This is a genomic window from Streptomyces sp. NPDC001709, from assembly GCF_053596375.1.
In genome coordinates this window covers 12,580-68,793 of record NZ_JBSFGB010000032.1, presented here as the reverse complement: position 1 = coordinate 68,793, position 56,214 = coordinate 12,580, and the positions used below count along the sequence as shown (strand labels likewise).

Here is a 56,214-nt window from a genome sequence, read left to right as displayed (position 1 = left end):
GGTCACCGGCCCGCGCTTTTCGAAGAAGACGAGCCCGGGGCGGGCGCCGAAGTCGCAGTTGCGCAGGGCGGTGGCACCGGTCTCGCCCTCGGGAAGGACGGCGTGCACCGCGCGGACGCCGGCGGCGAAGAGCCGTTGCTCAAGGGCGGTGATCAGGGCACTCCCCAGCCCGCGCTGCCGCCAGCCGGGCGCCATGCAGATGCGCAGGATCCATGCCCGTTCGCCCTCCACCCTGCTCACCGCGGCGCCGATCAGCACGTCGTCGGCCGTGGCCACCACGGCCGGGTGGCGGGTCTGGAGGGCCGTCACGGCGTCCGAGAGCGGGAAGAGCGGCGGCTCCTCGGTCGTGCCGCTCTGCATGTCGACACGGATCACCGCTTCGAGATCGTCCTGGGTGTAGTCCCTGACCCGCCAACCCGTCATGATCAGCTCCGCGTGTTCGGCCGTACTCCCATCATCAGCCGGTGCCCGGAGGACGCGCGCGACAGGCGACGGTCACGAATCCTCCCTGGTGGCACGGATCGCTCGGGCCGTAGTCGGGTCACGCCGCGGTCCCGGGCGCGTTGTCGGCCGGGCTGAGGGACTCGTCGGTGCGGCCGGTGCCGGCCGGTGGCGCTGCCGCGGCGGGTGCGGCGGCAGCGGTTTCCCGGGCGAGGAAGGAGCCGAGCTCGCCGATCGTGCTCATGAGGGGGGCCGGGAAGACGACGGTGGTGTTCTGGTCGACACCGATCTCCACCAGACTCTGGAGATTGCGCAGTTGAAGCGCCAGAGGGTGGGCCATCATGGTGTCCGAGGCGTCGCCGAGCGCGGCTGCTGCCAGGGACTCGCCCTCCGCGTTGATGATCTTCGCTCGCTTCTCCCGCTCGGCCTCGGCCTGGCGGGCCATGGCGCGCTTCATGGTGTCGGGCAGTTGGATGTCCTTGAGCTCGACCAGCGTGACCTGCACACCCCAGTCGACGGTGGTGACGTCGAGGATCTGGCGGATGTCCAGGTTGATACGGTCCGTCTCCGACAGCGTCTCGTCGAGCGTGTGCCGGCCGACGACCTTCCGCAGGGTGGTCTGGGCGATCTGGTTGATCGCCGCGTTGACGTTCTCCACGGCGACGACCGACTTCACGGCGTCGACGACCCGGAAGTAGGCGACCGCCGACACGTCCACGCTCACGTTGTCCCGGGTGATGATGCCCTGGGACTGGATCGGCATGGTGACGACCCGCAGCGACACCCGGTGCAGGGCGTCGACGAACGGGATGATGAACCGCAGCCCCGGGGAGCGTGTTCCGAGAAGTCGGCCGAAGCGGAACAGCACTCCCTTCTCGTACTGCTTGACGACCTTCACGGACAGGGCGAGGGCCAGGACGGCCAGAAGGCCGATCACGACGATGAGAACGATCAGGGCTTGCATGTGCTGCTCCTCGGGACGAGGACCACGGGGGGCGGGGATCCGCCGGTCGAGACTCCTGCATGTGCCTGCGCCGGTTCGCGAGGCAGGGCCGAAACCCGGCAAGGCACCGGTCGTGGCGGCCGTCTCACATGCCGATGACCAGGCGACTGGAGCGATCCGTCCGTGCCGGAACGGCCGCTGAGGCGGGGCCGTCCTCCTCGTGCTTCCCTGCCTCGTCCGGTTCGAGTGGCCGGTCGGCGGCGGAGACGGCGTGCCGGGTCTCGTCCGCGGCGATGAGAGCGCTTGCGGTCAGCGGTGGGCCGTCGTAGTCGGACGCGGCCGCCATCAGGCGGGCCGCCGACTCCGTCTCGGTCTCGGGCGGGATGACCAGCAGGTCCCAGCGGCCGGTGCCGTAGGAGAGCAGCAGCAGCTTGTGCGGGTCGATCTCCGGGGTGAACCATCCGACCTTGACGACATGACCGCCCACGGGGATCTCGTGCGGGATGACCGGCCAGTACTTCGGGTTGACGGCGATGCGGGTGATGCGGCCCCACAGAGGGTCCAGCACATTGGTCAGTGCGGGCAGCTCGCTCAGCAGGTCCCGGGAGCGGGGCCACCAGGCACCGTCCAGGAGGCCGCGCGACGGGCCGTCGGTCTTCAGCGCGAGACGCGCGGCCGGGGCTGCGACGGGCTCGTGGTGTGGCAGGGGTTGATGCAAGGTCGCCGACATGATGCGGACCCGTCTCCGGGCCGCCTCGGCGGCGACCCGGGTTTCGTCTCTCGCCGAGGACGACCCGGCGTGGAAGCCGGTGTGCGAAATGCCCTCGGTGGTGTCCACGGTACTCCGCACGCGCCGGGGCGGTTGTGGAGACGCCGCCGCGTTCCGTGAAGCGGCTGTCGATACCGGCGGGAAGTGGGCTGAGGGCGCCGGGGCACGTCGTACGCCCGGACCGGTCTCACGCCCGACGGCTCGCATGCCCTGGCCGGCACTCCTTGGCTGTATTGCGCGGGAGGTTTTCCTCGTGTTCCGTTCAACCCGTCGCTCCGCATCGGTCCGCCGGGCGCGGGCGGGGAGTATCCTGGTGATTACCGAGAGCATCTCGTACACCGGCTTCCACGCCGGGTCGTTCTCGGCGATTCATGACAACCGGGCCGGCCGTGACCGGCCCGGGGTTGGGTCCCCGCCATGACCGCGACCATTCCGTTCACACCCGCAGTCGGAGGCCGGGCTCCTTCTTCGTCACCGCTCCGACTCACGCTGGCGCCGGCCGGCGCCCCTGCGGCCCTGATCGACGGTGCCTGGTGGCCCCGTTCGCGCAACCTGACGGAGCAGCTCCCGGCGCTCGTCGAATGTCTCGACCGGCTGTGGGGGCGGATCACCCGGGTAGCGGTGAGCCGCACGTTCTGGCCGGTCATTCCGGGGGAAGTGCCCGCGCACGGCCACATGGTGCGCGTCGGCTGGTCCAACGCCGGGCAGGATCCGCACAAGCTGTTGCTGCTGTCCTACACCTTCGGCCGCTGGGACCTGCTGGTGATCCCACCGGAGACAGCTCCGGCCACCGCGGCCCGGCTCATGGCCGCGGCCACCGACCCGTCACGGAGCCTCACGGCGACCGGCCTGATCCATGAGGCCGAACGTTTCCGGGCCGCGGCAGAGGCAGCGGCCGACTCGGACTCACTCGGGGAGGCGGTCTGGGACTCCGAAGGCGGACACGACGCCCCCCACCCCGCCTCACGCACTCCTGACGGACCGGTCACCGGTCACCGGCCCCCACCACGGCAGTAGGAGTATGGGAGATATGGGCACTTTCGTGACGGTGAGTGTGCTGCTCGCGATGATCGTCTTCGGTGTGATCGTGATTCAGCTGTTCACCGCGAGCCACGATGATCGCCTGGAGGCCCTGACCTCCGGCCGTACCCGCCGGTGGCGGTTCTCGCCATGGCACCGCACGGGGAAGTCAACCCGCTCCAAGGAGGATCGCGGAGCCGCCCCCGCCGGTAGGACTTTCGCAGAGAGCGGCGGGAGAGGAACGTAGTGTGCCCTCGGCCATGTCCATGGTGGTGCGCTGCCGGCTCACTCCAGGAGGGCGAGGTCGTCGGTGGCGCTCCCGCGCCATTCGATCAGCAGCAGCGTCGCATCGTCCGTCGTGATCCCGCCCCGCGCCCGTTGCAGCGCGTGGGAGAGGGAGCGCGCCACCGTCCGGATCTGTCGGGCCGTGGGCTCAAGGCGGTTCACCCAGCCGATGAGCTGCTCCTCACCGAATTCCTCACCGCCGACATCGCGCTCCTCTGTCAGTCCGTCGGTGAAGCACAGGATCCGGTCGCCGGGGGTGAGAGCCACTTCACTGATCCGGGGCTCGTGACCGCCGAAGCCGACGGGCAGCGTCGTCGGGCCCTCCAGCCGTCGTACGACACGGTGTCCACGGATCAGCACAGGAGCGGGATGTCCGGCGTTGACCCACTGAAGCCTGCCCGTTGCCGTGTTGAGCCGCATCATCTGAGCGGTCGCGAAGTGGTCGGGGCCGAACTGCTCGGCGACGGCCCGGTCCATGAACGTATAGATCTCCGACAGGCCGACGCTGATGCGCCGGGCATGCCGGTAGGCTCCGATGACCACTGTGGCCATCGTGGCGGCATCCAGTCCGTGGCTCATCGCGTCGACCATGGCCACATGCAGGACATCGCCGTTGAGGGCGTAGTCGAAGCTGTCGCCGGCCACGTCGTAGGCGGGTTCCAGCATCCCGGCCAGCTCGACTCGGGGCGTGGACATCGCCAGCGGCGGCAGCAGCGACCACTGGATCTCCGCCGCCACACTCATCGGTTCCCTGCGGCGCAGCCGGAAGAACAGATCGGTGTAACCGTGCTTGGTCACCAGCATGTCGGCCACGAGTGAGGCGAGCCAGCGCAGCAGCCGTCGCTCGTCGTCGTGGAGGCGGTCCAGGGTGACGGCCAGGACGCCCACCTGGTCGCCACCGTCCAGCAGGGGCAGGTAGACCCGCACACCGCCAGCCTGCGGCACCTCGACGGGACGCGCCTCCTGGAAGGCACGACCGGCATCGGAGCCGTCGATCGGCTGCGGTTCCCCGGCCACCAGCCCGTCACCCGGCAGGGGGACGAGCCACACCTGGCCGTAGTCCTGCAGGAAGAGCGAGGTCTCGCGGCCGTCGAGCATGCCGATCTGCCGTGCGACGAGCGGACCGAGCTCGTGCGGCGGCAACTCGTGCCCCTGGTCCAGCAGGACTCCCAGGAACTCCTCCCCGAAGCGCTCCGACCGGGCGGAGCCTTCCCCGGGTCCTTGCCGCTCACCACCCGTCATCGCCGTGGCCCCGGGGGACGTTCGGGCGGATCCTCACGAAGGTGCTGTGCATACGAACTCCCGACGGAGACTCACCGGCTGACGCGGTGGGGAACTCCCACCCGGATCGTGGGGGGCGATCCACCGACTCCCCATCGAGTCGGCCGTGTGCTCGTGCGGCGAGGACCGGCACAACGGCCAGCGGGCGCCCCGCGTCCGAGCCGCGGCGGCTGACCGGCACCGCCGGCGGCCTCAGGCGGATCGGCCTCTCCGCGTCGTCCGCCGCCGCGGCCGTCCGGGTGGGGCCGGCCTGCCCGCAGCATGGATCACTGCCCTGCAGGGCAATGATCCCGCCTACCAGTAGTGGCGTCGACCGGCGACGGCGTGTCCCATCGCGCCGAGGATCCACAGGATGGCTCCGACGACCAGCAGGATGATCCCGATGGTCCACAGGATGGACAGGCCGGTGAGGAAGCCGACGACGAGCAGTATGACGCCCAGGATGATCATGATCTCTCCTTCGGGGAGTGGTGCCGGCACGCCCGCGAACCGCGGTGGGCCGCAAGGGCGTCGGCGGGAACGGCTGATCTCCTCCTTACTCCACGCGGTGTGGTCCGTGGCGGCTGACCTGTAGCCGGACCTCGGTAGGCGGGTCAGGGAGGCCGGTGGACCGGCGAGCCGTGCTGAGCGGGCCTTCGCAGAGGGCGCCGAGAGTGGCGCCGGGCGTGCCCTCGGGGGTGAGGGTGAGGTCGATGCGGGTGCGGTGGCGGGCCGGTCGGCCGGTGATGTGTACGGCCGCATGGCCTACCCCTGGCAGGGCACCGGCTTCGTTCGCGATCGCTTCGCTGAGTGCGTGGTCGCGCAGTTCGACGCCTTCCTGCGGGGGTGTGCCGCCGACGGGCAGGGAGCCGGGGCGGCGTCGGCTCAGCTGGGCGAGCAGCCACCACAGGGCGAGCAGGGCGACGAGTGCGAGGGCGGCGATGACCGCGGGCCACCACCACCAGCCCTGGCTGCTCCAGCGTGCCCGGTCGGCGGAGCCGAGCAGGACGTCGGCCGGGGTGGTCAGGGGCCAGCCGGCGGGTGGGGCCAGATCGTGCCGCCGGTAGAGGTCGAGCCCGGCGAAGAGGATGAGCAGTCCGCCGCCGAGGAGGACCAGCCCGGCGAGGGCCAGCAGGGTGCGATTGAGAGCGGATCGCGGCGTCATGGCGGGCTCCGGTGCTGCGGGTTTGTGTCAGCGGGTGCGTCGCCGCGTCCGTACGGCGATGCGGGGAGGACGGGCGAGGGCGAGCCGGTCGCGCTCCTCGTCGAGGACGGCGGTGAGGTCGTCCTTCACCTGTCGGGGCTCGCGGAAGCGGACGTCCGCGCGGGCTTTGATGCGGTGGCGGCCCACCAGGACGTGCGCCGCGCCGACTCCGGGGACCCGCATGGCGGCGTCGCGCAGCAGGACGGCGGCGCCGTCGCGGTCCACGAAGGCCCGCAGTCGCGGGCAGTCGGCGGGTGAGCGCAGGGGCAGCCAGCGGCGTTGACCGGGGGTGAGGGCCAGGACGATCAGCCAGACGCCGACGGCGGCGGCCACGGAGGCCCCCGTCAGCATCCACACGTCGTCCACCGGGCGGGTCGCCAGTTCGTCGGCCAGGTGCCGCCGCCAGGCCGCGGCCGGACGTCCCGCCCGTACGGCGACGACGTCGACGAGTGTCGCGACCGCGGCCACGAGGATCACCGCGGCGACCAGCGCCGCCGTGATGCGGCGCGCGGACCACTTGCGACGGGTTCGGTGCCCTCCTTCGCGCTCACCGGCTGTGAGGTCCGAGGCGGGCACGTCGCGTTCGGGAGGGTCGGGCTCCTTCGTCAGGGGCACCGCGGCAGGGTGCGTGGACGACGCGGAGTCGCGGCCCGGGGGACGTGGACCGGATGTCATGGCGATCGCCCTTCCTGCACGGCGTGACCGGTGACCCGGGCGGCGTGGCCGCTCACCGGACCCGCCCCCGGCTCGAGTCGGCGGCGGTCACCAGCCGCCGGACCGTGAGGAGGACCTCTCCCACCCGCAGCCCGGTGAGCTGGGCGACCCGTTCGGCGACGTCCCGCTGGATCCGCTCGCAGACACGGGGGATGTCGGTGGGGTAGGGCAGGTCCATGGTCAGATGCAAGCGCACCGATCCGGTACGGACGGCGGCGGAGGCGTGGGGTGCCGCCGGTCCGCCGCGGTCGGGTGGTACGGCGGCGCGCCGGGACTGGGCCGTGCGTGCGGCCTGGGCGGCGATACGGGCGACCACCCTGTCCGGGATGACGGTGGCGCCCCGCTCGGCCGGGGGCGGCAGCCCGGCGGCCGGCGCCGGCGGGCCCGACCCCTCACCGGGGGAACCGGGCCGGGTCTTCACCGCTGCCTCCGTGTCCGGAGGTCCAGGTCGCCCTGTACGACGAGGCCGACGATCAGCCCCGCCGCACCGAGGACCAGCACCAGCAGAAAGGCCCAGAAGCCGCCGAAGTAGCCGGCGAAGCCGAGGGCCATGCCGGCCGCGAGTCCCGTCGTTGCTGTGTTCATCTTGCACTCACCCGTCTCGTGAGCGTCCCTCTCGCCGTGATCATCCGCTCGGGCCCGAGGACACGGCGGTGCTCCCGGCAGCGGTCACCTCACGCGGCCCTCGTCCGGTCCGGTCTGTTCCTCCTCGTCGTCGGGCAGGTGGACGTCGTCGACGGCGATGTTCACCTCGACGACCTCCAGGCCCGTCATCCGCTCCACGGCGCTGATGACGTTGGTGCGTACGCCGCCCGCGACGTCGACGATGGAGACGCCGTACTCGACGACGACGTCCAGGTCCACCGCGGCCTGCCGTTCCCCGACCTCGACCTTGACGCCGCGGGTGACCGCTCCGCCTCCGCCTGCGCCGGGGACGCGTTCCCGCATGGCGCCGAAGGCGCGGGCCATCCCCGCTCCTAGGTTGTAGATGCCCGGTACCTCGCGGGCGGCCATGCCCGCGATCTTGGCCACCACACCGTCCGCGATGGTGGTCTTGCCCCGCGTCTCGGCCGGAGCTCCGGCCCCGGTGCGGCCCTTCAGCGCGCTTACGCCTGTGTCGGGCAGGCTGCCCCCGCCGACGCTGGTGATGTTGTCCGTCATGGCGGTCGCCTCGATCGGTCGGCCGGACACCGGAATGGTGCCCATCACAGGTTGGACATATCGGGCGGCACGTTCCTCACATGCCTGGTGTGTGACTTGCATCACACTCTAATTTCAGGGGTACACGCTCGTTCCGAGCCTGCGTGGGAGCGCCATGATCGAACACACTGCCTCCCCACGACTGGGATGCGACCTGCCCGACCGCCTGCTGGCCGTACGGGCGGCCGAGGGGGACGAGGACTCCTTCGCCGTTCTCGTCCAGCGGCACAGCCGGTCCCTCCTGACCCTGGCCCGTTGCATGCTGGGCAACCCCCAGGACGCAGAAGAGGCCGTTCAGGACGCCTTCGTCAGCGCCTGGCGCCACCTGCCGGAATACCGCCACAGGGCGGAGTTCCGCACCTGGATGTACCGGATCACCGTCAACCGCTGCCAGACCATGTGCCACCGCCGGCCGCCGCCCCTCCCCCTGGACACCGTGGCCGAACCCGCGGCGAGCGACGCGTGGAGCCAGCCCGCCCGGACCGCCGAGCAGGACGCGGCCACGGCCGCCCTGTCCCGCGCACTCGCCGAGCTGGACGCCGGACAGCGGGTCTGCTGGATCCTGAGGGAGGTGCAGGGCCTGCCCTACAAGGAGATAGCGCACGTGACGGGTACCGGCGAGCAGACGGTACGCGGCAGACTGTTCAGGGCACGCCGATCCCTGCAGGAGGCGATGGGCCCATGGCGCTAGACGACCCGCACACGCGGCCTCCCGAACCGCCCGGAGCCGACGGGCCCCGCAACGGCTGGGCCGCCGCCGACGTGCCCCCGATCGCAGGCGATGAGGTACTGCCCTGCGGCCGCCTGCTCAGCCGGGTCTGGGAACAGGCGCGGGACGCACCGCCGGCCGTGGACCCGCACCCGGTGTCCTGTCCATACTGCCGAGAGGCGGTCGAGGGACTGGCCACGGTGAACGCGGCCGCCCGGACGCTGCGCGACGAGGACCCTCCGGGCCTGCACGCACTCGCCGACCGGGTCATGGACGTCGTCAGGGCAGAGGTCCGGTTCGGGCGGCTGCTGCCCCTGGCCGACCCCGACCGGGACCTGCGGATCGCCGAGAGCGCCGCGGCGAAGGTGCTGAGGCGGGCCGCGGACACGGTCCCCGGTGCCAGGGCCGCGACCTGCCGGCTCGTACCCGAGGGCAACGGCACCGACGTGCGGGTGACCATGACCCTGGCCGCCGCCCTCGACCGCCCGTTGCCCGACCGGGTCCACCAGGTACGCCGATCGGTCCTCCACTCGGCCGGACAGGACCTGGGGCTCACGGTGACAGCCGTCGACATCACCGTGGCCGACGTACTGGAACCGGGACCGACCCTCGGTCCCCGCCTCTCGACGGGCGGTGGCGCATGATGACCGCCACCGGCACCACCGCGCTCCTCGGCGTCGCGGCTGAGGCAGCCCTCGCGGTTCCTGGCGTGGCCGCCCTGCAACCCCGCCTCGCCCGGCGCCTCGCGGCAGCCGCCGCGCCCACCCGGGCGGACACCACGCCGCCCGAGGCCGGCGTACGCGCCGACCGGGCGCCGGACGGTTCGGGATGGCACATCGAGGTGCGCTGCGTCCTGACGGAGGGTCGGCGGGCGCTGGACATCGCCCGAAACGTCCACGACCGGGTGACAGCCGCCCTCGTCACCCACCTCGCCACCCACGGTGCCGCGGAGCCGGTCACCGTCGCGGTCACGGTGACCGGTATCGCCGCCTGGCACGACGCGGCATGAGCGGCGGCGCGGGCGCAGGCACCGCGAACCGTCGTTCGGCAAGCTGGTTTCCCAGGGCGGAAGCGGCCGTAGAGCCCCCAGGCGGGTAGGTGGTCGCCATGGACGAGGATGACGCGGACGCGGCGCTGCGAGCGGCGCTCGACCAGCTGGCGTTCGCCACCCGGAGCGCGGCGGCGCTGTCGAGCACGCTGGACGCGGTCGAGGGGCTCAGGCGGGTGTGCCGGGTGCTGGTGCCGGGACTGGCCGACTGGTCCGCGGCCGACCTGATGGACGAGGACGGCGCCGTCGAGCGGGTCTGTGTCTCGCACCGTGACCCCAATGCCGCCCTGACCGGCCTGACGGGACCGTTGCCGCCGGTGCCGGAGACGGCGACAGGCCCGCTGTCCCGGGTGCTTCGCGGCGCCGGCCCGCTGCTGTTGTCGGCCGGGCGGCTGTCGGCCGCGCAGGAGGCGCCCGATCCGCTGCACACGGCAACCATGCAACCGTTCGCCCGACTCGGGGGAGACTCCGTGATCGTGGCCCCCTTGCGGGCACGCCGGCGAGTGCTCGGTGCGCTGACCCTGGTCCGGGGCGAGGGGCACCCGCCGTGGGCCGAGGCGGACCTGGAACTGGTCGAGGACCTGACCCACCGCATCGCGCTGGCCCTCGACAACGCCAGGCTCTACGCCGAGACCCAGGCCGTCGCCGAGCGCCTCCAGCGCTCCCTGCTGCCGAACCTGCCCGTCGTACCGGGTCTGCGCATCACCGCCCGCTACTCCCCGGCGCTCGCCACTGCGCAGATCGGCGGTGACTGGTACGACAGCTTCGTCCTGCCGGAAAGCGGTGACACCACTTTGATCATCGGCGACGTCACCGGCCACGATCTGCGTGCCGCCGTGACCATGAGCCAGATCCGGAACATGCTGCGTGGCATCGCCTGCGACCGCCGGGAGCCCCCCGGCATGATTCTGCGCCGCTTGGACCTCGCAGTCGACGCCCTCTACAGCCACCGCACCGCCACCTGCGTGTACGCGCTGCTCAAGGGCCAGGAAGGAGGGCCGTACCAGCTGGAATGGGCGAGTGCCGGACATCCGCCACCCCTGCTGGTCACCGCGGACGGCGACACCACCTACCTCTGGAAAGCACACGGCCTCCTGCTGGGCGTCGACCCGCACGCCGAACGGCCCAGTGCCTGCCTGTCCCTGCCCGAGGGCAGCACCCTGCTGTTGTACACGGACGGCTTGATCGAACGGCGCGGCGAATCCATGGATCACGGCATGACCCGGCTCCGGCAGCGCGCTGCCGCCCTGGTCGGCCAGGACCTCGACGAGCTGAGTGACGAGCTGATGAACGGACTCGTGGCAGGTGCCCACGACGACATCGCCCTGCTCGCCCTGCGACTGCCACAGTCGGACTACGGCGTCTCGCCCTGAGGCCACGCAATGCAGGCCGTACGCGATGATCCTGCGACCGTGACACCTAGGTGTGCGCGCCGGCAAGGAGACAACGCAAGAGCCATCATGTACGGGCGGCCTGCCGAGCAGCGAGGAGGGCGAGGTGGCCACCCGTGGGCCAGGAGATCGACACTCACGTCAGCACCCGTCCGAGTCCGTCCGGCCAGGCGTCTTGCGGACGCGGTCAACCGCATCGTCGGGCCGGATGAGCGGACCGGCGGCTGGTTTCCCCCCGCGCCCGGGCCGGCGCTCCCCGGCTTCCGGGGCTCCGCCTGTCCGGCAGCACAAGCCCGACGGCTCCGCAGGGCGCGGTCCTCGGCGCGGGGCTGCGCCGCGTACGGGAGATCACCGAGACCGCCATGGGCCATGTGCGGCTCGCCGATGTTCCCGGCACGTGATCCTGCACGTCGGCAGCCGCGCTTGCCACTGCGTCCCGCTGCTCGACGAGCGTGGTGCCTTGCTGGGAGCGATCTCGACGCATCACGCCCGGCCCATCGCCGGATTCACCCGCAGCCAGCTCGCGGCCCTGCGCGAAACCGTCGACGTGGTGGGCAGCTGGCTGGCATGACACCGACGCACCGTCATCCCGGATGCTCTGGAGGATCTCCAGCGCACAGGTCCCAGGCGTACTGAGCGGCTGTTCGGCCCGCGCCGGCCTGCCGCTCGGTGCCGGTACGCGGCCTCGGAGGGCACCGGCCCGCGTACATACGGCTTCTCGCTCAGCGCATGCCGCAGACGAGAACGGACCGGCTACGACGTTGTCCCGAGCTGCGTTCCGGTTTGGCCCCGGCGCTTCGTAGCGTGCGTGATCAGCGACCGCCGGAGAGCCTGGCGTGCGACGTTTTGGTCAGATGGGTTCGGGGACACGTTGAGCGGAGGTCGCGTCGCGTGCGGGTTCGGAAGTGAGCTGGCATTCAACTCGTCCGCCCGCCCTGCCGTCCGGCTCAGAACGCGGGCGGCAGAGCTGTTCTGCGTTCAGATGGACCGTGCGGTGGCCAGTGCCTTGTCGAGGGAGGTGCGGATCTCGTCGGGCAGCTGTTGGCTGTGTACCCAGTCCACGATCAGTTCGGAGACCTGCCGCAGTTTCGTATTGGTGTGCTGTGAGACCTCTCGTAGCACTTGGAAGCCCTGCTCGGGACGCAGGCCACCGAGGGTGATGACCACACCGATCGCTTGGTCTACCACGGTGTGGAGACGACGGCCTCCTGCAGCTGACTGATTTCCGTCTGCAACTCGCTGATTTTGTTCAGGAGCGGTGTCCGTGCCGGAACCAAGTGCCCGTCGAGCCGCATCGGGATGCCGTTCAGAGAGTTTTCCATCATGATCACATCCCAGACCGCGGGTTTCCCGTCCGGGTCGCCGATGCCGTACGGAATTGCGAGGACGACAGTTCGACTATCACCCCAGGTTGCCGTTTTCGTGCATCCCGTTCCACGGCGCGCAGCGGCCGGTGGAGCGGAGCTCACTCGGGGTTCAACTCGGCCATGACGGCGGGCCCTGCCCGTCGGACGATCAGTACCGCTCGGATCGAGGGATGTTCCGTCCATGGCCGCGGGTGGCTGTCGGCGCGCCTGATCCGGGCGGAGGACTGTTCGACCACCAGATACCGGGGCAGGATCACGAGGCCGGGTGTCGTCCTGGCTCGGCTGACCCGTCTTCAGAGTCGGTTCGAGGGTCTCCGGTGTCGGCGCGGACGGCCGTGCGTTCGGAGTGCATCAACCGCAGCCGGAAGAAGACGTCCTGATCGCGGCGTCCCAGAGCATCCCCTCCTCCCGGGGCCGTGCGCACGACCGGTCGCGGCTTCGATTGAGCGCCTGTCGCACATCGCGGCAGGCATTCGGGTGTGGGTGGGGGACTCGGGAGGGGGCCCCGGAGATGGGCCGCGTTCAGCAGCGCATCCATGGGGCTGGCTCGACTCAGGCTCCTCCGGTTCAGCCAACGAGCCGGGGGGGGGAGCCGCTGACGGGACCGCAGTGGTGGCGCCCCACGATGGCGCCCATGGCCCCGCCGTTGGTGTGACGGGTGGTGACGGCGAGTTCCACGCACGACCCTGTGCCATCGCGACCCGGGAGGTGCCCTCGTCCCGCGGGAGCGCTGCCCGCTGCTGTGGGCACTGGCCGAGAGGCGTTCGGCACGCGGGGACGACGACAGATGCCTGCGTGGTGACGGACTGCTGGTCCCGATCTCCTCGTCGGCCACCCCTGGCGGACGACGTCTCCGGCATCTGCGTGGCCTGGTCGTGCTGATCGTCGAGACCGCGGCGGACCGCCGTGCCGGTAGGGAACGCGCGGAACGTGCGGGGCAGTCAGAACGGATGGAACAGGCGGAACGAGCCGCTCGTGCGAGCGCGATGGAGAGTCTCGTCGAGCGGTTGACACTCGTCGCGGAGATCACCGACGTGCTCGGTCAGACCTGGAGGTGGACAAGGCCCTCGCCCGGTTGAGCCGCGGCCTTGCTCCCCGCCTCGCCGACTGGGCCGCGGTGGACCTGCGGGTCGGCTCCCGTCAGGTGCACCGAGTGGCCGTGACCGGTCCGGAGAGCCGTGAAGCCCGGCAGGAGGACTGGCGCGGTCATCTGCCCCCGGTCGGGGAGGCGACCCACTCGCCCCTGGTCCAGGTACTGAACGAAGGCGCTCCCGTCCTTCAGAAGCGGTGAAGCGGCCGGCCATGGGACACCGGCTCGGTATTCGGCGGTCAGGTCGGCGGAGTGGCCGCCCCTGAACTGCGGGATTGCGGGTCGGCCGCGTTGCGGGTCCACGTCAGCCGGGACCGGTGGCCGCCAACGTACCGGCCGCGTGGTCGGCAGCGGGCGCGACGCTCGCTGAAACTCCCCACTCCGTTGAACGCCGGACCAAGTGGGGCGACAAGTAGCCCTGGCCGTTTTCAGGGCTCTGTCCGCAGTTCCGTGAATCCCCAGGTCAGCGAGGGGAACGACGGGCACAGCGCCCACGGCGCGGTGAGGTTCTGTTCGGCGAAGAGGCGTTCCGGAGCAGCCCTGCGGCGCCCGCGTACGGCCACCTGGTCGTGTCGGTGCCCGCCAGGCGCAACAAGTCGAAGGCGACGAAGTGGGCGGGCCACTGCTCGGCGAGCCGGCCAGCGCCGGCACCGCGCCGCTGGAGGCGACCCCGGAGTCGCTCGAAGGCGAGCCTGCTGGATTCCCGTACGACCAGCTCGCCGTCCAGGGCCGTCGCGTCGGGCAGTTGGACCGTGCCCGGAACGAACCTCGGGGAAGGAGGGTGCGAGGTTCCTGCCCCTGCGAGAGCGCAACACCAAACGCCCGGCATCCAGAGAGAGCAGCGCTCTCCAGCGATCGTTCTCCAGACTCTGGCGTGTCTCCTAAGACATGGGCCCGTCGAGCCGCTTTTGTACAGAGCAGCCGTGGCGGCCGCGTCCGCGGGCGAGTGCCGGAGCATGACTGTTCACGGATTGACGCTCCCTGCGGTGATTACCAAGCTGGTGGGGGGCTGTGGAAGGGACTGCGGTCGTGAGTGGTGGACAGAGTGGGCTCACCCGATTGCTGACGGCAGCGGAGACAGCGGCGCCGGCGGACGCCGTCGACGTGATCGCGGAGGACCTGCTGCGGCGCTTCGAGGCCACGAAGGTCTCTTTCCTCATCGTGGACCTGACGGGGAAGGCGGTGGCTCGGCTGTCCACCGCCCCCACTCGGGGTGGGCGGCAGGCCGAGCGGATTCCTCTGTTCGGCAGCGTCTACGAGGAGGTGATCCGTACCCAGCGCCTGTATCAGGACGCGACCGGCGAGGGGCAGCGGGTGATCGTGCCCGTCACCAACCGGGGGGATACGATCGGGCTGCTGGAACTGCTCCTGCCGACCGGCCCTGGCGAGGACGTGCTCGATGCAGTCGGGGAGGCCGCCCACATCCTGGCCTACATCGTGATCGCCAACGGCCGCTTCACCGATCTCTACACCTGGGGCAAACGCTCCAAGCCCCCCACCCTGGCAGCTGAAATCCAGTACCAGCTGCTGCCCCTGTCGCTGTCGTGCGAGGCCGCACAGTTCACCCTGTGCGGGAACCTGGAGCCCTCCGAGGACCTCAGCGGCGACACCTTCGACTACACCGTGGACCGCGACACCTTGCACGTGTCGGTGACCGATCCCATGGGCCACGACATGGATTCCGCCCTGGCCGCCACGGTCCTGGTGTGCGCTCTGCGCGGTGCCCGCCGGGCAGGCACCGACCTGGCCGAACAGGCCCACCGGGCAGACCAGGCACTGATCGAACACGGCCACGGTCATGCCACCGGGCAGCTCCTGCGCATCAATCTCCATACCGGGCGGGCCCGGCTCGTCAACGCCGGTCATCCCTGGCCACTGCGCATGCGCAACGGGGCTGTGGAGACGATCACCTGCGAGGTGGACCATCCCTTCGGGCTGTCTGAGCTGACTCCCCACCCGTACCGTGTGCAGGACCTCGACCTGCGACCCGGTGACCGTCTGCTCATGTTCACCGACGGCATGCTCGAACGTCACGGAGAGAAGGTCGACCTGCCCGCCCTGCTGGCGCGCACCCGGAATTTGCACCCGAGGGAGACCGTGCTGGCGCTGACGTCCGCGGTCCGGGACGCCGCCGACGGCCGGCTCGAAGACGATGCCACCGCCGTCTGCCTGGACTGGCACGGCCCCCAGGAGACCCAGCGGCACGTCAGCACCGGCGCAGACACCCGGCAAGCCTCAGCCGCACGCACGAAGGACCAGTCGTGACCTAGCTGAACGGTGCCAACGCGAATGACACATCACGAGGTGTCTGGAGAACTGTCCCACTTCTCCTCGGCGGCCCACCCATCGGGCGGCGCCGGGTCGGAGACGGGGGCCGCGAGCATCGGGTCCGGCAGCGCCCACATGCGCCACGCCTTCCACGCGGGCGCCCCTTCGTGCGGTGCTGCTGGTTCTCCGTTACTCGAGTAGGCCGAGTTCCGAAGCACTCGCCGGTGCTCTTGCCGAGTTGCTAGGCCGTCTCTTTGGCAGCCCGCGCCATGACTTGCGGACAACCGTGCACCAGAATGAGGGCTCAAAGCCGTTCGTGCGATGGCCGATGGAGGGCGACCAGTAAGGCGGGTCACAGGCTGTCCGTCATTGCCGGTCGCGAGTGGGCGGGGAGTCAACTCATTCTCAGCCTGCTCCGGCCAGGTTGGGCATTGGTTCGGGCGAAGCCATCCGGCTGTGGTCGGTAGGTGCCGATACGCCGGGATCGATGGGACGGTTGCGCGATGCCGTCCCGGACGGGGGTCTGACTCTTGAGATCTTTGACCGAAGTGTCCAGTCACAGGCTTGTCGACCGTCGTTGCGGGCTGGCTTCTGCTGTCACCGAGCCACAGGGCGTGTCCCAATAGGGGCCTTGCCGAGTTCCAGGCGCCATCACGGTTCAGACCGCCCGAGCGGGCCGGTGCCATCCACCCAGCACGTCACCAGGTGGGAGGCGAACCACCATGACGACCAGAGAGCGCAGTACCTCTTCCAGCACGGATCCGCCCAATCGGAGTGAGGTCGTCCTGGGCGTGGACACGCACGCGAGGTTCACGTCGCCGCCGTGGTCTCCCCGCTGGGGAAGGTCCTGAGCACAGAGTCCTTTCCGGCGACGGCCGTTGGCTACCGTCGGCTGCTCGTGTGGGCCCGCAAGCGGGGGACGGTGCGCCGGGCCGGTGTGGAGGGCACCGGTACCTTCGGCGCGTGCCTGTCCCGCTACCTGCTGACCCAGCAGATCCAGGTGTTCGAAGTGAACCGGCCCGACCGCACGGCCCGCCGTCTGCTCGGCAAGTCGGACCCGCTCGATGCGCAGGCCGCAGCGCGAGCCGTGCCCAGCGGTCGCACCCGGGCCCAGGCCAAGTCCGGCGACGGACCCGTGCACGGCGCCCGGATCTACAAACTCGCCAAGGACTCCGCGGTCAAGGCCCGCACACAGGCGATCAACCAGCTCAAGGCCGTCCTAGTGATCGCCGACCCCGCCCTGCGGGAACGGTTGTCGAGCTTGGGCAATGCCGAGCTGTTCCGCACCTGCGCGACCCTCAGCCCACCCGATGGTGGGGGAGACGAGGACGCGGTGGTCCAGGCCACCCACATGACATTACGCATGCTCGCCGAACGCATCGAACAGCTCACCGGGCAGATCAACGAGCTGTCCCAACGCCTGACCCAGCTCGTCGAACACCACGCCCCACAGCTACTCGTACCGGTGGGCATCGGCCCGGACAGCGCAGTCACCCTACTGATCACCATGGGAGACAACCCCGAGCGACTGAACACCGAAGCATCCTTTGCTGCCCTTTGCGGAGTCAGCCCCGTCGAGTACTCCTCTGGCCCTCGGAGCACGCGCCGGCTCAACTGCGGCGGGGACCGCCGGGCGAACGCGGCCCTGCACCGCATCGTGTTCACCCGGCTGCGCCACGATCCGCGCACCCAGGCGTACTACGAACGCCGCACCAAGGAGGGGAAGACCCGACGTGAGATCATCCGATGCCTCAAGCGATATGCCGCCCGCGAGGTCTTCAACCTGGTCAGAACGGTACCCGGCGTTCCCCCGTTATAGGGGCGTCCGTGAGACGTGAGAGGGTCTGGGGCGTGAGTGAGACACCACCGAACACCCTGCAATACCGCTTTGACGGGCCAGAAGACGGTCCGGTCCTGATCCTGGGTCCCTCACTGGGTACCACCTGGCACATGTGGGACCGCCAGATGCCGGAGCTGACCAAGCAATGGCGCGTCTTCCGCTTCGATCTGCCCGGCCACGGCGGCGCCCCCGCCCACCCGGCCGGATCCGTCGCCGAGCTGAGCACCCGGCTGCTGGCCGTGCTCGACTCGCTCGGGGTGCAGCGGTTCGGCTACGCGGGCTGTGCGCTGGGCGGGGCGATCGGTATCGAGCTGGCGCTGCGCCACCCCGAGCGGCTCGCCTCGCTGGCGCTGGTCGCGGCGTCGCCCCGGTTCGGGACCGCCGACGAGTTCCGGCAGCGCGGGGTGATCGTCCGTACCAACGGGCTCGACCCGATCGCCCGGACCTCGCCGGACCGCTGGTTCACCGGCGGGTTCGCCGCGGCCCAGCCGGCGATCACCGAGTGGGCGGTGCAGATGGTCCGCACCACCGACCCGGGCTGCTACATCGCCGCCTGCGAGGCGCTCGCCTCGTTCGACGTGCGGTCCGAGCTGGGCCGGGTCGGGGTGCCGACGCTCGTGCTCGTCGGCTCCGACGACCGGGTCACCGGGCCGGCCGAGGCCCGCACCCTGGTCGCGGGCATCCCGGACGCCCGGCTCGCGGTCGTCCCCGGCGCCTCCCACCTGGTCCCGGTCGAGCAGCCGGCGGCCGTCACCGACCTGCTGGTGCACCACTTCGCCACCGCCTGGCAGCAGCCCTACGACACCGGCCAGACCGCCCTGCCGGCCGTGCCGGTCAGCCCGGCCATCGCCGCGGCGCCGCACACCGCGCCGGTCGCCGAGATAGCCCCGGCGGCGGTACCGGCGCAGCCGGCCGCGCGGCCCGACCGGTACGAGACCGGGCTGAAGATCCGCCGGGAGGTGCTCGGCGACGCACACGTGGACCGGGCGCTGGCGCAGGCCGACGGGTTCTGCGGGGAGTTCCAGGAGTTCATCACCCGCTACGCCTGGGGCGAGATCTGGGACCGGCCGGGCCTGGACCGCCGTACCCGCAGCTGCGTCACGCTCACCGCGCTGGTCGCCGGCGGCCACCTGGAGGAGCTGGCCTTCCACACCCGGGCCGCACTGCGCAACGGACTCACCCCGGACGAGATCAAGGAGGTGCTGCTGCAGGCCGCCGTGTACTGCGGGGTGCCGGCCGCGAACAGCGCTTTCCGGGTGGCCCGGCAGGTCATCCAGGAGGAGACCACGCCCGCCGAGTGAGCCGCGCCACGCTGCCCAGGGCAGGATGGGGAGTCATGAAGCTCACGAAGAAGTCGCACGCCTGCGTCCGTCTCGACAAGGGCGGTCAGACACTCGTCATCGACCCCGGAGGGTTCAGCGAGGAGGACGCCGCGCTCGGCGCGGACGCCATCCTGATCACGCACGAGCACCCGGACCACTTCGACGAGTTCCGGCTCAGGGCCGCCATGGAGAACAACCCGGCCGCGCAGATCTGGACGCTGAAGTCCGTCGCCGAGCAGATCACGGCGGCCTTCCCCGGCCGGGTGCACACCGTTGGTCACGGCGACACCTTCACGGCGGCCGGCTTCGACGTGCGGGTCCACGGCGAACTGCACGCCGTGATCCACCCGGACATCCCGCGGATCACCAACGTCGGCTATCTGATCGACGGCGGGAAGGTCTTCCATCCTGGCGACGCCCTCACCGTCCCCGATCATCCGGTGGAGACGCTGATGCTTCCGGTGATGGCCCCCTGGAACAAGATCTCCGAGGTCATCGACTATGTCCGCGAGGTCCGGCCGCAGCGCGCCTACGACGTCCACGACGCCCTGCTGACCGACCGGGCCCGCCCGATCTACGACCGCCAGATCGGCGCCCTGGGCGGCACGGACCACCGGCGGCTGACCCCCGGGGCCTCCGCCGAGGTGTGAGCCGGAGGCGGTGCCCGCTCTCGGGCCGGGACCGGTTGTCACAGGCTCCGGGTAGGTTGTGAGGCATGCGCATCGCTACCTGGAACGTGAACTCGATCACCGCCCGCCTTCCGAGGCTGCTGGCCTGGCTGGAGAGCAGCGGTACGGACGTGCTGTGCCTGCAGGAGGCCAAGGTCGCCGAGGAGCAGTTCCCGTTCGATCAGCTGCGCGAGCTGGGCTACGAGTCGGCGGTCCACGCGACCGGCCGGTGGAACGGCGTGGCGGTGCTCTCCCGGGTCGGCATCGAGGACGTCGTCAAGGGCCTGCCCGGCGATCCCGGCTTCGACGGGGTCACCGAGCCGCGCGCCGTCTCGGCGACCTGCGGCCCGGTCCGCGTCTGGTCGGTGTACGTCCCCAACGGCCGCGAGGTGGAGCACCCGCACTACGCGTACAAGCTCCAGTGGTTCGAGGCCCTGAAGGCGGCCGTCGCCGGCGACGCGGGCGGCAGCCGCCCGTTCGCCGTCATGGGGGACTACAACGTGGCGCCGGCCGACGAGGACGTCTACGACGTGGCCGCCTTCGAGGGCTCCACCCACGTCACCCCCGCCGAGCGCGCCGCCCTCGCCTCCCTGCGCGGGGCGGGCCTGACCGACGTGGTGCCGCGCCCCCTGAAGTACGACCACCCCTTCACATACTGGGACTACCGCCAGCTCTGCTTCCCGAAGAACCGCGGCATGCGCATCGACCTGGTGTACGGCAACGAACCCTTCGCCAAGGCCGTCAAGGACGCCTACGTCGACCGTGAGGAGCGCAAGGGCAAGGGTGCCTCCGATCACGCTCCCGTGGTGGTCGACCTCGACGTCTGATGCCACCCTGGGTCCATGAACCTCCCGTTCCTGGGCCACCGGCACAAGAAGAACGGAGACACGGCGCCCCCGGCCGACCCCGAGGCGGTCGCCGCGCTGCTCTCCGAGTGCGAACTGCTCCGCTCGCAGGCGGCCCGGGCCGGTGTCCGTCTCGACGACACCCCGGCCTCCCTGGAGGCCCTGGACCAGCTCGTCCCGCGCTGGCGTGACGACGCCGAGACCCTGCCCTGGCTGGGCCATGACGCGGGGCTGTATCTGGGCACGGTCGTGGTGCGCACCGTACCCGGCGCCGCCTGGCGGATCCGCCAGGACGGCGAGCCCGTCGTACGGCTGGCCTCCGGCCGCGAGGTGGAGGTCGTGGACCCCGGGCAGGACTGGGCCGCGAGCGGCGTTCCCGAGCTGTCCCAGCTGTACGCGGAGATCGCCGAGACCTGATCCCGCTCTCTGCCGTCCCCTGCCGGGCTTAAATACGGCTTATGCCCGAAAAGTGCGTGTCGTCCCTCAACCCCGCTGCCGTCTGGATAGTTTGCGGCAACCACGACACAGCTGAGAGCGATCCTCACGCACTGACGGGGGTACCCGTGTTCCGTACCACCCGTCAGCTCCTCGCCCCCCGCTTCCTGTTGCTCTGCCGGGAAGCTCATCGCATCGAACCTCGACTACGATTTGCCGTTCATCCCTGTGGTGGGATGGTGCTGCTGCCGGGTGGGGAGGCCCGAAGGCCCCGAAACCCTAGGGGGGTGGCAGTTCACGGGCCAGGCTCGTCCGGCGGCAGCCGGAGATCACTGCTCGCGCACGGGGACGGACACGTACGACGGGTCGTCCGAGGGCGAGGAGAAGGTCAGCTGCGCGCCGGACGGGTTGTGCTCGATGTACAGCGGGTCGACCGTGTCGACCACCAGCGCGAGGCGGTGCCCGGCGGGTACGTCGTAGGCCGTGGAGAACAGGTCCAGATCGACGTCGAACGGCTCGCCTGGCGTCCGCCCGTGCCAGGTGTACGGCGCGTGCGTGACCAGCTTGCCGAAACCGAGCGGCCCCACGTCGTACAGATAGCCGACGAGGGTGCCGCTCTCCGCGGTCGGGGTCAGCGTGGTGTGCAGGGTGGCCGTGCCGCGCACCTGCTGGGCGGTGCCGTAGCGCTCCGACTGCCACACGGCCGCCCAGCGGCGCGGCAGCAGCGGGATGGAGGCCATGGGCGGCAGCTGGGCGACCTGGTCGAGGATGTTGGAGAGGAAGACGATCCCGCCGTCGGCGCCGGAGTCGACGTTCGCGTGAATCGTGGTGGAACCGGCGAGCGCGATCTTCCGGCGGGTCGCGCCGACCGACTTCCAGTCCGGATAGCCCTCGTATCCCCCCGCGCTACGGGACTTCAACTGGACCGGCTGCTCACGGTCGATGCCGTTGTCGGCTCCCTTGAGGTAGTGGTCGAACCAGCGCTCGGTGTCCGTCCAGACGTCGTTGGGCAGCCCGAACAGGCCGGTCAGTTCGGCGGTCGCGTGATCGCCGGGACGCAGTTCGAGCCGCTTGGGCACGGTCAGCCTCTGGTAGAAGCCGGCGTACTGGTTGGCCGGGAAGACCGTGTCGCCCCAGGCGTTGGCGAGCATGACGGCCGCGCCGTTCTTGTTCAGCTGGTCGACATAGGTCGCGGCGGAACGTTTCCTCCCCCAGTCGATCATCTCCTGCTCCTTCGACAGGTTCGAGGAGTACAGGTTGTCGAAGATCTCCCGCAGCTCCGGGCTCTCCCGGCCGGTGAGGGTGGCCGCGCCGTCCAGCACGGCCGCCGCCTGGATGTGCTGGGTGCGGCCCGAGTAGATGGAGTCGATCAGGTCCGCCCAGCCGCTGAGCGCGGCCACGGCCTTGATGCGCTTGTCGTGTGCGGCGGCGAGCAGGCTGATCCCGGCGCCGTACGAGACCCCGGCCATGCCGACGTGCCCCGGGTCGGCCGGGGTGTTGGCGAGGGCCCAGTCGATGACCTTGGAGGCGTCCGCTATGTCCGGCGGACCGGCCACTTCTATCTGTCCGCCGGACTGCCAGAAGCCGCGCACGTTGTAGGTGAGCACCACATAGCCGGCGTCGGCGAGCTTCTGCGCCTGCGCCAGGTACTCCACCTGCGGCAGACTCCAGCTCGTGGGTAGCACGATGAGCGGGTAGCTGTGCGAGCCGTCGGCGCCTTCGGGCGTGACGACGTTCGCCTTCAGTACGGTGCCGCCGTCGCCGGTGATGTCGACGAACCGGACGCTCGGCGTGCCGGCCTGGGCGGTTGGCGCCAGGCCGACGACGGTGCCGGCGACCAGTGCCGCGGAGACGGCTCCCGCGGCGGCGGCGCGCAGAGCGGTGCGACCTTGTCCCATGGGTCACTCCTTCACTCGTGTCAGTGCAAAGTGACCCGACGGTAACGTGGTGCCTTACCGCAGGTAACCCGTCGGTAAGTTACGTACCAGTAAAGATTGTTGAACCGCTAAGCGGCCGCATCGGCGGAGGCCGGCTCCGGAAGCGGCGTCCGCGCCGCCCGCGTGACGTCGGCGACCAGCTCGACCACATCCGGGCCGTAGGCCTGCGAGTTGACCACCTTCAGCAGCAGGACGAAGGAGCCGGTGCCGTATTTGCGGTACAACCGCTCGTGGTGGCGGGCGAGATAGCGGGTGGCGGCCTGGTTGTCGACGGCCCGCTGGCCGCAGAAGAGGAACACCGGGCGGGCGTCCTCCTGGCCGTCCGCGGTGAGCCGGGCGAGCAGGACGTACTCGCTCCGGCCGCGCTCCATGCGGTACTGCTCCCCGCCGATCCGGAACGTCCCCCGCTCCGCCACCGGTTCGGGCTCCGTGTTGACCCACACACCCGGCAGCAGCGAGGAGAGGTGGGCCGCCGTCCGGCGGTTCGAGTACGGCCCGCCGACGCAGAATTCCGTGCGCCCGCCGAAGCCCTGCTGGGTCCCGTCATGTCCCACCACCTGGGCGCGCGCATGACAGTCCTTGATCAGGGCGGAGAGTTCCAGCAGGGCGTACATGTCGTAGCGCTTCACCGACAGCTCCGGTCCACCAGACGCGCGGGGGACCACCAGCAGTGACTCGGAGTGGTCCGGCAGCCCGAAGAACGCCTGCTTGCGGCGGAGTTTGCGCCGCCACAGATACGTACGGGCGAGCCAGCCCAGCGAGGCCGATATCCCGGTCGCCACCAGGCCCAGGACGATGTTGCGCACGTCGTCGTTCATGGCCGCGCATGGTAGCGGTCCAGGGCGACGCCGGTGGTACCCCAGGCGTACTGTCGGTACTACGGCAATCTGGCTACGCTGCGCGGACTGTCCCTACGGGAGGTACGGATGGGTCGTCCTGGCACGCGGAAACTGGCGGTTCTGGCGGTCTCGGCCGCCCTGGTGTCGGTGGGGGCGGCGGCGCCACCCGCCGCGACAACGAGCGAGACCCCCACGAAGGTTCCGGTGGCCGTCGGTTACGGCGGCGCGGTCTCCAGCGTCGACGCGGGCGCCTCCGCGGCCGGCATCGAGGTACTCAGACGCGGCGGCAACGCGGTCGACGCGGCCGTGGCCACCGCCGCCGCGCTCGGCGTCACCGAGCCCTACTCGGCCGGCATCGGCGGAGGCGGCTACTTCGTCTACTACGACGCCAAGTCCCGCACGGTGCACACCATCGACGGCCGTGAGACCGCACCGCTCAGCGCCGACTCCGACCTGTTCACGGAGAACGGCAAGCCGCTCGCCTTCGCCGACGCCGTCAGCAGCGGCCTGAGCGTCGGCACCCCGGGCACACCCGCCACCTGGCAGACCGCGCTGGACGAGTGGGGCAGCAGGAGGCTCGGCACGCTCCTGAAGCCGGCCGAGCGGATCGCCCGCGACGGCTTCACCGTGGACGACACCTTCCGCTCGCAGACGGCGTCCAACGAGAAGCGTTTCCGCTACTTCCCGGACACCGCCCGGCTGTTCCTGCCGAACGGGCAGCTTCCGGTCGTCGGCTCCACCTTCAAGAACCCCGAACTCGCCCGCACCTACGAGGAGCTGGGCCGCGAGGGCATCGGCGCGATCTACCGCGGCGACATCGGCGACGACATCGTCGACACGGTCGAGCAACCACCCGTGGACCCCGCCTCCGGCTGGAACGCCCGCCCCGGCAAACTGGCGGAGAAGGACCTCGCCGTCTACCACGCCAAGCTCCAGGCACCCACCAGGACGTCGTACCGCGGCCTGAACGTGTACTCCATCGCCCCCTCCTCCTCCGGCGGCACCACGGTCGGTGAGGCCCTGAACATCCTGGAGAACACCGACCTTTCCAAGGCGAGCGAGACGCAGTACCTGCACCACTTCATCGAGGCGAGCCGGATCGCCTTCGCGGACCGCGGGCGCTGGGTCGGCGACCCCGCCTTCGAGGACGTACCCACCAAGCAGCTGCTGTCGCAGGAGTACGCCGACTCGCGCGCCTGCCTGATCAAGGACGACGCGGTCCTCACCAGCCCGCTCGCCCCCGGCGACCCGCGCCACCCCGCAGCCTGCGGCGAGGGCGGTACGGCGGCCCCGACGACGTACGAGGGCGAGAACACCACGCACCTGACCGTGGCCGACAAGTGGGGCAACGTCGTCTCCTACACGCTCACCATCGAGCAGACCGGCGGCAGCGGCATCACCGTGCCCGGCCGGGGCTTCCTGCTCAACAACGAGCTGACCGACTTCTCCTTCGCCCCGGCCAACCCGGCCGTGCACGACCCGAACCTGCCGGGTCCGGGCAAGCGGCCGCGCTCCTCGATCTCCCCGACGATCGTCCTGGACAAGAGCAACCGGCCCGTGGTGGCGCTCGGTTCGCCCGGCGGCGCGACCATCATCACCACCGTGCTGCAGACCCTCACCGAGTTCCTCGACCGGCATCTGCCGCTGGTCGACGCCATCGCCGCACCCCGCGCCAGCCAGCGCAACGCGGCCCAGACCGAACTCGAACCCGCCCTCTACAACGGCGACCTGAGGACACAGCTGGAAGCCATCGGCCACTCCTTCAAGCTCAACCCCGAGATCGGCGCGGCGACCGGCGTGCAACGGCTGCCGGACGGCAGGTGGCTGGCCGCAGCCGAGAAGGTACGACGCGGTGGCGGCTCGGCGATGGTGGTGGTTCCGGATCCGGATCCGGCGCCCTAGACCGCAGGGGGTGTTCCGCGCGTGTCCGACGAACGCGCCGAAGGAGACGACCGGGCCGGACGTCGGGTTCGAGAACGCCGTGAAGCCGGGTGACGCGGCGCTCCGCCGGGTCGCGGCGAAGCTGCGGGGGGATGAGTAGAAGTACTCATGACGGCCGCCGAGCCGCGGGGAAGGATCGGGGGATGGCGACGCTGAGGAAGACGAGAGCCGGGCTCGGGATGCTGCCGTTGGCGGTGACGGTCCTGCTGACGGCGGGGTGCGGAACGCAGCGGGCAGGGGATACCGCCGATGTGTACCGGCGTTCGCATCCGACCCCGACCGGTATATCGACGCCGAGTACACCAGCGGATTTCCCCTGCCCCGGCGAGAGTCCCAAGCCGACGGCGCCCACGGCCGCCACTACCCCCACCTCAACCGTGCCGCCGACCGACCACTACGCCGAAAACCACGGCTTCAGAGTTCCCATCCCGCTCCACGGTCAGAGTCGCTGCGACGGGCTCACCGCCGTCGCACGCGTCAAGAGCGCACTCGAACCGCTGCGCCGGCGCGGCGACTTCGCCCCGGGCAGCGTCCGCAACGCGCTCACCGGCCTCGGCTACTCCGCCGGGAAGGTGCAGGTGTACCAGGACGGGTCCACCGGGGTCGGCTTCCTCATCGACATCGGCGCCTCTCCCTGGTGTGTGGAGGGCACGATGAGCAGTGACTCCGCCAAGGCGGACGCCTTCGGCGGCTACCCCGACGGCACTGGCTGCGAGCCTCCGAGCGGCGGCCACTGACACAACGGAGAACTCGGCGAAAACTCGCAGAACACCCTCTCACAACTCCGGTGCGGGCGGCCGGGTTTCCCGGGGTCGGGCTTCCTGGGCCTGGGCTTCCTGGGGACGGAAGTCCAGCCGCCCGTCCCGGACGTCTACGCTCACCCGGCTGCCCTCGGAGATCGTGCCGTCCAGCAGCCGCCTCGACAGCTGGTTGTCCACCTCCCGCTGGATGGTGCGGCGCAGCGGCCGGGCTCCGTACTCCGGCTGGTAGCCGCGCTCGGCGAGCCAGTCGACGGCCGCCTCGGTGAACTCGACCGTGACGCCCTGCCCGTCCAGCAGCCGCCGGGTGCTCTCCAGCAGCAGGTCGGTGATCTGCCGCAGTTGCTCGCTCGTCAGCTGCCGGAAGACCACGATCTCTTCGATGCGGTTGAGGAACTCCGGCCGGAAGTGCTCGCGCAGCGGCCGGAGGATCTGCTCGCGCCGCGCCTCCTCGTCGGCCTCCGCACCGCCCGGCCCGAACCCGATCCCGGCACCGCGCCGGGTGATCGCCTCGGAACCGAGGTTGCTGGTCATCACGATGACCGTGTTGGTGAAGTCCACCGTCCGGCCCTGGGAGTCGGTCAGCCGGCCGTCGTCCAGGACCTGCAGCAGGATGTTGAAGACGTCCGGGTGCGCCTTCTCCACCTCGTCGAGCAGGAGCAGCGAGTACGGGTACCGGCGCACCACCTCGGTGAGCTGCCCGGCCTCCTCGTGGCCGACGTAGCCGGGCGGGGCGCCGACCAGCCGGGAGACGGTGTGCCGCTCCTGGTACTCGCTCATGTCCAGCCGGACCATGCGGTCCTCGCTGCCGAACAGCGCCTCGGCGAGCGCCCGGGCCAGCTCGGTCTTGCCGACGCCGGTCGGGCCGAGGAACAGGAAGCTGCCGATCGGCCGGTTCGGGCTCGCGAGGCCCGCGCGGGAGCGCAGCACGGCCTCCGAGACCACGGCGACGGCCTCCTCCTGGCCGACGACCCGCTGGTGCAGGTGTTCCTCCAGCCCGAGCAGCCGCTCCTTCTCCTCCTGGGTGAGCCGGCTGACCGGAATGCCGGTCTGCCGGGACACCACCTCGGCGACGGCCTCCGCCGTCACCTCCAGGTCCAGCCCCTCGTCGACCCTGTCGTCGCCGCTCGCCTCCGTGATCCGCTGCTTCAGCTCGCCGATCCGGTCGCGCAGCTCCTTGGCCTTGTCGTAGTCCTCGTCGGCGACCGCCTGGTCCTTGTCCCGGACCAGCTGCTCGGTCTCGCGCTCCATCGCGCGCACGTCCGTGCCCTTGGTCCGCGCGCCGAGCCGTACCCGGGCGCCCGCCTGGTCGATCAGGTCGATCGCCTTGTCCGGCAGCCGCCGGTCGGTGAGATACCGGTCCGACAGCTCCACGGCCGCGATCAGCGCCTCGTCGGTGTAGCGGACCTGGTGGTGGGCCTCGTAGCGGTCGCGCAGCCCGCGCAGGATCTCGATGGTGTCCTCGGCCGTCGGCTCGGGCACCAGGATCGGCTGGAACCGGCGGGCCAGCGCCGCGTCCTTCTCGATCCGGCGGAACTCCTCCAGGGTGGTCGCGCCCACGATGTGCAGCTCGCCGCGGGCCAGGGCGGGCTTGAGGATGTTCCCGGCGTCCATCGCGCCGCCCTCGCCGCCGGAACCCGCGCCCACCACGGTGTGCAGCTCGTCGATGAACACGATCAGCTTGTCCGAGTGGGCGCGGATCTCCTCCACGATGTTGTTCAGGCGCTCCTCGAAGTCGCCCCGGTAGCGGGTGCCGGCGACGACACCGGTCAGGTCCAGGGCGACGACCCGGCGGTCTGCCAGGATGTCCGGCACGTCCCCGTCCGCGATGCGCTGGGCGAGGCCTTCGACGATGGCCGTCTTGCCGACCCCGGCGTCCCCGATGAGGACGGGGTTGTTCTTGCCGCGCCGGGACAGCACCTCGATGGTCTGCTCGATCTCCGTGTCCCGGCCGATGACCGGGTCGATCCGGCCCTGCCGGGCCAGCTCGGTCATATCGCGGCCGTACTTGTCCAGCGTGGGCGTACCGGTGGCGCGCTGCCGCTCCGGGCGCACCTGGACGCTCTCCGGGGCCTCGGCCGGCAGGGCGCCGGCCGAGAACCGGGCCGCGTGCAGGATGTGCCCGGCCGCCGAGTCCGGGTTGGCGGCCAGCGCGCTGAGCACATGCTCCGGGCCGATGTATCCGGCCCCGCTCGCCCGCGCCAGGTCGTGCGCGTCCAGCAGGGCGCGCTTGACGGCCGGGGTGAGCGACAGCGAGGTCGGCGGCGGGGCCTCGCCGGGCGGGTGCTGCGCCGGGCCGGCCCGGCCGTCGATCTCCGACGCCAGCGAGTCCGGGTCCGCGCCGGCCCGGCTCAGCAGGCTCCGGGTGGGCTCGGCCGCCACGGCGGCGCGCAGCAGGTGCTGGGTGTCCAGGTCCCGGCTGCCGTGCTCGGCGGCGTACACCGCGGCCCCTCTGACCAGCTCGCGGGCCGGCTGGCTGAGCAGGCGGCCGATGTCGATGTGGCGTTTGGCTCCGCTGGGGGCGCCGCCGAAAAAGCGCGCCAGGAATTCACCGAAGGGGTCAGGAGGGTAGCCGTTGGTCATGGCGTTGCTTCCTTCGCTGACGGCATGCGGAGCGGCCGGGTAACCCGGGGTGGGTTGCTCATGCCCACGATGTCACGATCTGTGGGGGTGGGCATGTTCGCCTGCGTTTCTGCGCGCCCCGGGTCGCCTGCTTCTAGTGCCCCTAGTGCCTCTCGGTGAGAACCCTCGGCCCCGTCTCCGTGATCGCCACGGTGTGCTCCACGTGGGCCGCGCGGGACCCGTCGGTCGTCCGCAGGGTCCAGCCGTCGTCGGCTTCGAAGTAGGTGTCCTTGCCACTGGCGATGAGCATGGGCTCGATGGCGAGGGCCATACCCGGGCGCAACGTCATCCCTCGCCCCGGACGGCCCTCGTTCGGGACGTCGGGGTCCTCGTGCATACGGCGGCCGATGCCGTGACCACCGAAGCCGTGCGGGATGCCGTAGCCGGCGCTTCGGCAGACCCGGCCGACGGCGTGTGCGATGTCGCCGATGCGGTTGCCGGCGACAGCCGCCTCGATGCCGGCCGCGAGCGCCCGCTCGGCCGTCTCGATCAGGCGGAGGTCCGTCGGGCGCGGGCGGCCCACCGTGAAGCTGAGCGCCGAGTCGCCGACCCAGCCGTCCAGCTCGGCACCGCAGTCGATGGAGACCAGGTCGCCGTCGCGGAGCCGGTAGCCGGTGGGGATGCCGTGCACGATCGCGTCGTTCACGGAGGCACAGATCACCGCGGGGAAGGGGGTCGGGGCGAAGGAGGGGCGGTAGCCGAGGAACGGCGAGGAGGCCCCGGCCTCACGCAGTACCTCCCGCGCCACCTCGTCCAGCTCCAGCAGGCAGACGCCGACGTCCGCGGCCTGTCGTACGGCGGTCAGGGCCCGCCCGACGACCTGGCCGGCCGCGTGCATCGCGTCGATCGATGTGTCCGTCTTCAGCTCCACCATGCCAATTACTATACCGGTATTTTAATGGGGAGCCGCCGTGTGGGCCGGTATTAGAATGGGCGACATGGTCCGTACCCCCCTCACCCCCGAAGAGCGCGAACGCGGCGAGCGGCTCGGGCGGCTGCTGCGCGAGGCGCGCGGCGGCCGGAGCATGACCGAGGTGGCCGCGCAGGCGGGGGTCTCCGCCGAGACGCTGCGCAAGATCGAGACGGGCCGGGCGCCGACGCCCGCGTTCTTCACCGTGGCCGCGCTGGCCGGGGTTCTCGGGCTGTCCATGGACGAACTGGTCGCACGGTGCGCCCTCGTGGTCGCGTGAGGCGCCGTCCGCGCAACGGCCGGGGTCCCGCGATGAGGTGTCCGCGCGCTGCCGGAAAACTCTGTGTAGCAGCGCCGTAACACAACTGGTGTTGCCTAACCGGCGGAGTACCGGCGGCCGGGCGGGAGCTGAGCGATGGCGGTGGATCGACTCCCCGGTGGGGTACGGGAGTTCGCGAGCTACCTGGACGGCCTGCTGGCGCGCCTGGACCGGGGCGGAGGCTGGAGCGGGGTCTTCTGGCAGCGCGACCCGGACGGCATGCGGGCCTGCCTGGACGGGCGCGAGGTGCCGCCGTGGGACGTGGTGGAGGCGCTGCTGGAGGACCTCGCGGGTGCCTACGGCTCCGCCGCCGCCGAGGCCGAGCGGGAAAGGGCCCGCGCCCTGTACCGGGCCGCCCTCGCCGCCTACGACGCCCGCCCCGGCGCGCGGGACACCTTGCTCGACCGCCTCGACGTCATGCTCCGCGAACAGCGCTACGCCGCCGAACGCCACGCCGACCTCACCCGCCTGCTCACCGCACCGACTTCCGCCGAGGAGGCCGACTCCCTCCGCCTGGACCTCGCCTGGGCCCAGGACGACCACGAACGCGCCACCGCCAGATGCGCGGAACTCCGCAGCCGTTTGACCGAGTTGGACCGACACGGAGCGATGAGCACACGGGGACCGGTTCACGGGGCTGACTCCGGTCCACTGCCCGTCGAGGCCGAGGATCCGGAGGCGGCGGGGGGTTCGGGGACGTCCGCTGGGGCGCCGCCGGACTTCGGCGGCGTCGACCGCGGCGACCACATGGCGGAGCGGGGGCGGCGGGGAGTTGGGGACATGCGTGGGGGTGTGGCCGGGCCGGCTCGGGGGACAGGCGGAGAGCCGGCGCCGGCGGGGCGGGGGACGTCGGCTGGGGCGCCGCCGGACTTCGGCGGCGTCGCCCGTGATCGCGCCCAGCGCCCGACCGGGTCCGCCTCCGGCTACGGCCCCCCGCACGCAGAGCCTGCTGACGGCTCGCCAGTCGGCCCGGAGAGCTGGACCGGCGGACGCGTCCCGGACGACGACCGTCGCAGAAGCGCTTCGTCCACCGGCGAGGACTTCCAACCCGCTGGCTTCCCCGCAGGCCACCCCGTCCGGGCACAGGCCACCCTGCCCCACGGCATCGCGGCCCCCGCTCAGGATCCGCAAGCAGTGACGCCTCCCCGGCCCTCGCGTGCCGACGGCTCCGCTCGGGCCCCGCATGGCGCCGCGCCTGCTCCGGCCCCCCGTGGAGCCGCCTCCGGTTCGACCCCGCATGGGTCCACGCCCGCTCCGGCCTCGCACGCCACCGCTTCGGCTTCAGCCCCGTACGCCGACGGCCCCGCTTGGGACTCGCAGAACGCAACGTCTGCCCGGTCCCGCCATGCCGACGGTTCCGCTCGGGCCCCGCATGCCGCTGCGTCCGCTCCGGCGTCGGGTGGGGGCGTGCCCGCTCAGGCTCCGCACATCGACGGGTTCCAAGGTGACCCCCGCATCGTCACGCCTGCCCAGCCCCCGCCTACCTCGCAGACCGACGGCTCCGCTCGGCCCCCGCACCCCGTAGCGCCCCCTCCGGCCCCGCATGTCGCCGCGCCCGACCACATCCCCCACGCCCCCGCTCATGCCGTGCCCCCCACCCCCGAGGCGCCCAAAGCCCGTAAGCGCCGGCGTGGCAGTGCTCGGTTCGCCGGGATGGTGGAGGAGGCGGCCGCTTCTGTCGTCGTGCCGCAGGCGGCACCGCCGGTCATGCCGGAGGGGAGTCCGCGTGGGGCGCGGTTCGCCGGGGTCGCCGCCCAGCCCGGCGAGGCGGGGCCCGTCGGCGGCGAGGTGGTGGACGGCGAGGCGTGGGCCGCGGCTGCCGGGGTCGTGGAGCGGCTCGCGCGGTTGCGGGCCGAGGGGCGCACCGGGGAGGCGCATGTGCTGCTGGTGGAGGTCGCGCAGTGGCCCGCCGGACGGTTCCCCGCGCTCGCGGACGCGCTGTATCGCGCGGGGCTCGACGCCGACTGGGCCACGCTGCTGTGGGAGGCCGTCTCGCTGCCCGCGGAGCGGCTGGTCGCCGCCGCCGACGCGCTCGCCGCCGCCGGACGGGACGCCGACGGGCGGCAGTTACTGCGGCAGGGCGTGGCCCGTCCGGCGGAGCAGATCGGCGCGGCCGTGCTACGCCTGGAGGGCGAGGGCCGCCGGCGGGAGACGGAGGCCCTGCTGGATGCCTATGTGCGGGTCCGTACGGCGGAAGAGGCCGCCCGCAGCGTCGTACCCGATCCGCGTCGGCTCGTGCCGCTGCTGCTCCGGGCCGCGCAGGCCGTCTCCGACGAGCGGCACTGGGACCTCGTGCACGCGCTGCGGGTGGCCGGACACGCGACGTGAGCGGCGGAACGTCATATCGTCCCGGTATGCTCCGGTTCACCCCTTCGAGTGGCCCCGTCGCTCACCCACCGGGGTGTGAAACGTGATCGAGTCCGCGGGTTGACGACGATGGTCTTGGCAAGGGCCTCCCGGAGGCTTACTTTCGTCCCTCTACGGCCTGCTCTACGGGCGTAGAGGCTCTGGCGGTCCCGTCGAAGGAGCAGCTCATGGCCAACGTCGTACGAGCCGCACTGGTCCAGGCCACCTGGACCGGCGACACCGACTCCATGGTGGCGAAACACGAGGAGCACGCCCGCGAGGCGGCCCGGCGGGGTGCCAAGGTCATCGGGTTCCAGGAAGTCTTCAACTCGCCCTACTTCTGCCAGGTCCAGGAGCCGGAGCACTACCGCTGGGCCGAGCCGGTGCCCGACGGGCCGACGGTACGGCGGATGCAGGGGCTCGCGCGCGAGACCGGCATGGTCGTCGTGGTCCCGGTCTTCGAGGTCGAGCAGTCCGGTTTCTACTACAACACCGCCGCCGTGATCGACGCCGACGGGACCTACCTCGGCAAGTACCGCAAGCACCACATTCCCCAGGTCAAGGGATTCTGGGAGAAGTACTACTTCAAACCCGGCAACCTGGGCTGGCCCGTCTTCGACACGGCCGTGGGCAAGGTCGGCGTCTACATCTGCTACGACCGGCACTTCCCGGAAGGCTGGCGGCAACTCGGGCTCAACGGCGCACAGTTGGTCTACAACCCGTCGGCCACGCACCGCGGACTCTCCGCCCATCTGTGGCAGCTGGAGCAGCCCGCCGCCGCCGTCGCCAACGAGTACTTCATCGCCGCCATCAACCGGGTCGGCCAGGAGGAGTACGGGGACAACGACTTCTACGGGACCAGTTACTTCGTCGATCCGCGCGGGCAGTTCGTCGGCGAGGTGGCGAGCGACAAGTCCGAGGAACTCCTCGTCCGTGACCTCGATTTCGACCTGATCGAGCAGGTGCGGCAGCAGTGGGCCTTCTACCGCGACCGCCGCCCCGACGCCTACGAAGGGCTGGTGCAGCCGTGAACGACCTCTACTCCCGCCACCGCCAGGTCATGCCCGACTGGCTCGCCCTCTACTACGACGAGCCGATCGAGATCACCCACGGCGAGGGCCGTCACGTCTGGGACTCCGCCGGCAACAAGTACCTGGACTTCTTCGGCGGCATCCTGACGACGATGACCGCGCACGCGCTGCCCGAGGTGACCAAGGCGGTCGGCGAGCAGGCGGGGCGGATCATCCACTCCTCGACCCTCTACCTGAACCGGCCGATGGTCGAACTCGCCGAACGCATCGCCCAGTTGAGCGGCATCCCGGACGCCCGGGTCTTCTTCACCACCTCCGGCACCGAGGCCAACGACACCGCCCTGCTGCTCGCCACCGCCTACCGGCGCAGCAACACCGTCCTGGCGATGCGCAACAGCTACCACGGCCGTTCCTTCAGCACGGTCGGCATCACCGGCAACCGCGGCTGGTCACCGACGTCGCTGTCACCGCTGCAGACCCTGTACGTCCACGGCGGCGTGCGCACCCGGGGACCGTTCGCCGAGCTGGACGACCGCGCGTTCACCGACGCGTGTGTCGCCGACCTGAAGGACATCCTCGGGCACACCCGCCCGCCCGCCGCACTGATCGCCGAACCGATCCAGGGCGTCGGCGGCTTCACCTCCCCGCCCGACGGGCTCTACGCCGCCTTCCGCGAGGTCCTGAACGAGCACGGCATCCTGTGGATCGCCGACGAGGTGCAGACCGGCTGGGGCCGCACCGGCGACAACTTCTGGGGCTGGCAGGCGCATGCCCGAAGCGGCCCGCCGGACCTCGTCACCTTCGCCAAGGGCATCGGCAACGGCAGCTCGATCGGCGGGGTGGTCGCCCGCGCCGAGATCATGAACTGCCTGGACGCCAACAGCATCTCCACCTTCGGCGGCACCCAGCTCACCATGGCCGCCGGACTCGCCAACCTCACCTACCTCCTCGAACACGACCTCCAGGGCAACGCCCGCCGGGTCGGCGGCCTGCTCATCGAGCGGCTGCGGGCCGTCGCCGCCCAGCTGCCCGGCGTGCGCGAGGTCCGCGGGCGCGGCCTGATGATCGGCATCGAGCTGGTGAAGCCCGGCACCGACGAGGCCGATCCGCAGGCGGCCGCGGCCGTGCTGGAGAGGGCACGCGAGGGCGGGCTGCTCATCGGCAAGGGCGGCGGCCACAACACCAGCGCCCTGCGCATCGCACCCCCGCTGTCCCTGACGGTGGCGGAGGCGGAGGAGGGCGCGGCGATCCTGGAACGGGCACTGCGCAGTACGTACTAGAGAGCAGGTGTACGGCCATGACCACCACCTCGGACACCCGGTACGCCTGGGAACCCGCCCTCTCCGTCCGCCAGGTGCTCACCCTGGAGCGGGTGCTCGCCGGGGAGCCCGAGGTGGTCGCGGGCAGGGCACAGCTCGACCGGCCGGTGCGCTGGGTGCATGTCGCCGAGGCCGCCGACGTCGGGGTGATGCTCAGCGGCGGCGAGATGGTGCTCACCACCGGCGTACTGCTGGCCGGTGACGAGGCCAAGCAGGCCGAGTACATCCAGTCGCTGCACCGGGCGGAGGCCTCCGCCGTCGTGCTCGGCCTCGGGCGCGCCTTCCCGGCGCCGCCCGAGGTGATGCGCCGGGCCGCCGAGCGGTGCGGGCTGCCCATGGTCGTCCTGCACCGGCCCTTCCCCTTCGCCGAGTTGACCGAGGAGGTCCAGTCCCGGCTGGTGCGGCGCAAGTTCGCCGCCGTCAGCCTCTCGGAGACCGTACGGACCGAACTCACCGCCCTGATCACGGCCGGTGCGCCTTTGCAACGCCTGCTCGACGAGGTCGCCCGGCACAGCGGCTGTCCGGTCGTGGCCACCAACCTGGCCCACCGCGTCCTCGCCACGGCGGGGGAGCGGTCCGCGGTGGACGACGTGCTGCGCGACTGGGAGCGGGTCGCCCGGCAGGCCGGGGCGGGCGCGGGTGGCGGCTGGATCAGCGCCGAACTCGGCGGGCGCGGGGAGCGTTGGGGCCGGCTGCTGCTGTGCGGCTACCGGGGGGACACGGCCACCGGACGGCTGCTCGCCGACCGGGCCGCCGAGGCGCTGGTCCTGCACCGGATGCTCGGCGGCGGCTCCGCGCACTCCTGGGAGGAGGAGTCCGCGCAGAGCCTGCTGACCGACCTGGTCTCCGGAGTCGTACCGGCCGGCCGGCTGCTGCCCCGGGCGCGCGCGGCCGGGCTGCCGGTCAACCGGCGCACCTTCGTCCCGCTCGTGGTCCTCGACCGCTCCTCGGCCGAACTCGACCGCGTGCTGCGTCTGTTGGGGCTGCCCGGACTGGTCGCCGAACTCGCCGACGGCGTGGCCGCCGTGCTGCTCAGCCTCGCCCGCGACCAGGACGCCGAGGCCCTCACCGCCCACTTCGCGGCCCGGCTCCGCGCCGGCTCACGGGCCGTGGTCGCGGCCAGCGCCCCCCGTACCGCCTGGGACGACGTGCCCGCCGGACTGCGCGAGGCCCGGCATGTCGCCGACGCCGTCGCCGACTCCTCGGCCGCCCTCGACCTCCCGGCCGTCGTCCGCCTCAAGGACGTCCACCTGCGCGGACTGATCCGGCTGCTGCGCGACGACCCGCAGGTGCAGTCCTTCGCCGAGCGGGAGCTGGACGGGCTGCTGTGCGACGCCGAGCCGGAGCTGCTGAACGTCCTGCGCACGTACCTATCGACCGGCCGCAACAAGTCCCGCACCGCCCAGCTCCACCATGTCTCCCGGCCCGCCCTCTACCGCCGCCTGGAGGCCATACAGGCCCGCCTCGGCGTCGACCTGGACGACTTCGAACAGGCGGCCTCCGTGCACATCGCGCTCCTCGCGCACGACGCGCAACAGGGGTGACACATGCGACGACCTGGGAAAACGGCGGTGAAACATGGGATCGCGAACACGTGACACGGTGGCACGCCGCATGCCCGCAGACGTGACACGCTGCCACTCAAAGGGGCCAACGGGGCTTTCTAGGCTCGCCCTACACCGAGCTACCGGAGGTCCCGATGAGCCGAGTGATCCGTGCCGCCCTCTTCCAGACCGCGTGGACGGGCGACAAGGAATCCATGATCCAGGTCCACGAGCAGGCGGCCCGCGACGCGGCCGCGCAGGGCGCCCAGGTCCTGTGCTTCCAGGAGCTGTTCTACGGCCCCTACTTCTGCCAGGTCCAGGACAAGGCCTTCTACGAGTACGCCGAGCGGATCCCCGAGGGCCCGACCGTCCAGCGCTTCCAGTCCCTCGCCCGCGAGCTGGGCATCGTCCTGATCCTGCCCATGTACGAGGAGGAGCAGCCGGGCGTCCTGTACAACACCGCCGCCGTGATCGACGCGGACGGCTCCTACCTCGGCAAGTACCGCAAGACCCACATCCCCCAAGTGCGCGGATTCTGGGAGAAGTTCTACTTCCGCCCGGGCAACAGCGGCTGGCCCGTCTTCGACACGGCCGCCGGCCGGATCGGCGTCTACATCTGCTACGACCGCCACTTCCCGGAGGGCTGGCGGGCGCTGGGCCTCGCCGGAGCCGAGATCGTCTTCAACCCCTCGGCCACCTCGCGCGGCCTGTCCCGCTACCTCTGGCAGCTGGAACAGCCGGCGGCGGCCGTCGCCAACGAGTACTTCGTCGGCGCCATCAACCGGGTCGGTGTGGAGGACCTGGGCGACAACGACTTCTACGGCACGACCTACTTCGTGGACCCCGAGGCCCAGTTCGTCGGCGAGGTCGCGAGCGACAAGGAGACCGAACTCGTCGTACGCGACCTGGACTTGGCGAAACTCCGCGAGGTCCGCGACCGCTGGCAGTTCTACCGCGACCGGGCACCGGGGGCGTACGAACCGCTGACCGCACCCTGACCGCACTGTTGACCGAGGGAGCAGCATGAGCAGCCGTACTGTCATCCGTGGCGGTCTCGTCGTCACCGCCTCCGACGAGATCCACGCAGACGTCCTGATCGAGGACGGCCGCATCGCCGCCCTCGCTGCCTCGGGCACCCCCGCCGCCGAGGCGTTCACCGCCGAGCGGGTGATCGACGCCACCGGGAAGTACGTCATCCCGGGCGGCGTCGACGCCCACACCCACATGGAGCTGCCCTTCGGCGGCACCTTCGCCTCCGACACCTTCGAGACCGGCACCCGGGCCGCCGCCTGGGGCGGTACGACGACGATCGTCGACTTCGCGGTGCAGGGCGTCGGCCACACCCTGCGCGAGGGCCTGGACACCTGGCACGCCAAGGCCGAGGGCAACTGCGCGATCGACTACGCCTTCCACATGATCGTCTCCGATGTGAACCAGGAGACGCTCAAGGAGATGGACCTGCTGATCGAGGAAGGCGTGACCTCGTTCAAGCAGTTCATGGCCTACCCCGGCGTCTTCTACAGCGACGACGGACAGATCCTGCGAGCCATGCAGCGCTCCGCCGAGAACGGCGGGCTGATCATGATGCACGCCGAGAACGGCATCGCCATCGACGTCCTGGTCGAGCAGGCGCTCGCCCGGGGCGAGACCGACCCGCGCTACCACGGCGAGGTCCGCAAGGCCCTGCTGGAGGCCGAGGCCACCCACCGCGCCATCCGGCTCGCCCAGGTCGCGGGCGCCCCGCTGTACGTCGTGCACGTCTCGGCCATGGAGGCGGTGGCCGAACTGGCCCGGGCGCGGGACGAAGGGCTGAACGTCTTCGGCGAGACCTGCCCGCAGTATCTGTTCCTGTCCACCGACAACCTCGCCGAGCCGGACTTCGAGGGCGCCAAGTACGTGTGCAGCACCCCCCTGCGCCCCAGGGAGCACCAGGCCAGGCTGTGGCAGGGCCTGCGGACGAACGACCTCCAGGTGGTCTCCACCGACCACTGCCCGTTCTGCTTCACGGGCCAGAAGGAACTGGGCCGCGGCGACTTCTCCAAGATCCCCAACGGACTGCCGGGCGTGGAGAACCGTATGGACCTCCTCCACCAGGCCGTCGTCGACGGGCACATCTCCCGCCGCCGCTGGATCGAGATCGCCTGCGCCACCCCGGCCCGGATGTTCGGCATGTACCCGAAGAAGGGCACCATCGCCCCGGGCGCCGACGCCGACATCGTGATCTACGACCCGCACGCCGAGCAGGTCATGTCGGCCCAGACCCACCACATGAACGTCGACTACTCGGCCTACGAGGGCAAGCGCACCACCGGCCGGGTCGAGACCGTGCTCTCGCGCGGCGAACCCGTGATCACCGAGCGGGAGTACACCGGACACGCCGGCCACGGCGTCTTCACCCCGCGCTCCACCTGTCAGTACCTCACCTAGGAGTGGCGCTCATGGACTTCGGACTCGTCCTGCAGACCGACCCGCCCGCCTCCCGCGTCATCAGCCTGATGAAACGGGCCGAGCGCAACGGCTTCACGTACGGCTGGACGTTCGACTCCGCCGTGCTCTGGCAGGAGCCGTTCGTGATCTACAGCCAGATCCTCGCGAACACCTCGAAGCTGACGGTCGGCCCGATGGTCACCAATCCGGGCACCCGCACCTGGGAGGTCACCGCCTCCACCTTCGCCACCCTCAACGACATGTTCGGCAACCGCACCGTCTGCGGCATCGGCCGCGGCGACTCCGCCATGCGGGTCGCGGGCCGCAAACCCAACACGCTCGCCCGGATCAGCGAGGCCATGAAGGTCATCCGGGCGCTGGGCAGCGGCGAGGAGGCCGACCTCGGCGGCACCAAGATCCGCTTCCCGTGGATCAAGGAGGCTGCCCGGCTGCCCGTCTGGATGGCCGCCTACGGCCCGAAGGCGCTGAAGATGACCGGCGAGGAGGCCGACGGTTTCATCCTCCAGCTGTCCGACCTCTACCTGACCGAGTACATGGTCAAGGCCGTCAAGGACGCGGCAGCGGCCGCCGGGCGCGACCCCGGCGAGGTCACCATCTGCGTGGCGGCCCCCGCGTACGTCACCGCCGACGACTCGCCCGAGGCCCTCGCCCACGCCCGCGAACAGTGCCGCTGGTTCGGCGGCATGGTCGGCAACCACGTCGCCGACCTGGTCGCCAAGTACGGCGAGCACTCCGCCCAGGTCCCCGAGGAACTCACCGACTACATCAAGGCCCGCGAAGGGTACGACTACTCCCACCACGGACGTGCCGACAATCCCGACACCGCGTTCGTGCCCGACGAGATCGTGGACCGGTTCTGCGTCATCGGCCCGGCCGAGAAGCACATCGAGAAACTGAACGCGCTCCGCGCCCTGGGCGTCGACCAGTTCGCGGTGTACGACATGCACGACGCGCAGGAGGCCACCATCGACGCCTACGGCACGACGGTGATCCCGGCCGTCAACGCCTGATCCGGACCCCTGCTCCGAGCCCCCCACGCCCCTCTTGGTCTCCCCTCCCCACCTCCCCGGGGAGGGGGCTGGTGCCCGCACGGCCACTCCCGACCCACCTCACCCCGATTGGCCAGCCCATGACCGACACCGCTCCCACGGCCATACCCCCGTCCGGCCAAGTCACCCTCCCCGACGGGCGCGTGGAACTCGCTCCCGGCACCCTGCCGCCCAGCGGTCCGTACGCCAACGACGACCTGCTCCCGGTCCCGGTCGAGAAGCGCACCTGGACCACGTACAACTTCTCCGCCCTGTGGGTCGGCATGGCCCACAACACGGCCTCCTGGACGCTGGCCTCCGGCCTGGTCGCCGTCGGCATGGACTGGAAGCAGGCCGTGTTCACCATCGCCCTGGCCAACCTGATCGTGCTGGTGCCGATGCTGCTGACCGGACACGCGGGACCCAAGTACGGCATCCCCTTCCCGGTGTTCGCCCGCGCCTCCTTCGGGGTGCGCGGCGCCAACCTGCCCGCCGTCGTACGGGCGTTGGTGGCGTGCGGCTGGTTCGGCATCCAGACCTGGATCGGCGGCGAGGCGATCTACTTCCTCGCCGGGAAGCTGATCGGCGACAGCTGGTCGAACGCGGCGCACTTCGGCGGCTACGCCTGGACCATGTGGCTGTCGTTCGCGATCTTCTGGGCGATCCAGGTCGCCATCATCTACCGCGGCATGGAGACCATCCGCCGCTTCGAGAACTGGGCGGCGCCCTTCGTGCTCGTCGGCGCGTTCGTGATGCTGTGGTGGATGAGCGGCAAGGCGGGAGGCGTGGGCCCGCTGTTCGACCAGCCGTCGAAGCTCGGCTGGGGCGGGGACTTCTGGAAGCTCTTCTGGCCCTCGTTGATGGGCATGATCGGCTTTTGGTCCACTCTGAGCCTGAACATCCCTGACTTCACCCGCTACGGGCGCAGCCAGAGAGCCCAGACCTGGGGCCAGGCCCTCGGCCTGCCGACCACGATGACCCTCTTCGCCTTCCTGTCCGTCCTGGTCACCTCCGGTTCCCAGGCGGTGTACGGCACGCCGGTCTGGGACCCGGTGCAGCTGGCGGCGAAGACGGACAACGTGGTCGGCCTGCTCTACGCGCTGGTCACGGTCCTGGTGGCCACCCTCTCGGTGAACATCGCGGCCAACCTGGTCTCCCCGGCGTTCGACTTCTCCAACGTGGCGCCCAGGAAGGTGAGTTTCCGTACCGGAGCGCTCATCACCGCCGTCCTCGCGGTCCTCATCTTCCCCTGGAGGCTGTACTCCGACCCGCAGGGCTACATCTTCACCTGGCTCGGCCTGGTCGGCGGCCTGCTCGGCACGGTCGCCGGCATCCTCGTGGCCGACTACTGGTTCCTGCGCCGCACCCGCCTGCACCTCGGCGACCTCTATCGCACCGGCGGCCGTTACTGGTACGCGGGCGGCTGGAACTGGCGGGCGGTCGTCGCGTTCCTCGTGGGCGGTGTCCTCGCGATCGGCGGCGCCAGCTTCAAGCCGCTGATCGACGGCCGCCCCATCCCCGCCCTGTCCTCCCTGGCCGACTACGGCTGGGCGGTGGGCCTCGGCACCTCCCTGGTGCTGTACCTGGCCCTCACCCTGCTGACCGGCGGCAGGCGGGCCACCACGGCGTGAGAACGGGCACCGGGGGCGGTCGGTCGGTCAGCCGGACTGCGACTGCCCGCTCCCGAGCCCGCCGGCAGCGGCCCGCGCCGCCTTGATGGCCCCCTTGTTGATCTCGTCCGCAGCGGGCGCCTTCTTCGTGTCGAAGTTGCTGCCGTTGTACGTGACGATCACCAAGGCGTTGGACACCTTGACCACCACCACGCCCTCGCGGGTCTGCTGCTTGTCCTCCGTGGTGAGGTTCACGACGGAGTAGGCGCTGTCCCCGAGCCCCGGCACGGCTCCGCCGCCGCTCTTCTCCTGCACCCGCTGCTGGTACTCCTGCTGCGCCTCCTGGTCCGACCCGCTGATCTCGAACGACACGTCGAGCCAGCGGTAGTCGTAGCCCTGCAGCGCGTTCCAGGAACAGGTGCGGCGCAGCTTGGTGTCCGTCGAGGGGATCTCCTTGCCGTCCGTCTTCGCCCCCGGCACCAGGGACTTGACGGTCGCCGCGGGCACGGTGGCGCAGGGCGAGGGAGCGGTGCTGTACGCCTTCGCGGCCGCGGTGGACGACGGGTCGGAGGAGGAAGCGGAGGAGGACTGGGTGGACGTCTTCTGGGCCGCCTGGTGCCCGGCGGCCGCCGACGGCGCGGCCGGGCCGGACGTCAGCGCCCAGCCGGCACAGGCGAGGACCGCGACCGGCGAGATCCGCGCGGTGAGGGCGAACGGCAGAGGAAGAGATCGCACGGCGCACTTCTCGTGGGGGAGGGGTACGGAAGGGGTCCGCATGGTGGACGGGGACGCCAGTGTCACACGACTCCCTGTGGTGCGGAAGTGGTAACTCCGCTATGTGCCCGCGTGGTCACGAAAGCGCCTTCACGACGTCCCGCTCTGCCCGTTTTGTACGGCGAGCCAGCGGCGGGCGCCGACTTCGCTGGGGTAGGTGCGGACGGTGAAGGCCGCGACCGACCAACCGACGGCCCAGGCGGCCGACGCGGGCAGGACGGGCGCGGCGATCAGCCAGAAGGCGCGACCGGCGACCGCCCGGCCCGTGGAGCTGCGGCGCTCGTCTCGCTCGGCGGCACGGAACTCGTCGGGCGCGGGTGGATCGAGGAGCTTCCTGCGGTGGTCCCGGCGCTGGACCAGCCACCCCCAGACCAGGGCCCCGAGGGATGCCGTCGCCTGTGCCCAGTCCCACACCGGGCGGACCGCCGGCGGCAGGGCGCTGCGGAAGCTTCCGTAGAGGACGAGTGCGATGTAGACGCAGAAGGCCAGGACCGCGAGCCAAACGGCGGCACCGAGGGCGCGGCGCAACCAGTAGCGCGGCCCCCGCCGGTACCAGGTGGTGCCGAGGCCCCGCAGGGAGGGGATCTCGACGGGTGTCTCGCTCGCTGTCATGCTCCGCCGGCCTGCTCCTCGAGCCAGCGGCGGGCGCCGACTTCGCTGGGGTATTCGCGGACGGTGAGCCACGCGGCCAACCAGCCCACGACGTATGCGGCGAACGCCGGCATCACGGGAGCGGCGAGCAGCACGAGCCCGCGGCCGACGGCGATCAGGCCCGGAACGCGCCTGTTGTGGTCGCGCTTGGCCCGGAGGGTCTCTCCCGGTGTCGGGGGATTCGCAAGCGATGCGCGGTGGCCCCGGCGCTGTTTCACCCATCCCCACACGAAGGCCACGACGGACGCCACCACCTGCGCCGCGTCCCACACGCCTCGCATGCCGGACGGCAGTTCGTCGCGGAACCCCGAGTAGAGGCTCAGCGCGAAGAAGCAGAACATGGCCATGACGAGGACGATGAACACCGTTGTACGCGCCCGGCACAACCAGTAGCGCACGCCGCGCTCATACCAGGTCCTGCCCAGCTTCGGCAAGGCTGGGATGGGGACCGAGAACCCCGGGTCAGGGGCCTCAGAAGATGCTTGTGACGCCATGCCAGACATCTTTCACCAGTCGCTTTCCGTCGTCGTAGGTCTCCGAGGCGACGTGCCCGGTTCCGGTCAGCACGCCACCGATCACCCCGTGGTCGTGGATGTCCTCGCTCCAGTGCTCGTGGAAGGCGTGGTCGATGACGGAGGTCGCGACGATCACCGAGCCGACACCGACTGCTGCGACCGCTACCGCACCCTCGACGGGCAGAGCCGCGGTGATGGCCGCACCGGCGGCCAGGCCACCGACGGCTGCCCCGACGTCGACGGTGACGGAGTGCTGCCAGGACCAGCCCTCGTCGTGGTCCTCCTTCGCTTCGAGCACCCCGCAGGCGGCGGCCGCGGCGACGTCCAGGACCGGGACCTCCTTCAAGACGTCCGGCAGTGCCTCCAGCCCCCTGCCCAGACGCAGCGCGTCCGCGGCATCGACCAGCTTGACGTTCAGGGCGCGGTCGTACGGCAACTCGGTACTGCCGTGGTCGGCGCGTGCGATGTCCTCTTCCAGCGCGTCGACCTTGGTGACCGCGTCGCGATAGGCGCTCTTCGCGGGCAGGTCGTCGGGCATCTTGCGGCCCTGCTGCTGGAACACCCTTCGCTCGGCCCGGAGTTGCTTCTTGGCGGCCTGCGCCTCGGCCTTGGCCGCGTCGAGGTGCTTACGTGCCTCGATACCTCCCGCGCGGGCGTCCTCGGCGTCATACGCGTACAGGCCGCGCAGCGCGTCGTACAGAGTGACCTTGTCCTGCGGAGACGTCGGGTCCTTCTTCGTCACCGTGTCGTACAGCTGCTGCAACTGCTTCGCGGCCACCAGCCGTGCGTGCTGGGCGGTGTGCAGGATCTCGTTGCGCGCCTTGCCGTACTCGTTCATCGCGGAGATGGTCTGCTGGTCGTCCGCGCTCGGGGGATTCGACGTCGCGATCGGCAGCGGCCCGCCCCTGGCGTCCGTCGCCACACCCTTGCGGGCCGCGATGTGCTGCACGTTCTGCAGGGACTTCTCGCACGTGGACAGAGCGTCTGCGAGCTTCCCGAGGATGTCACCCGCCCCATGCACCAGCTCGGCGAAGCCGCCGGCCGTTATCTCGTCCTCGCTCCACTTGCCGCGGTATGCCTTGGCCGCTTCCCCCTTCCAGCTGGAGTCGCCCGCCAGCTTGTCGACGGCACGGCTGAGCGGCTTCACCACACCTTCCAGTTTGTCCTTGGCGTTCTTGTACGTGCCGGCCATCGTGTGCAGGCCGTCGATGTCGCCGCCCACCCAGCTGTCGCCCATCAGTGCAGGTCCTTTGTCAGGTCCTCGAAGACACCGTGGATGTCTACGTCATGCCGGTGGAAGGAGTCACGCGCGTACGCGGCCTTGTCCCCGTGCTCGTCCAATCGGTCCGCGAGAGCGAGGTGCAGGCTGATGATGAGTTCGGCGACCTCCTTGATCGCCGAGTCGAGTCCCGGATCACCGCCGCTCACCACGGTCGGCGCCACGTCGGGGCGCAGCTTCCGGTAATCGTCGGCCTGGTCGTGGAAGGTCCTCGCCAAGGCGGACAGATCATCGTAGATGACCTTGAAATCGGCTGTCACCGGCGCACCTCCTGCGCGAATGCGACGAGGTCCTCCGGCAGCCAGTTGCGTCCACCGGGCGAGATCCGCGGGTCCAGCAGGACGGTGACGCCCTGTTCCCGCACTCCCTCGGTCAGTGGGCCGAGCGACGCGGCGACCCACGGCTGTGCCTCACCGAGTGCGTCCACCAGCTTCTCCGGCGTCGTGAAGGCGAAGGCCACGGTGCCGTGCCCGGGATGGGTGAACAGCTCCAGGACGATGAAGGGTACGCGCGCGGGCCGGCCGTCGCGGCCGGTCCCCGCGACGGACCTCGGATGTGCCGGAACGAGCACCGGCGTGTGGTACGCAGGCACCCCCGGTTTGGGCCCGGGCCGCCCGTCCACGGCCGTGCGCGGGGGCGGAGCTGCCTCCACGAGGTCCAGCAGGGTGGAATGGCGCGGCTGCGGAGCCTGCTCCGGAGGATGTCCTCCCGGAGGATCCGGTTCCAGGAAATCGAGCAGGCGTGAACGTATCGGCGCCCCCATCGCCGTCACCTCTTCCCCGTGATTGCGTGGCCGATCGGGCCGGACCACCGTAGCCAGCGGTCCAGGGGGCAAATCCGGCTTTGTCGGGGTGGGGCTGCGGGCGTACACGGAACTCATACACCCGCTTGGCCGACGCCAGAGCAGCCCTTGACCCGTTGCTGAACCGGGGCTTCCGGCCGGGTCTGCGGCCAGGGCGCCGTCCGGCTTGTCGGTCATCTTGAACATCGCGCCGCCGCCGAAGATCCGCCGCACAGTCTCGACGCGTCCAGCCCCTCGTCCGGCTCCGGGAAGAAGTCGCCCGCCACGCGCACGTGCCGCAGCACACCGTGCCCGACGTCCCCGGCGCAGGCCTGCGCCGTGTTCCCCGGACGGTGATCACGCTCGTACGATCACCCGTACGACGTACCCCAGCCGAGGAGGCGCTCGTGTTCACCACCCGGCCGACCCTGCAGGGCACCTTCGGCATGGTGTCCTCCACCCACTGGCTGGCCTCCCAGTCGGCGATGGCGGTCCTGGAGGACGGCGGCAACGCCTTCGACGCCGCCGTGGCCGGCGCGTTCGTGCTGCACGTGGTGGAGCCGCACCTCAACGGGCCGGCCGGCGAGGTGCCGATCCTGCTCGCGCCGGCGGGCGGCGCGGTGCGCGTCCTGTGCGGGCAGGGCGTGGCCCCCGCCGGTGCCACCGTCGCCCACTACCGGGGGCTCGGACTGGACCTCGTACCCGGCACCGGGCCGCTCGCGGCCGCCGTGCCCGGCGCCTTCGACGCCTGGCTGCTGCTCCTGCGTGACCACGGAACCAAGTCCCTGGACGACGTCCTGAAGTACGCCATCGGATACGCCGAGCACGGGCACGCGCCCGTGGAGAAGCTCGGCGCGACCGTGCAGGCCGTACGGGAGCTGTTCGACACCGAGTGGACCTCGTCCGCGCAGGTGTACCTGCCCGGCGGCCGGGCGCCGCGGCCCGGCGAGCGCTTCCGCAACCCCGCCCTCGCCGCCACCTGGAAGCGGCTGCTGGCCGAGACCGCGGGCGGCGGGGACCGGGAGGCCCGCATCGACGCCGCGCGCGAGGTGTGGCGGTGCGGCTTCATCGCCGAGGCGCTGCTGCGGCAGTCCCGGCGGCCCACGATGGACACCAGCGGCGAACGGCACACCGGCACGCTCACCGGGGCCGACCTCGCCGGCTGGTCGGCGGCGTACGAGACTCCGGTGACGTACGACTGGAACGGCTGGACCGTGTGCAAGGCCGGCCCCTGGAGCCAGGGCCCGGTCCTCCTCCAGCAACTTGCCCTGCTCCCCGCCGAGCTGCCCGCCTACGGCTCCGCCGAGTACGTCCACCTGCTGATCGAGGGCTGCAAGCTCGCCATGGCCGACCGTGAGGCCTGGTACGGGGACGCCGCCGAGGTGCCGCTCGCCGAGCTGCTCTCGGACGACTACAACGCCGCGCGGCGCGCCCTGGTCGGCGCCAAGGCCTCCTTCGAGCTGCGGCCCGGCAGCCCCGACGGACGCACCCCGCGGCTGCCGGCGCAGGCGTACGCGCGCGTGGAGAGCGGCGAGGACCGCGGCTTCGACCCGATGGGCGCGGGCGAGCCGACCGTCGCCGAGCCGGCTGTCCTGTCCGACGGCAGCACCCGCGGCGACACCTGCCACCTGGACGTCGTGGACCGCTGGGGCAACATGATCGCGGCCACGCCGAGCGGCGGCTGGCTGCAGTCCAACCCGGTCGTGCCCGAGCTGGGCTTCCCGCTCGGCACCCGCCTGCAGATGACCTGGCTGGAGGAGGGCCTGCCGAACTCCCTCACCCCGGGCCGCCGCCCGCGCACCACCCTCACCCCGTCCCTCGCGCTGCGGGGCGGCGTGCCGGTCCTGGCCTTCGGCACGCCCGGCGGAGACCAGCAGGACCAGTGGCAGCTGCACTTCTTCCTCGCCGCCGCCCTGCGCGCCCCGGTCCGCGGCGGCCTCGACCTCCAGGGCGCGATCGACGCCCCGAACTGGCACAACGACAGCTTCCCCAGCTCCTTCCACCCGCGCGGCCGCCGCCCCGGCAGCGTGACCGTGGAGTCCCGCACCGACGCGGACGTGATCGAGGAGCTGCGACGCCGCGGTCATGACGTCACCGTCGGCCCCGCCTGGTCCGAGGGACGCCTGTGCGCGGTGGCCCGGGACCCGGAGAGCGGTGTGCTGTCGGCGGCGGCGAACCCGCGCGGGATGCAGGGGTACGCCGTCGGCCGCTGACTGATCATCCGGCACCTGTTCTTCATCCCGATTCCACCCGCTGTGCACCCGGCGGGCGGGGATTGTCAGTGGGACGTGTTCTCATGGAGGCATGATCGGAGACACGGAAACCATCGACGAGTTTCTCACCCGCTGCTCGGCCGACGTGGAGGAAGCGGTCCGCAAGGCGGCCGCGGCCGAGATCCTGCCCCGCTTCCGCCACCTCGCCACGCACGAGGTGGACCAGAAGAGCGGGCCCCACGACCTGGTGACGGACGCCGACCGGCTCGCCGAGCTGCGGCTCACCGAGGACCTCGGCGCCCTGCTGCCCGGCTCGGTCGTGGTCGGCGAGGAGGCGGTGCACGCCGACCCGGCGACCTACGCGGCGCTCCAGGACGACGCACCGGTCTGGATAGTCGACCCCGTCGACGGCACCCGCCAGTTCGTGCACGGCGACGACGGGTTCTGCACCCTGGTCGCGCTCGTCCACCAGGGCGTCGTCCTCGCCTCCTGGACCTATGCCGCGGCGCGCGACCAGATGGCCACCGCGGTCCGCGGCCAGGGCGCCTTCCTCGACGGCGAGCGGCTGTTCGCGGGCCCGCCCGCGCCCGGCCGGGACCTCGTCGTCGCCACGTCCCACCCGGACTACACGACGGACGAGCAGAAGCGCGCGCTGCGCGCCCTGTGGACCGACGGCCTCGCCCCCCGAGCCTGCGGTTCGGCGGGACTGGAGTATCTCGCCGTCGCCCGGGGCGAGTTGGACGCCGTGGCGTTCTCCTGGGAGGCGGCCTGGGACCACGCGGCCGGTCTGCTCCTGGTCGAGGAGGCGGGCGGCACACATCTCACCCGCGCCGGCGAGCCGTTCCGCGTGACCGGCGGCAACGCCCTGCCGTTCACCGCGGCCCGGGACGCCGCGACCGCCCGCCGGGTGGCCGAACTGCTGCGCACGGCGGCCTGAGCCCGACGGGACGCGTCCCGTTACGCCCACGTGCGTCGCTCCACCCGGACACCCGGCCCGGGGGAGTGTCAGTCCTCCGGCATATCCTGACCGTGAGTGGCCATCGGCTGACGAAGGGGTCCGAAGGTGCCGTCAATGCTCGATGCGGTCGTGGTGGGTGCGGGACCGAACGGACTGACCGCTGCCGTGGAGTTGGCCCGCCGCGGCTTCTCCGTTGCGCTGTTCGAGGCCAGGTCCACGGTGGGCGGTGGCGCCCGCACCGAGGAGCTGACCCTGCCCGGCTTCCGGCACGACCCGTGCTCGGCCGCCCACCCCCTCGGCATCAACTCACCGGCGTTCCGCGCCCTGCCCCTCGACCGCTACGGCCTTCAGTGGCTGCACTCCGAGCTGCCGATGGCGCACCCCTTCCCGGACGGCACCGCGGCCGTGCTGTCCCGCTCGGTGGCCGAGACGGCCGCCTCCTTCGGACCGCGCGACGCGGGCGCGTACCGCAGACTGGTCGAGCCGTTCCTCCCGCACTGGGACACCCTCGTCCGGGACTTCATGTCCCTGCCGCTGACCGCGCTCCCGCGCGACCCCGTCACCCTGGCCCGCTTCGGCCTCGCCGGGCTGCCGCCGTCCACCTGGCTGCTGCGCCGCTTCAAGGACGAGCGGGCCAAGGCCCTCTTCGCCGGCCTGGTCGCGCATGTGATCGCCCCCTTGAGCGGCCTCGCCACCGGCGCCATCGGTCTGGTCTTCGCGCTGGCCGCGCACGCCCGCGGCTGGCCGGTGCCGCTCGGCGGCTCCCAGGCCATCTCCGACGCCCTCGCCGCCTACCTCGAAGACCTCGGCGGCGCCGTGCACACCGACTACGAGGTCAAGCGACTGGACGACCTGCCGCCCGCGCGGGCGTACGTCTTCGACACCTCGCCCACCGCGCTCGCCCGCATCGCCGGCTTCGGCGACCACTACCGGCACTACCGTTACGGCCCGAGCGTCTTCAAGATCGACTACGCGCTCGACGGCCCGGTGCCCTGGACCGCGCCCGAGGCCCGCACCGCCACGACCGTGCAGATCGGCGCGAGCCGGGCCGAGATCTCCACCGCACTGCGCGCCGCCTCCCGCGAGGGCCGCGCCCCCGGCAGACCCTTCATGATCACCGTGCAGCCCAGCATCGTCGACCCGACCCGCGCCCCCGAGGGCAAGCACGTCTTCTGGGCGTACGGCCATGTCCCGAACGGCTGGTCCGGCGACCTCACCGACGCCATGGAACGCCAACTGGAGCGCTTCGCCCCCGGCTTCCGCGACCGCGTCCTCGCCCGCGCCGTCGCCGGCCCCGCCGAGCTGGCCGCCCACAACGCCAACTACGTGGGCGGCGACATCGCCTGCGGCGCGGCGTCCGGACTCCAGCTGCTGCTGCGCCCCAGACTGTCCCTGTTCCCGTACCGCACCCCCCACCCGGCCGTCTTCATCTGCTCCTCGGCCACCCCGCCGGGACCCGGTGTGCACGGCATGTCGGGGCACAACGCGGCCAAGGCCGTATGGCGAAGACTGAGGCATTCATGACCACCATCACCCTCGTCCAGGGCGACATCACCGACCAGAGCGTGGACGCCATCGTCAACGCCGCCAACTCCTCCCTCCTCGGCGGCGGCGGAGTCGACGGCGCCATCCACCGGCGCGGCGGCCCCGCCATCCTCGAGGAGTGCCGCGCCCTGCGCGCCTCCCGGTACGGCAAGGGCCTGCCCACCGGCCAGGCGGTCGCCACGACGGCCGGTGAACTCGACGCCCGCTGGGTCATCCATACGGTCGGTCCGGTGTACAGCCGGAGCGAGGACCGGTCCGGCCTGCTCGCCTCCTGCTACCGCGAGTCCCTGAAGGTCGCCGACGAACTCGGCGCCCGTACGGTCGCGTTCCCGGCCGTGTCCACGGGCGTGTACCGGTGGCCGATGCAGGACGCGGCACGGATCGCCGTGGGGACGGTGCGGAACGCGGCGACGGCGGTCGAGGAGGTGCGGTTCGTGCTCTTCGACCAAGGGGCGTACGACGCGTTCGCCCGGCAACTTGCCTGATGGAGAGCGCGACCGGCGGGCGGCCGCCGGCGAGATAGGCGTTGACCGCGGTGTCCACGCAGGGCTGCCGAAGACGCCGTACACCGCGTGCTGGTCCGCCCCGCGCAGGGTGATCAGGCGGGAGCCGGGTCAGTTGCGGCAGACCGCCTCCGCGCCGCGGTAGGTGGTCCGCGGATCACCGGTGGCGTTCACGAGCAGGGCCGGCGGAGGGGGGCGGCCACGTCACCGCACAGGATCGCCGTCTGCGCACTGCCGTAGGTGGAGTCTTTTGCGGTCAGCAGGAAGTCCAGCGCGTCGGCCAGCCAGGGCGACGGGGAGACGGTGCGGCCGTGGGCGGCGCGAGCACGACCGTCGCGCTGACAGCACGTTAGGCAGCTCCCGGGACCGGATCACTCCGGCAGGCGGGCGGCTTGGCCCCCCTTGACCGCCGGACCGCGCTGCTACGCCGACGGTGTCAGACCAGTTCGCGCAGGGTACGGCCGAGCAGTGCCACGCCTTCCGTGATGGCTCCCGGCGCGGTCGCCGCGTAGCCGAGGACCAGCCCCGGCGGGCCGGGCAGCTGTCGGTGCCAGGACAGGGGGTGGCACTTCACGCCCCGGGCCAGCGCGGCGGCGGCGAACTCGGTGTCGGGTACGTCCGCGGCGTATGTGACCGTCAGATGCAGGCCCGCCGCCGCACCGTGCACGGTCCCGCCGGGCAGATGCTCGGCCAGGGCGGCGATCATCGCGTCGCGGCGGACCCGGTGCCGGGGCCGCAGCAGCCGTAGGTGGCGCTCCAGTCCGCCGGACTCCATCAGCCGGGCGAGCACCAGCTGCGGCAGCACCGCGTTGCCGAGGTCGGTGAAACGCTTGGTGTCGACCAGGTCCGCGTGGAAGCGGGCCGGGGCCACCAGCCAGCCGATGCGCAGCGCCGGCGCGAGCAGCTTGGACACGCTGCCCATGTAGCACACCCGGTCGGCCAGCAGCGCCCGCAGCGCGGGGACCGGCGGACGGTCGTAGCGGTGCTCGGCGTCGTAGTCGTCCTCCAGGATCAGCCCGCCGTCCCGGGCCCAGCCCAGCAGCTCACGCCGGCGCTCGCCGCTGGTCACCACGCCGGTCGGGAACTGGTGGGCGGGCGTCAGCAGCACCGCTCGGGCGCCGCTCTCGCGCAGCGCGTCCACCCGCACCCCGTCCCCGTCCACCGGCACCGGCGGGGTGTCGAGGCCCCCGTTGCGCAGATGCTGACGGCCCCCGAGCGAGCCGGGGTCCTCCACCGCGACGGCGTCGATGCCGTCCGCCCGCAGCACCTGGTGCAGCAGCGTGAGCGCCTGGGCGGTGCCCGCGACGATCAGGACCTCGTCCGGCTCCACCCGCACGCCCCGCATTCGCGCCAGCCAGTCGGCCACGGCCCGCCGCAGCGCGGGAGCGCCACGGGGGTCGCCGTAGCCGAGGTGCTCGGCGGACAGCCCCGCGAGCACGGCACGCTCGGCACGCAGCCAGGCGGTGCGTGGGAAGGTGGCGAGATCCGGCCGCCCGGGAGTGAAATCGACGGCGGCGGGGGCGGCCCGCAGCGTGTCGAAGACATCGGCACCGGGAACGCCGGAGAACGGCGTCGCCCCAACGCCGTCGAAGCCGCCTGCGCGCCCACCCCGCCGCGCGGCGAACGGGGCGGCCACCACCACCGTGCCCCCGCGCCTGCGGCCCGCCACATGGCCGTCCTCGGCGAGGCGGCGGTATGCCTCGGTGATCACCCCGCGCGACACGCGCAGTTCGGCGGCCAGGACCCGGGTGGCCGGCAGTCTGCTGCCCACCGCCAGCCGGCCGTCCGCTATCGCCTGCCGGAGCCGGCCGGTCAGCCACTCCGCCTTCCCGCCGGCGGGCACGTCCCCGGCCGCCAGCTGCAGGAAGTCCGAGCCGCGGCCCGGGAGTTCGCCCGTGGCGGCCGGCATCCCTCGCTCCTCCTTCACCCTGCTGATGCTGTCACGTCCCGGACTCGGTCGCCGAAGACGAATTCGGGCGCGGCCGGGGTGAGCACGGCCGTCTCCGTGACGGCACCCCAGTGCGCCGCCACCTCCGCCTCCACCGTCTTCAGCAGCTCGGGCACGATCTCCGCGCCGCCGTCGTGCATGGCCTCCGCCACCACCAGCACCCGGCGGGTGTGCTCGCCGACCGCCGAGTGGCCGCTCTGCCGATGGGTCCAGCGCCGGGCGTGCGCCCGCCCCGAGGAGTCGACGAAGGTCACCTCGCCGGGCACGGGATGCTCCACGCCACCGCCGAACGCCGTGTACGTCTCGTCGCCGCCGGCCGGCCGCACCTCCAGCAGCGGCCCGGCGACGCGGTCGACGTCGAGGACCGCCACCGGGACCGCGTACGCCACCGACAGCGCGTTGCACAGGTCGACCAGCGGATGGATGCGCGGCAGCGACCCCTCCTTCCGCAGCCGCCGCAGCAGCGACTCCGAGGCGCAGCGGTACTGCGTCGGCCGCACCCCCATCCGGCTGAACGTCCGCCGCCAGGCCAGCACCTCGGGGAACTCGCCCTCGGTGGCACCGGCCAGCCGGGCCAGGGCGCGGGCGGTGTACTCGGCGGCGCGCGGCCCGGTGTCCGTCCCGGCGTCGACGCCGGTGGCGTACAGCGCGCCGGAGGCCAGTTCGGGGAACGCGGTCCAGATGGTGTCCGCGTGCCGGAATCGCATGGTCGGGACCTCCTCGGGTTCGGGAGTTCCACCCTGCCGCGGCCATGGACCGGTCACCAGGGCCAAAGCCGACGCATGTCACCGGTCCATAACCGAGTCGTGATGATGCTCAGACGGGAGTGGCCGGGCCGGGGTGCGCCGGGTCCGCAGGGACAGGACGCGCTCCGCGTGATGCTCCTCGTGCAGGTCGGTGCGGCGCGCCGTCAGCAGGTGCCGCAGGCCGATGCCCCACCGCGGCGGCCGGCCGCCTGGCGGGCGTGGTGGACGACCCCCTGAACCCGACGCCGTAGCGGCCCAGGGGCCTTTGCCGCCCCACGGAGAGATCCAGCGGTGGAGGCCCGGCGACACAGATGCTCGCCCGACGGCACGGGCCCGCCGGGCGAGCCCGGTCAGCGCCGCACGCTCGTCTCCGCGACGAGCTACGGCGTCCCCGGAACCCGGCCGACGGCGGCGATCACCTCGCCCAGGCGGCGCCCGGATGCATGCATACGGTCGCCCAGGACGGCGCCCGGATCCATGCGTACGGCCTCGACTCCGCCGAGGACACTCCGCCGCCTCCCCCGCCCCGGGGCCCGGTGCCCCGCATGACATCATCGGCCGAGGTCAGGACCGCCGCCGTACGAGGAGCACGATGAACCCCGCTGTCACCGTCACCCCGGCGGTCGGTGCCGCTCTGCTGGACGACTTCTCGCTGGAGATGACGGGCAAGGACGTGCCCCGGCTGGAGGAGGCGCAGGGCAGCATCCCGCGGGGCACCCGGATCAACATCACCTTCCTCGCCGGCGAGGACCTCGGCATGCGGCTGGCGGCCGCCCGCGCGGTCAAGCGGCTCGGTTTCGTCCCCGTGCCGCACATCTCCGCACGCCGTCTGCCCTCCCGTGCCGCGCTGGAGGAGTTCCTGTCCGGGCTCGCCGCGGACGGCACCGCCGAGAACGTCTTCGTCGTCGGCGGCGATCCCGCTCGCCCCGAGGGGCCGTACGAGGACGCGCTCGCCGTCCTGCGCACCGGACTGCTCCAGCGTCACGGCGTCCGCCACATCGGCATCAGCGGCTACCCGGAGGGCCACCCCGCGATAGCCGACCGGACCCTGTGGTCGGCGCTCACCGACAAGGCGGCCGCCATCGGCGCGCACCGGTTCGCGGGCGACGTCATCACCCAGTTCGGCTTCGACGCCGACCCCGTCCTCGGCTGGCTGGAGGCCGCCCGCGCCCGGGGCGTGCACCTGCCCGTCCGCATCGGCGTGCCCGGACCGGCGGGCGTACGCCGGCTGCTCGGCTACGCCACCCGCTTCGGCGTCGCGACCAGCGCCTCCGTCGCCCGCAAGTACGGCTTCTCGCTGACCAACCTCATGGGTACGACCGGCCCGGACCGCTTCCTGCACGCGCTCGCCCAGCGCTACGACCCCGAGCGGCACGGCGCGGTGAAGGTGCACTTCTACACCTTCGGCGGCCTGAGGGCCACCTCGGAGTGGGTCGAGGGCTTCCGGCGGGGAGACCGGCAGGGCTGACGTGACGCCGCCCGATGCGTGGCGCGTCCGTGGCACGCAGGTGGCGCACATCGGTGACACGGTGTTCGACGGGGCGGTCGCCTGTCGGTGGGTCGGTGGCCGGATTCGATCGGTGGGCGCGCGGCGCGGCTGGGCGGCCGGTTCGCCGAGCCGACCTGCTTGTTGCTCTTGCGCTGCTCATGCCAGGGCTCTATAACGTCTCCTACAGGTATCGGCGGGGATGGCCGGAAATGGCATGTGCCGCCGACCAGGGGGGATCCTCGGCTCCGCCGCGATCGGCATCAATGCCCGCAGACCGACGGAGACCGAACCATGACCGACGACGCATACCGTGCTGCCCTCACCCGCCTGGCTGTCGACCCCGGCTTCCGTGCCGAACTCGACGGCGACACCGAGGAGGTCGCGCGAAGACTCGGCCTGACCCCCGCACAGGTCGCCGAACTCCGCTCCCTCCGCGTCGAGTCCGGCACCGACGGGGGGCCGGCCGCACTCGACCCACGGCTGTCCAAGTCGTCCCTGTTCTTCGGCAGCGCGGCGCATGCGCTGGCGCACCACGACATCCCGGCGGACCACTCCGCACCGTCCGATCACGCCGCCGCGCCGGACCACGCCTCCACGGCTGCGCACGACGTCTCCGCGGCCCACGTCGTCCCGGCGGACCAGGCCGGCGACGACGACGCCGGTGGCCCAGCCTCCGCCGGTCACAGCCTGCTCGGCGGCCCACTGCCGGACCGGTCGCCCGCCGAACTGGTCGGCGGACCGGGTGAGTTCGGCGATTTCGGCGATTTCGGTGGCTTCGGCGAGCACGGGAACGAGGGTGTCGGCGCGGACCTCGGCGGGCAGGTCGGCGGGGGTGCCGAAGGTGGCTTCGGTGACTTCGGCGCCGGCGGTGACGGCGGGCTGGGCGCAGCCGAGGGAGACTTCGGCGGGTTCGGCGGCGGTACCGACGGCGGGTTCGGTGGCGCCGACGGTGGGTTCGGCGACGGCGGTCTCGGTCATGGCGGCTTCGGCGAAGGCGGCTTCGGGGACGGCGGCTTCGGTGGTGGCGATGTCGGCTCCGGCGGCTTCGGCGACCTAGGCGGGCATGGCGGCTTCGGCGGTGCCGGTGGGGACGGCGGCGGGGACGCCGGTCACTTCGGTCACGGAGGCATCTACGACCGCGACGGCGACGGCGGCGGCGACAGCGGTGGCGGCGGTGGTGAGGGCGGTGGTGATCCGGAGAACACCAATCGTCCGAGTGGCGGTGGTGGCCATGGTGGTGGTGAGGGTGGCGGCGGTGGTGAGGGCGGCGGTGATCCGGAGAACACCAATCGTCCGAGTGGCGGTGGTGGCCATGGTGGTGGTGAGGGTGGCGGCGGTGGT

Annotated in this window: 52 protein-coding genes and 3 pseudogenes (1 of these 55 only partly in view); 29 read left to right on the top strand and 26 right to left on the bottom strand. The window is 71.6% G+C overall.

Features of this window, described 5'->3' with window-relative positions; translation table 11 throughout:
- From ACWC0C_RS35685 to ACWC0C_RS35675, 3 genes are all read right to left on the bottom strand, one after another.
- A protein-coding gene (locus ACWC0C_RS35685; protein ID WP_450868389.1) for an ATP-binding protein crosses the window boundary here: on the bottom strand, positions 1 to 423 show its 5' end (the start). 846 nt of this gene lie to the left of the window's left edge; 423 of the gene's 1,269 nt are visible here — the first part of the coding sequence; it begins with the start codon at positions 421 to 423; its stop codon lies beyond the left edge, outside the window.
- A 118-nt stretch (positions 424 to 541) separates the two neighbouring features.
- Positions 542 to 1,405, bottom strand: a complete 864-nt coding sequence (locus ACWC0C_RS35680) for a slipin family protein (protein WP_450868387.1) — start codon at positions 1,403 to 1,405, stop codon at positions 542 to 544.
- 124 nt (positions 1,406 to 1,529) lie between these two features.
- On the bottom strand, positions 1,530 to 2,222 hold the full coding sequence (locus ACWC0C_RS35675) for a DUF5994 family protein (RefSeq protein ID WP_450868385.1): 693 nt from the start codon (positions 2,220 to 2,222) through the stop codon (positions 1,530 to 1,532).
- Between the two features lie 348 nt (positions 2,223 to 2,570).
- On the opposite strand from ACWC0C_RS35675, the gene ACWC0C_RS35670 reads away from it, so the two are divergent.
- Positions 2,571 to 3,170 carry a DUF5994 family protein gene (locus ACWC0C_RS35670; RefSeq protein ID WP_450868384.1) on the top strand — a complete coding sequence of 200 codons (600 nt, stop codon included), beginning with the start codon at positions 2,571 to 2,573 and terminating at the stop codon, positions 3,168 to 3,170.
- Positions 3,171 to 3,458: 288 nt separating this feature from the next.
- Here the strand turns inward: ACWC0C_RS35670 and ACWC0C_RS35665 are convergent, their stop codons facing one another.
- From ACWC0C_RS35665 to ACWC0C_RS35635, 7 genes are all read right to left on the bottom strand, one after another.
- A complete protein-coding gene (locus ACWC0C_RS35665; protein WP_450868382.1) occupies positions 3,459 to 4,700 on the bottom strand; it encodes a PP2C family protein-serine/threonine phosphatase in 1,242 nt (413 codons plus the stop codon).
- Between the two features lie 333 nt (positions 4,701 to 5,033).
- Positions 5,034 to 5,189 carry a DUF6131 family protein gene (locus tag ACWC0C_RS35660; protein WP_099054839.1) on the bottom strand — a complete coding sequence of 52 codons (156 nt, stop codon included), beginning with the start codon at positions 5,187 to 5,189 and terminating at the stop codon, positions 5,034 to 5,036.
- Positions 5,190 to 5,274: 85 nt separating this feature from the next.
- Positions 5,275 to 5,883: an alkaline shock response membrane anchor protein AmaP gene (locus ACWC0C_RS35655; protein ID WP_450868380.1), complete on the bottom strand. Its 609-nt coding sequence runs from the start codon at positions 5,881 to 5,883 to the stop codon at positions 5,275 to 5,277.
- Positions 5,884 to 5,910: 27 nt separating this feature from the next.
- Entirely contained in the window at positions 5,911 to 6,537 is a 627-nt protein-coding gene (locus ACWC0C_RS35650; RefSeq protein WP_450868378.1) for a DUF6286 domain-containing protein, read from the bottom strand.
- A 112-nt stretch (positions 6,538 to 6,649) separates the two neighbouring features.
- A complete protein-coding gene (locus tag ACWC0C_RS35645; RefSeq protein WP_067246275.1) occupies positions 6,650 to 7,057 on the bottom strand; it encodes an Asp23/Gls24 family envelope stress response protein in 408 nt (135 codons plus the stop codon).
- Entirely contained in the window at positions 7,054 to 7,221 is a 168-nt protein-coding gene (locus ACWC0C_RS35640) for a hypothetical protein (protein ID WP_030645371.1), read from the bottom strand. Before ACWC0C_RS35640 ends, ACWC0C_RS35645 begins: the two co-directional genes overlap by 4 nt.
- Positions 7,222 to 7,305: 84 nt before the next feature.
- A complete protein-coding gene (locus tag ACWC0C_RS35635) occupies positions 7,306 to 7,797 on the bottom strand; it encodes an Asp23/Gls24 family envelope stress response protein (protein ID WP_450868376.1) in 492 nt (163 codons plus the stop codon).
- 154 nt (positions 7,798 to 7,951) lie between these two features.
- Between ACWC0C_RS35635 and ACWC0C_RS35630 the strand changes: the two genes are divergently transcribed.
- The 5 genes from ACWC0C_RS35630 to ACWC0C_RS35610 all read left to right on the top strand — a co-directional run bounded on the left by ACWC0C_RS35630 (position 7,952) and on the right by ACWC0C_RS35610 (position 11,555).
- A complete protein-coding gene (locus tag ACWC0C_RS35630; protein ID WP_450868374.1) occupies positions 7,952 to 8,527 on the top strand; it encodes an RNA polymerase sigma factor in 576 nt (191 codons plus the stop codon).
- The gene (locus tag ACWC0C_RS35625) at positions 8,518 to 9,189 is read left to right on the top strand and encodes a hypothetical protein (protein ID WP_450868373.1); all 672 of its coding nucleotides are present in this window, start codon (positions 8,518 to 8,520) and stop codon (positions 9,187 to 9,189) included. Before ACWC0C_RS35630 ends, ACWC0C_RS35625 begins: the two co-directional genes overlap by 10 nt.
- The gene (locus ACWC0C_RS35620; RefSeq protein WP_450868371.1) at positions 9,186 to 9,554 is read left to right on the top strand and encodes a hypothetical protein; all 369 of its coding nucleotides are present in this window, start codon (positions 9,186 to 9,188) and stop codon (positions 9,552 to 9,554) included. The genes ACWC0C_RS35625 and ACWC0C_RS35620 overlap by 4 nt, the downstream gene beginning before the upstream one ends.
- 98 nt (positions 9,555 to 9,652) lie before the next feature.
- The gene (locus ACWC0C_RS35615) at positions 9,653 to 10,966 is read left to right on the top strand and encodes a PP2C family protein-serine/threonine phosphatase (RefSeq protein WP_450868369.1); all 1,314 of its coding nucleotides are present in this window, start codon (positions 9,653 to 9,655) and stop codon (positions 10,964 to 10,966) included.
- A gap of 226 nt (positions 10,967 to 11,192) precedes the next feature.
- On the top strand, positions 11,193 to 11,555 hold the full coding sequence (locus ACWC0C_RS35610; RefSeq protein ID WP_450868367.1) for a GAF domain-containing protein: 363 nt from the start codon (positions 11,193 to 11,195) through the stop codon (positions 11,553 to 11,555).
- Between the two features lie 407 nt (positions 11,556 to 11,962).
- Here ACWC0C_RS35610 and ACWC0C_RS35605 read toward each other — a convergent pair whose 3' ends face one another.
- Positions 11,963 to 12,172 (bottom strand): ANTAR domain-containing protein, encoded by a 210-nt coding sequence (locus tag ACWC0C_RS35605; protein ID WP_450868365.1) that lies wholly within the window; start codon positions 12,170 to 12,172, stop codon positions 11,963 to 11,965.
- A 1,233-nt stretch (positions 12,173 to 13,405) separates the two neighbouring features.
- Between ACWC0C_RS35605 and ACWC0C_RS35600 the strand changes: the two genes are divergently transcribed.
- From ACWC0C_RS35600 to ACWC0C_RS35570, 7 genes and pseudogenes are all read left to right on the top strand, one after another.
- Positions 13,406 to 13,642, top strand: a complete 237-nt coding sequence (locus tag ACWC0C_RS35600) for a hypothetical protein (RefSeq protein WP_450868363.1) — start codon at positions 13,406 to 13,408, stop codon at positions 13,640 to 13,642.
- Between the two features lie 828 nt (positions 13,643 to 14,470).
- Entirely contained in the window at positions 14,471 to 15,706 is a 1,236-nt protein-coding gene (locus ACWC0C_RS35595; RefSeq protein WP_450868361.1) for a PP2C family protein-serine/threonine phosphatase, read from the top strand.
- A gap of 725 nt (positions 15,707 to 16,431) precedes the next feature.
- Positions 16,432 to 17,528, top strand: a pseudogene (locus ACWC0C_RS35590) (IS110 family transposase).
- Positions 17,529 to 17,560: 32 nt separating this feature from the next.
- Positions 17,561 to 18,850 carry a bifunctional 3-oxoadipate enol-lactonase/4-carboxymuconolactone decarboxylase PcaDC gene (gene pcaDC, locus ACWC0C_RS35585; RefSeq protein WP_450868360.1) on the top strand — a complete coding sequence of 430 codons (1,290 nt, stop codon included), beginning with the start codon at positions 17,561 to 17,563 and terminating at the stop codon, positions 18,848 to 18,850.
- Between the two features lie 35 nt (positions 18,851 to 18,885).
- Positions 18,886 to 19,521, top strand: coding sequence for an MBL fold metallo-hydrolase (locus tag ACWC0C_RS35580; protein WP_450868359.1), 636 nt, complete (start codon positions 18,886 to 18,888; stop codon positions 19,519 to 19,521).
- 65 nt (positions 19,522 to 19,586) lie between these two features.
- Complete coding sequence (locus ACWC0C_RS35575; protein ID WP_449197872.1) at positions 19,587 to 20,366, top strand: exodeoxyribonuclease III; 780 nt, start codon at positions 19,587 to 19,589, stop codon at positions 20,364 to 20,366.
- Between the two features lie 15 nt (positions 20,367 to 20,381).
- Entirely contained in the window at positions 20,382 to 20,801 is a 420-nt protein-coding gene (locus ACWC0C_RS35570) for a DUF6278 family protein (RefSeq protein ID WP_450868356.1), read from the top strand.
- A gap of 347 nt (positions 20,802 to 21,148) precedes the next feature.
- On the opposite strand, the gene ACWC0C_RS35565 is transcribed toward ACWC0C_RS35570, so the two are convergent.
- Together ACWC0C_RS35565 and ACWC0C_RS35560 are read right to left on the bottom strand one after the other, a co-directional pair.
- Positions 21,149 to 22,717 (bottom strand): CocE/NonD family hydrolase, encoded by a 1,569-nt coding sequence (locus tag ACWC0C_RS35565; protein WP_450868354.1) that lies wholly within the window; start codon positions 22,715 to 22,717, stop codon positions 21,149 to 21,151.
- A 107-nt stretch (positions 22,718 to 22,824) separates the two neighbouring features.
- Entirely contained in the window at positions 22,825 to 23,574 is a 750-nt protein-coding gene (locus ACWC0C_RS35560; protein WP_450868353.1) for a hypothetical protein, read from the bottom strand.
- A gap of 108 nt (positions 23,575 to 23,682) precedes the next feature.
- Here ACWC0C_RS35560 and ggt point away from each other — a divergent pair, with 108 nt between their 5' ends.
- Complete coding sequence (gene ggt / locus ACWC0C_RS35555; RefSeq protein ID WP_450868351.1) at positions 23,683 to 25,497, top strand: gamma-glutamyltransferase; 1,815 nt, start codon at positions 23,683 to 23,685, stop codon at positions 25,495 to 25,497.
- Between the two features lie 416 nt (positions 25,498 to 25,913).
- Positions 25,914 to 26,273, top strand: a complete 360-nt coding sequence (locus ACWC0C_RS35550; protein ID WP_449197867.1) for a hypothetical protein — start codon at positions 25,914 to 25,916, stop codon at positions 26,271 to 26,273.
- A gap of 39 nt (positions 26,274 to 26,312) precedes the next feature.
- Here the strand turns inward: ACWC0C_RS35550 and ACWC0C_RS35545 are convergent, their stop codons facing one another.
- On the bottom strand, positions 26,313 to 28,877 hold the full coding sequence (locus ACWC0C_RS35545) for an ATP-dependent Clp protease ATP-binding subunit (protein WP_449197866.1): 2,565 nt from the start codon (positions 28,875 to 28,877) through the stop codon (positions 26,313 to 26,315).
- Between the two features lie 142 nt (positions 28,878 to 29,019).
- Positions 29,020 to 29,790 (bottom strand): type I methionyl aminopeptidase, encoded by a 771-nt coding sequence (map, locus tag ACWC0C_RS35540; protein ID WP_449197865.1) that lies wholly within the window; start codon positions 29,788 to 29,790, stop codon positions 29,020 to 29,022.
- 64 nt (positions 29,791 to 29,854) lie between these two features.
- Here map and ACWC0C_RS35535 point away from each other — a divergent pair, with 64 nt between their 5' ends.
- The 9 genes from ACWC0C_RS35535 (at position 29,855) to ACWC0C_RS35495 (ending at position 41,492) form a co-directional block, all read left to right on the top strand.
- Entirely contained in the window at positions 29,855 to 30,106 is a 252-nt protein-coding gene (locus ACWC0C_RS35535) for a helix-turn-helix domain-containing protein (RefSeq protein WP_449197864.1), read from the top strand.
- A 135-nt stretch (positions 30,107 to 30,241) separates the two neighbouring features.
- The gene (locus ACWC0C_RS35530; protein ID WP_450868348.1) at positions 30,242 to 32,473 is read left to right on the top strand and encodes a hypothetical protein; all 2,232 of its coding nucleotides are present in this window, start codon (positions 30,242 to 30,244) and stop codon (positions 32,471 to 32,473) included.
- A 206-nt stretch (positions 32,474 to 32,679) separates the two neighbouring features.
- Positions 32,680 to 33,522 (top strand): nitrilase-related carbon-nitrogen hydrolase, encoded by an 843-nt coding sequence (locus tag ACWC0C_RS35525; protein WP_450868347.1) that lies wholly within the window; start codon positions 32,680 to 32,682, stop codon positions 33,520 to 33,522.
- Positions 33,519 to 34,802, top strand: coding sequence for an aspartate aminotransferase family protein (locus ACWC0C_RS35520; protein ID WP_450868345.1), 1,284 nt, complete (start codon positions 33,519 to 33,521; stop codon positions 34,800 to 34,802). Before ACWC0C_RS35525 ends, ACWC0C_RS35520 begins: the two co-directional genes overlap by 4 nt.
- 17 nt (positions 34,803 to 34,819) lie before the next feature.
- Positions 34,820 to 36,385, top strand: coding sequence for a PucR family transcriptional regulator (locus ACWC0C_RS35515; RefSeq protein ID WP_450868343.1), 1,566 nt, complete (start codon positions 34,820 to 34,822; stop codon positions 36,383 to 36,385).
- 155 nt (positions 36,386 to 36,540) lie between these two features.
- A complete protein-coding gene (locus ACWC0C_RS35510) occupies positions 36,541 to 37,383 on the top strand; it encodes a nitrilase-related carbon-nitrogen hydrolase (RefSeq protein ID WP_449197859.1) in 843 nt (280 codons plus the stop codon).
- Between the two features lie 25 nt (positions 37,384 to 37,408).
- Positions 37,409 to 38,812 (top strand): dihydropyrimidinase, encoded by a 1,404-nt coding sequence (gene hydA / locus ACWC0C_RS35505; RefSeq protein ID WP_450868341.1) that lies wholly within the window; start codon positions 37,409 to 37,411, stop codon positions 38,810 to 38,812.
- Between the two features lie 11 nt (positions 38,813 to 38,823).
- A complete protein-coding gene (locus ACWC0C_RS35500; RefSeq protein WP_449197857.1) occupies positions 38,824 to 39,843 on the top strand; it encodes a TIGR03842 family LLM class F420-dependent oxidoreductase in 1,020 nt (339 codons plus the stop codon).
- 119 nt (positions 39,844 to 39,962) lie between these two features.
- Positions 39,963 to 41,492, top strand: coding sequence for an NCS1 family nucleobase:cation symporter-1 (locus tag ACWC0C_RS35495; RefSeq protein WP_450868339.1), 1,530 nt, complete (start codon positions 39,963 to 39,965; stop codon positions 41,490 to 41,492).
- 27 nt (positions 41,493 to 41,519) lie between these two features.
- On the opposite strand, the gene ACWC0C_RS35490 is transcribed toward ACWC0C_RS35495, so the two are convergent.
- The 6 genes from ACWC0C_RS35490 to ACWC0C_RS35465 form a co-directional block, all read right to left on the bottom strand.
- Positions 41,520 to 42,206: a hypothetical protein gene (locus ACWC0C_RS35490; RefSeq protein WP_449197855.1), complete on the bottom strand. Its 687-nt coding sequence runs from the start codon at positions 42,204 to 42,206 to the stop codon at positions 41,520 to 41,522.
- A gap of 129 nt (positions 42,207 to 42,335) precedes the next feature.
- Positions 42,336 to 42,857: a hypothetical protein gene (locus tag ACWC0C_RS35485; RefSeq protein ID WP_449197854.1), complete on the bottom strand. Its 522-nt coding sequence runs from the start codon at positions 42,855 to 42,857 to the stop codon at positions 42,336 to 42,338.
- A complete protein-coding gene (locus tag ACWC0C_RS35480; protein ID WP_449197853.1) occupies positions 42,854 to 43,330 on the bottom strand; it encodes a hypothetical protein in 477 nt (158 codons plus the stop codon). Before ACWC0C_RS35480 ends, ACWC0C_RS35485 begins: the two co-directional genes overlap by 4 nt.
- 37 nt (positions 43,331 to 43,367) lie before the next feature.
- On the bottom strand, positions 43,368 to 44,648 hold the full coding sequence (locus ACWC0C_RS35475; protein WP_450868337.1) for a WXG100 family type VII secretion target: 1,281 nt from the start codon (positions 44,646 to 44,648) through the stop codon (positions 43,368 to 43,370).
- Positions 44,648 to 44,950: a DUF6317 family protein gene (locus ACWC0C_RS35470; protein ID WP_450868335.1), complete on the bottom strand. Its 303-nt coding sequence runs from the start codon at positions 44,948 to 44,950 to the stop codon at positions 44,648 to 44,650. The genes ACWC0C_RS35475 and ACWC0C_RS35470 overlap by 1 nt, the downstream gene beginning before the upstream one ends.
- A complete protein-coding gene (locus tag ACWC0C_RS35465; RefSeq protein ID WP_450868333.1) occupies positions 44,947 to 45,261 on the bottom strand; it encodes an SAV_915 family protein in 315 nt (104 codons plus the stop codon). The genes ACWC0C_RS35470 and ACWC0C_RS35465 overlap by 4 nt, the downstream gene beginning before the upstream one ends.
- 617 nt (positions 45,262 to 45,878) lie before the next feature.
- On the opposite strand from ACWC0C_RS35465, the gene ACWC0C_RS35460 reads away from it, so the two are divergent.
- The 4 genes from ACWC0C_RS35460 to ACWC0C_RS35445 all read left to right on the top strand — a co-directional run bounded on the left by ACWC0C_RS35460 (position 45,879) and on the right by ACWC0C_RS35445 (position 50,672).
- On the top strand, positions 45,879 to 47,684 hold the full coding sequence (locus ACWC0C_RS35460; protein ID WP_450868331.1) for a gamma-glutamyltransferase family protein: 1,806 nt from the start codon (positions 45,879 to 45,881) through the stop codon (positions 47,682 to 47,684).
- A 91-nt stretch (positions 47,685 to 47,775) separates the two neighbouring features.
- Positions 47,776 to 48,621, top strand: coding sequence for an inositol monophosphatase family protein (locus ACWC0C_RS35455; RefSeq protein ID WP_450868329.1), 846 nt, complete (start codon positions 47,776 to 47,778; stop codon positions 48,619 to 48,621).
- A 135-nt stretch (positions 48,622 to 48,756) separates the two neighbouring features.
- The gene (locus ACWC0C_RS35450; protein WP_449197847.1) at positions 48,757 to 50,166 is read left to right on the top strand and encodes a phytoene desaturase family protein; all 1,410 of its coding nucleotides are present in this window, start codon (positions 48,757 to 48,759) and stop codon (positions 50,164 to 50,166) included.
- Positions 50,163 to 50,672, top strand: coding sequence for an O-acetyl-ADP-ribose deacetylase (locus ACWC0C_RS35445; protein WP_450868327.1), 510 nt, complete (start codon positions 50,163 to 50,165; stop codon positions 50,670 to 50,672). Before ACWC0C_RS35450 ends, ACWC0C_RS35445 begins: the two co-directional genes overlap by 4 nt.
- Before the next feature lie 13 nt (positions 50,673 to 50,685).
- On the opposite strand, the pseudogene ACWC0C_RS35440 reads toward ACWC0C_RS35445, so the two are convergent.
- The 3 genes and pseudogenes from ACWC0C_RS35440 to ACWC0C_RS35430 form a co-directional block, all read right to left on the bottom strand.
- A pseudogene (locus ACWC0C_RS35440) lies at positions 50,686 to 51,013 on the bottom strand (alpha/beta hydrolase); the annotation flags it as partial.
- A gap of 113 nt (positions 51,014 to 51,126) precedes the next feature.
- Positions 51,127 to 52,599 (bottom strand): MocR-like pyridoxine biosynthesis transcription factor PdxR, encoded by a 1,473-nt coding sequence (pdxR, locus tag ACWC0C_RS35435; RefSeq protein ID WP_450868326.1) that lies wholly within the window; start codon positions 52,597 to 52,599, stop codon positions 51,127 to 51,129.
- 14 nt (positions 52,600 to 52,613) lie between these two features.
- Positions 52,614 to 53,345: a B3/B4 domain-containing protein gene (locus ACWC0C_RS35430; protein ID WP_450868324.1), complete on the bottom strand. Its 732-nt coding sequence runs from the start codon at positions 53,343 to 53,345 to the stop codon at positions 52,614 to 52,616.
- 631 nt (positions 53,346 to 53,976) lie between these two features.
- Here ACWC0C_RS35430 and ACWC0C_RS35425 point away from each other — a divergent pair.
- Positions 53,977 to 54,852 carry a methylenetetrahydrofolate reductase gene (locus ACWC0C_RS35425; RefSeq protein WP_450868322.1) on the top strand — a complete coding sequence of 292 codons (876 nt, stop codon included), beginning with the start codon at positions 53,977 to 53,979 and terminating at the stop codon, positions 54,850 to 54,852.
- A gap of 177 nt (positions 54,853 to 55,029) precedes the next feature.
- Here the strand turns inward: ACWC0C_RS35425 and ACWC0C_RS35420 are convergent, their stop codons facing one another.
- Together ACWC0C_RS35420 and ACWC0C_RS35415 are read right to left on the bottom strand one after the other, a co-directional pair.
- Positions 55,030 to 55,851, bottom strand: a complete 822-nt coding sequence (locus tag ACWC0C_RS35420) for a hypothetical protein (protein WP_450868320.1) — start codon at positions 55,849 to 55,851, stop codon at positions 55,030 to 55,032.
- Between the two features lie 75 nt (positions 55,852 to 55,926).
- A pseudogene (locus ACWC0C_RS35415) lies at positions 55,927 to 56,214 on the bottom strand (hypothetical protein); the annotation flags it as partial.

Bases quoted from the DNA above. Each gene is read 5' to 3' on its own strand.
- ACWC0C_RS35420 (WP_450868320.1), bottom strand. From the start codon at position 55,851: ATGACCGAGACCGCCGTCGCCGAACCCACCGTCGGCGCCACCGAACCC.
- ACWC0C_RS35430 (WP_450868324.1), bottom strand. From the start codon at position 53,345: ATGCGATTCCGGCACGCGGACACCATCTGGACCGCGTTCCCCGAACTG.
- ACWC0C_RS35660 (WP_099054839.1), bottom strand. From the start codon at position 5,189: ATGATCATCCTGGGCGTCATACTGCTCGTCGTCGGCTTCCTCACCGGC.
- ACWC0C_RS35500 (WP_449197857.1), top strand. From the start codon at position 38,824: ATGGACTTCGGACTCGTCCTGCAGACCGACCCGCCCGCCTCCCGCGTC.
- ACWC0C_RS35530 (WP_450868348.1), top strand. From the start codon at position 30,242: ATGGCGGTGGATCGACTCCCCGGTGGGGTACGGGAGTTCGCGAGCTAC.
- ACWC0C_RS35580 (WP_450868359.1), top strand. From the start codon at position 18,886: ATGAAGCTCACGAAGAAGTCGCACGCCTGCGTCCGTCTCGACAAGGGC.
- ACWC0C_RS35475 (WP_450868337.1), bottom strand. From the start codon at position 44,648: ATGGGCGACAGCTGGGTGGGCGGCGACATCGACGGCCTGCACACGATG.
- ACWC0C_RS35510 (WP_449197859.1), top strand. From the start codon at position 36,541: ATGAGCCGAGTGATCCGTGCCGCCCTCTTCCAGACCGCGTGGACGGGC.
- pdxR (WP_450868326.1), bottom strand. From the start codon at position 52,599: ATGCCGGCCGCCACGGGCGAACTCCCGGGCCGCGGCTCGGACTTCCTG.
- ACWC0C_RS35565 (WP_450868354.1), bottom strand. From the start codon at position 22,717: ATGGGACAAGGTCGCACCGCTCTGCGCGCCGCCGCCGCGGGAGCCGTC.
- ACWC0C_RS35640 (WP_030645371.1), bottom strand. From the start codon at position 7,221: ATGAACACAGCAACGACGGGACTCGCGGCCGGCATGGCCCTCGGCTTC.
- ACWC0C_RS35665 (WP_450868382.1), bottom strand. From the start codon at position 4,700: ATGACGGGTGGTGAGCGGCAAGGACCCGGGGAAGGCTCCGCCCGGTCG.
- ACWC0C_RS35515 (WP_450868343.1), top strand. From the start codon at position 34,820: ATGACCACCACCTCGGACACCCGGTACGCCTGGGAACCCGCCCTCTCC.
- ACWC0C_RS35535 (WP_449197864.1), top strand. From the start codon at position 29,855: ATGGTCCGTACCCCCCTCACCCCCGAAGAGCGCGAACGCGGCGAGCGG.
- ACWC0C_RS35525 (WP_450868347.1), top strand. From the start codon at position 32,680: ATGGCCAACGTCGTACGAGCCGCACTGGTCCAGGCCACCTGGACCGGC.
- ACWC0C_RS35620 (WP_450868371.1), top strand. From the start codon at position 9,186: ATGATGACCGCCACCGGCACCACCGCGCTCCTCGGCGTCGCGGCTGAG.
- ACWC0C_RS35655 (WP_450868380.1), bottom strand. From the start codon at position 5,883: ATGACGCCGCGATCCGCTCTCAATCGCACCCTGCTGGCCCTCGCCGGG.
- ACWC0C_RS35450 (WP_449197847.1), top strand. From the start codon at position 48,757: ATGCTCGATGCGGTCGTGGTGGGTGCGGGACCGAACGGACTGACCGCT.
- ACWC0C_RS35485 (WP_449197854.1), bottom strand. From the start codon at position 42,857: ATGACAGCGAGCGAGACACCCGTCGAGATCCCCTCCCTGCGGGGCCTC.
- ACWC0C_RS35615 (WP_450868369.1), top strand. From the start codon at position 9,653: ATGGACGAGGATGACGCGGACGCGGCGCTGCGAGCGGCGCTCGACCAG.
- ACWC0C_RS35425 (WP_450868322.1), top strand. From the start codon at position 53,977: ATGAACCCCGCTGTCACCGTCACCCCGGCGGTCGGTGCCGCTCTGCTG.
- ACWC0C_RS35625 (WP_450868373.1), top strand. From the start codon at position 8,518: ATGGCGCTAGACGACCCGCACACGCGGCCTCCCGAACCGCCCGGAGCC.
- ACWC0C_RS35495 (WP_450868339.1), top strand. From the start codon at position 39,963: ATGACCGACACCGCTCCCACGGCCATACCCCCGTCCGGCCAAGTCACC.
- ACWC0C_RS35630 (WP_450868374.1), top strand. From the start codon at position 7,952: ATGATCGAACACACTGCCTCCCCACGACTGGGATGCGACCTGCCCGAC.
- ACWC0C_RS35570 (WP_450868356.1), top strand. From the start codon at position 20,382: ATGAACCTCCCGTTCCTGGGCCACCGGCACAAGAAGAACGGAGACACG.
- ACWC0C_RS35455 (WP_450868329.1), top strand. From the start codon at position 47,776: ATGATCGGAGACACGGAAACCATCGACGAGTTTCTCACCCGCTGCTCG.
- ACWC0C_RS35545 (WP_449197866.1), bottom strand. From the start codon at position 28,877: ATGACCAACGGCTACCCTCCTGACCCCTTCGGTGAATTCCTGGCGCGC.
- ACWC0C_RS35610 (WP_450868367.1), top strand. From the start codon at position 11,193: ATGAGCGGACCGGCGGCTGGTTTCCCCCCGCGCCCGGGCCGGCGCTCC.
- ggt (WP_450868351.1), top strand. From the start codon at position 23,683: ATGGGTCGTCCTGGCACGCGGAAACTGGCGGTTCTGGCGGTCTCGGCC.
- ACWC0C_RS35670 (WP_450868384.1), top strand. From the start codon at position 2,571: ATGACCGCGACCATTCCGTTCACACCCGCAGTCGGAGGCCGGGCTCCT.
- ACWC0C_RS35575 (WP_449197872.1), top strand. From the start codon at position 19,587: ATGCGCATCGCTACCTGGAACGTGAACTCGATCACCGCCCGCCTTCCG.
- map (WP_449197865.1), bottom strand. From the start codon at position 29,790: ATGGTGGAGCTGAAGACGGACACATCGATCGACGCGATGCACGCGGCC.
- hydA (WP_450868341.1), top strand. From the start codon at position 37,409: ATGAGCAGCCGTACTGTCATCCGTGGCGGTCTCGTCGTCACCGCCTCC.
- ACWC0C_RS35445 (WP_450868327.1), top strand. From the start codon at position 50,163: ATGACCACCATCACCCTCGTCCAGGGCGACATCACCGACCAGAGCGTG.
- ACWC0C_RS35560 (WP_450868353.1), bottom strand. From the start codon at position 23,574: ATGAACGACGACGTGCGCAACATCGTCCTGGGCCTGGTGGCGACCGGG.
- ACWC0C_RS35680 (WP_450868387.1), bottom strand. From the start codon at position 1,405: ATGCAAGCCCTGATCGTTCTCATCGTCGTGATCGGCCTTCTGGCCGTC.
- ACWC0C_RS35635 (WP_450868376.1), bottom strand. From the start codon at position 7,797: ATGACGGACAACATCACCAGCGTCGGCGGGGGCAGCCTGCCCGACACA.